Below are 57,671 nucleotides of genomic sequence, written 5' to 3' on the forward strand. Positions count from 1 at the left end.
CCTGCCTGCGTTTCGGGGCTGTTTTCAGAAAACAGCCCCGAAACGCAGGCAGGTGCCTAGGCTGTAGCGCGCTACTTTTTGGTTAGATTGGCCACCGTGCAAGCCACCAGCAAGCCCAGCATTCCGGCGGCGATGGCGGTCATGATGGTGTCATCCATGGTCATCACGCGGTCTCTGAGGGTAAATCTGAGCACGAAGGTGGGCACCGTGATGAGCACCACGATTCCCCAGAAAAGGGAAAAGTTAGGGTGCAGCCCCTCTCTGGAAGTAAGTGGCAATTTGAGCGCTTCTACCACCAGGAAACCCCCCAGAACCAAACTGCTCAAGTACTGCAAAATGTGATAACCCGGCACGGAGTGCCCGGCCAGTTCATAGGAAGCGCTTAAAAGGGAAAGGTTGTTGGCGGTCCAGCCGTAATGGTGGGTGAAGTCATCGCAGAGGAAATGGGTCACGGTGCCCAGGAAAGCGGAAGTGAGGACAATGAGCCAGTTCTCCCGGAGGTACGCCAGCCAGTTAAAGCTGGTGTACACCGCCAACCGGTTGCGCAGAAAGGGTGGCAAATGTGCGAGGAATGGATTTCTCACCCAGCCGTGGTACACCATGGCCATGAGGAGCACCACCGGTATGTCAAACAGGAAAATACCTTTCAAGGTGTGGCTGATGTCCGTTTCGGCCCTCATTCTGAAAAAGAACTCGAAATCCGGGGCCATGCTCCCCAAGGCAAGCGCCGTCAAAGAAACTCTTTTGCCGGATACGTTCTTGAACGGCAGAATAAGGGCGGGGTGCGAAAAGGTGAAAGGCATACTGTGAACCAAGGAAAAATAAAAAACCCGATGCCTGAGCACCGGGTTTTGGAATCAATCAAGTTTAAGAACCGCCAGGAAAGCTTCCTGCGGAATCTCCACGTTGCCCACTTGGCGCATCCGCTTCTTCCCTTTCTTCTGCTTCTCCAGGAGTTTCCGTTTACGGGAAATATCCCCGCCGTAGCATTTGGCCAGTACGTTCTTCCGGAGGGCTTTCACCGTTTCACGGGCAATGATTTTCTGCCCGATGGCGGCCTGGATGGCAATCTCGAACATCTGGCGCGGCAACAGTTCCTGCAATTTCTCGCAGAGGCGCTTGCCCCAGTCATAGGCTTTGTCGCGGTGCACGATGGCGCTCAGGGCATCCACTTTCTCGCCGTTGAGCATGATGTCCAGCTTCACCATGTGCGACTCCCGGAAGCCAATCAGCTCATAATCTAGCGACGCATAGCCACGGCTGATGGTCTTGAGTTTGTCAAAGAAGTCAAACACGATTTCGGCCAGCGGCATTTCAAAAATCAGTTCCACGCGGTCTGAGGTCAGGAAGTTCTGGGCCTTCAGAATAGCGCGTTTGTCCATACACAGGGAGATAATCGGCCCGATGTACTCGGCCTTGGAGATAATCTGCGCCTTGATGAACGGCTCCTCGATGTGGTCAATGTAGTTAGGCTCCGGCATCTCAGACGGGGCGTTCACCTTAATCTCGCCGTCTTTGGTGGTGAAGGCTTTAAACTGCACCGATGGAACGGTGGTAATCACGGTCATGTCAAACTCGCGCTCAAGACGCTCCTGCACAATCTCCATGTGGAGCATGCCCAGGAAGCCGCACCGGAACCCGAAGCCAAGCGCCGCCGAGGTCTCCGGCTCCCACACCAACGATGCATCGTTCAGTTGCAGCTTCTCCATGGAGGAACGCAGTTCTTCGTACTCGGTGGTTTCTACCGGATAGATACCCGCGAATACCATGGGTTTCACTTCTTCGAAGCCCTGAATCTGGATGGTGTCTGGGTTGGCGGCGTGGGTGATGGTATCCCCTACTTTCACCTCCTTGGCGTTTTTGATACCGGAGATAAGATAGCCCACGTTCCCGGCACCCATAATCTGTTTGGGTTCCTGGTTCAGTTTGAGTACGCCAATCTCATCAGCTTCGTACTGCTTGCCGGTGGCAATGAATTTTACTTTGTCGCCTTTGCGCAGGGTTCCGTTCATGATCCGGAAGTACACCTCAATACCGCGGTACGAGTTGAACACCGAGTCAAAGATAAGGGCTTGCAACGGCGCATCCGGGTCACCTTTAGGCGCTGGAATACGGTCACAGATGGCCGCCAGAATATCCTCGATCCCGATTCCGGCTTTCCCGGAGGCATGGATGATGTCTTCGCGTTCGCAGCCGATCAGGTCAATGATTTGGTCGCTCACCTCTTCGGGCATGGCGTGGGGCAAGTCAATCTTGTTCAATACCGGGATGATCTCCAGATCGTTGCCAATGGCCAGGTACAGGTTAGAGATGGTCTGCGCCTCAATTCCCTGCGACGCATCCACAATCAGCAGCGCGCCTTCGCAGGCGGCAATGGAACGGGACACCTCGTAGCTAAAGTCTACGTGGCCGGGCGTGTCAATCAGGTTCAGAACATAATCCTCGCCCTTATAGTTATAGTTCATCTGGATGGCGTGGCTCTTGATGGTGATGCCGCGCTCCCGCTCCAGATCCATGTTATCCAAAAGTTGGTTCTGCATTTCCCGCGCGCTCACCGAGGAGGTAAACTCCAACAGACGGTCAGCGAGGGTACTCTTGCCGTGGTCAATATGCGCAATGATGCAAAAATTGCGGATGTTCTTCATAGAAATCGATTACAATCAACAAAGATAAGAAAGAAAAACGAGCCTCTGGAGGGCAACGGGGAGCCGGGGCTTATTTTTTACGTTTCTGAAGACGTTTTGGGGCTGTTTTAAGGAAAATGGGCGTAAAAACCCGGTCATTTTCACCAACTTATACGGCTTCTCAGATTTTCCTTCAGAATCATTCCTCCTCTTTTCGCCGCCCTCGTATAATCCTCAGCTTAAACGAAAGGACATGGCAGAAAAGATGGATAACGGAGCGTTCCGGGGACGAGAGGGACACATGGCGGAGATTGTGGAGCGCAACATCAAGGCGCTGCTGGCCCGCCGCAAACAGGAGGACTCCGCCCGAAACCTGTCGGAACGGATTTCCGATGCCGTGACCAAATTCACGGGCAGCATGCTGTTTGTGGTGATTCACCTGCTGCTGTTTGGGACTTGGATTGCCTGGAACTCCGGTTGGCTGGGCCTGAAGCCCTTTGACGAGTCGTTTGTGGTGCTGGCCATGTTCGCCTCCGTGGAAGCCATCTTTCTTTCCACCTTCGTGCTCATCAGCCAGAACCGTTCCAACATCCAGGCCGATAAACGCGCTGACCTTGATCTACAGGTCAGCCTGCTAGCCGAGCACGAAATTACCCGTCTGGTCACGTTAGTTACTGCTATCGCGAAGAAGATGGAAATTGATGCGGCCCAGGACCCGGAGATAAACGAACTGGCCAAAGACGTGCAGCCCGAGAAAGTGATGGATACCATGGAAAAACATCAGGAAAGCCTGGAGAAGGAAAAGACGCAGATCAACCCGTAACCTCGTTTAAGGGCCGTTTTCCGGAAAAGACCCTCAAAACAGCAGCTATTCCTCCGGCTTGAGGTTGGGGAACGCCCACTTCAACCGCACGGCCAGCAAACGGATCAAAATGATAATCGCGATAGCGATCCAGACGGGCACACCGGGCGGCACCGGGGCCAACCGCATCAAGAGGTAAGCCGCGCCACCGGCCAGGCAGGCTGTGGCGTACACTTCGCGCCGGAAGATCAACGGAATTTCGTTGCAGAGAATGTCGCGCACCACGCCGCCAAACACCGCCGTCACCACCCCCATTACCAGGGCAATGAGCGGAGGTACGTCCAGCCGTAGCGCTTTCTCCATGCCCAGAATCGTGAACAAGGCAATGCCCACGGTATCAAACAGGAACATGGTTCGCCGGAACTTCCCTATCGCGCCCCTAAACAAAATAGTCACCAGCACCGCCACGAAAACGGTGATCAGGAGCCGTTCTTCCTGCACCCAGACCGGCCGCAGGTTCAGCAGCAAATCCCGGACGGTCCCGCCGCCTAGCGCCGTGGAAAAAGCGATGACTGATGCCCCAAACGGATCCAGTTTCTTATCGGCGGCGGTGAGCGTCCCGCTAATGGCGAACACGAAGGTGCCCACCACATCAATGAAGGGAATGAGCGCTAACGGCGGAAGATCAGGCATAGGCAGATTATTTTCGGTAAACTACGCAAAAGTGGGTAAGGCGCAGCACCCGTTTCTGAACGAAAGCCATTTTGGGGCTGTTTCAGGAAAACACGCCCCAAACCGCCCGAGAGAGTTTTCGCCGCTCCCTCCATTCTATCTGAAAATTCGTACTTTCGCACAACGTTCACTAGCTAACCTAACAAATGTCAGTTACTACTGCACAACCCTACAAACCGGTCAACCACATCCGCATTGTGACAGCAGCGTCGCTGTTTGACGGCCACGATGCGTCTATCAATATCATGCGCCGCATCATCCAGGCCTCGGGCGCTGAGGTCATTCACCTGGGCCACAACCGTTCGGTGCAGGAGATTGTGGACTGCGCCATTCAGGAAGATGCCCAGGCCATTGCCATCACCTCTTACCAAGGCGGTCACCTGGAGTACTTCAAGTACATGTACGACCTGCTTAACGAGCGCGGCTGCGGCCACGTGCGCATCTTCGGCGGCGGCGGCGGCGTGATTCTGCCCACAGAGATTGAGGAACTGCACGGCTACGGCATCGCCCGCATCTACTCACCTGATGACGGACGCGCCATGGGCTTGCAGGGCATGATCAACGACATGCTCCAGAAGTGCGACTTCCCTACTGGCCAGAACCTGAACGGCGAGGTGAAGCACCTGAAAGAAAAAGACATTAAATCCATCGCCCGCCTCATTTCCGCCGCCGAGAACTTCCCCGAGGAGTTTGCCCGGGTGAAGGAGCAGCTGATTTCTGGCGTTGATCAGCAAGCCACTACCGGCACGCAGCAGCCGGTTACGCCCGTGTTGGGCATTACTGGTACCGGCGGCGCGGGTAAATCATCACTGGTGGATGAACTGGTACGCCGTTTCCTGATGGATTTCCAGGACAAGACCATCGCCATCATCTCAGTGGACCCATCTAAGCGGAAAACCGGCGGGGCCTTACTAGGCGACCGTATCCGGATGAACGCCATCAGCAACAGCCGCGTGTACATGCGTTCTTTGGCTACCCGACAGAGCAACCTGGCCTTGAGCCGCTACGTGCAAGATGCCGTGGACGTGGTGAAAGCCGCCCAGTTTGACCTGATCATTCTGGAGACCTCGGGCATTGGCCAGTCTGATACCGAGATCATTGAGCATTCAGACGCCAGTCTGTACGTGATGACGCCCGAGTACGGAGCGGCCACGCAGCTGGAGAAAATTGATATGCTGGACTTCGCGGACATCATCGCGTTGAACAAGTTCGACAAGCGCGGCGCCCTGGATGCCCTGCGCGACGTGAAGAAACAATACAAGCGCAACCACCAACTTTGGGACGTGAGCGATGACGAGATTCCGGTGTTCGGGACCATCGCCTCGCAGTTCAATGACCCCGGCATGAACCGCCTGTACAAAGCGGTGATGGCGAAGATCTCGGAGAAAACCGGCATCACGTTTGACTCGCAGATACAGGCTACTGGCGAGATGTCTGAGAAGGTGTACATCATCCCTCCTGCCCGCACGCGCTACCTTTCCGAGATCGCGGAGAACAACCGCAGTTATGACAAGTGGGTGCAGGACCAAGCAAGCGTGGCCCAGAAACTGTACGGCATCCGGCAGTCTATTGAAGCCATTCAAGCGATTGAGGTAGAAGATAAAGACCGCTTGATTAAGGGCTTAGAGTACGCCTACGAAGAAACTGCTTTAAGACTGGACGGCCAGAACAAGAAGTTGCTGGAAGCCTGGCCCGAGAAACGGCAGGCGTACAAAAATGAATTCTACGAGTTCAAGGTGCGCGACAAAGTCCTGAAAGTAGCCACCCACACCGAGAGCCTTTCGCACCTCCAGATTCCCAAGATTTCCACCCCTCGTTACGAGGCCTGGGGCGATTTGCTTAAGTGGAATCTGCAGGAGAACGTGCCGGGTGAGTTCCCGTACACCGCCGGCGTGTTCCCGTTCAAGCGCGAAGGCGAAGATCCTACCCGTATGTTCGCAGGCGAAGGCGGGCCGGAGCGCACCAACCGTCGTTTCCACTACGTTAGTAAAGGATTGCCAGCCAAACGGTTATCCACCGCCTTTGACTCTGTTACTTTATATGGCGAAGACCCGGATCTGCGCCCTGACATCTACGGAAAAATTGGCAACTCCGGGGTAAGCATCTGCTGCCTGGATGATGCCAAGAAGCTGTACTCGGGCTTTAACCTGGCCCACCCTATGACCTCGGTGTCCATGACCATCAACGGTCCGGCCGCCATTCTCACCGGCTTCTTCATGAACGCCGCCATTGACCAGCAGTGCGAACTGTACATCAAGGAGAACGGCCTGGAGGCAGAAGTGAACGAGCGAATTGAGGCTATTTTTCAGAAATCTGGCCAAAAACGCCCTACCTACCAAGGCGAGTTGCCCGAGGGAAATGACGGCCTTGGCTTGATGCTCTTAGGCGTAACTGGTGATCAGGTACTGCCAGCCGACGTGTACGCACAGATCAAGGAAAGAACGCTGGCGGCAGTGCGCGGAACGGTACAAGCCGACATCCTGAAGGAAGACCAGGCCCAGAACACCTGCATCTTCAGCACCGAGTTCGCGCTGCGGTTGATGGGCGATGTGCAGCAGTACTTCATTGACCACAATGTCCGCAACTTCTACTCGGTGTCCATCTCGGGGTACCACATTGCGGAGGCCGGTGCCAACCCGATCTCACAGTTGGCGTTCACGCTGGCCAACGGTTTCACCTTTGTGGAATATTACGTGAGCCGCGGCATGGACATCAACGCGTTCGCACCCAACTTGAGCTTCTTCTTCTCTAACGGCATTGACCCGGAGTACGCGGTGATTGGCCGCGTGGCCCGCAGAATCTGGGCCAAAGCCATGAAACTGAAGTACGGCGCCAACGCCCGCTCGCAGATGCTGAAGTACCACATCCAGACCTCGGGCCGCTCTTTGCACGCCCAGGAAATTGACTTCAACGACATTAGAACCACACTGCAGGCCCTATACGCCATCTATGACAACTGTAACTCGTTGCACACCAATGCTTACGATGAGGCCATCACCACGCCTACCGAGGCAAGTGTGCGCCGCGCCATGGCGATTCAGTTGATCATCAACCGGGAGTTGGGTTTGGCGAAGAACGAGAACCCGCTGCAAGGTTCGTTCATCATTGAAGAACTCACCGATTTAGTGGAGGAAGCGGTATTGCTGGAGTTTGACCGGATCACCGAGCGCGGCGGCGTGTTAGGCGCCATGGAAACCATGTACCAGCGCGGTAAGATTCAGGAGGAAAGCCTGTACTACGAGACCCTGAAGCACACCGGCGAGTACCCCATCATTGGCGTGAACACCTTCCTGAGCAGCCAGGGCTCCCCTACCGTAATTCCATCGGAAGTGATTCGGGCCACGGAGGATGAGAAGCAATACCAGATCTCTATGCTCCAGGAGTTACATGCCCGCCACGCGGCTGATACCCCGGAGCGCCTGAAACAGCTTCAGGAAATAGCCGTGCAGAACGCGAATATCTTTGAGGCCATTATGGAAACGTCTAAGTACTGCTCTTTAGGCCAGATCACGAACGCCCTATTTGCGGTGGGCGGCCAATACAGAAGAAATATGTAAGGCGAAACCATGTATTCTACGGAAGACCGGTTTTGAGCCTGTTTTAACAAAAAGAGCCTGTAACTACAGGCTCTTTTTGTTTTAAGTACTCTCCCCTAAAGTCTTACAGCACCAGTATTCTAAGCCTTTCAAAAAGATTCCTATGTGGCTGAGCAAGCCTCAGGTTTTCTCGCTATCTGAGGATAAGAGCAGCTGTTCAGAACTGATTTCTGGAATATTTTCTACCTATTACAAAGCACTTATCCTCAGGATTTTATATATTTAATACAAGGATAATATTTTGTTTATCATAGAGTTAAACAGATTGGAGAATATTACGTTTATACTATAAACGTGTTAAGGTAAACGCCATGAAAACAATCACAGCCATTTCGTCCCTTGTACTAATCGGTGTCCTGGGCTTTTACGCCACCACCTGGCTTTCGCCGGGGAACATTCCCCTGGATCTCTCAGACGAAGACATCCACCTTTATTTGTAAGACTTCCTGCCTCAATCCCCGCCTTGCCGGGGTTTTGCGTTCTTATCTCATCCAAATTCCATAGAAACCGTACCTTTACCTGACAAAAGATAAACTATGGAATTAAAAGACCTTTCTCAAAGAATCAGCTACATCATTGGACGTGACATGGCTGCCAACTTTGCCAAACAAGGCATTGAAGTAGAACCAGAAGCGTTGCTGTTGGGGCTGAAGGAAGCCATGAGCGGCACTCCTTCCAAACTAGACCAGGACGAAGTGCAGCAGGCCATGATGCAGCTCCAGATGCAGATGCAGGAGAAACAGCAAGCCACCGCCGGGGCTGCCGGAGAGCAGAACAAAAAAGAAGGCGAGGCTTTTTTACAGGCCAACAAAGACAAAGAAGGCGTTCACGCCTTGCCAAGCGGGCTGCAATACCAGGTGCTGCAAAGCGGCTCCGGCAAGACCCCTTCCCGCAACTCCAACGTGACAACGCATTACCACGGCACTCTCATTGACGGAACCGTGTTCGATTCTTCTTACGAGCGTGGCGAGCCGGCTTCTTTTCCGGTGAGCGGCGTGATTGCGGGCTGGACAGAGGCCTTGCAACTCATGAAAGAAGGCGATAAATGGCGTCTGTTCATCCCGAGCAACCTGGCCTACGGTTCCCGCGGCGCCGGCGCCGATATTGGACCCAACGCTACCCTGATCTTCGACGTTGAGCTGATTACCGTCAACAACTAAGCGTATATCTATATATCAAACTAAAAAGGAGAACACACTACAGAGCGTGTTCTCCTTTTTAGTTATCAGAAGCCTGAAACAGGAAAGCTTTGCATAGAATCCTTAGCGCTCCATCATGGGAAGGTTGCCTTTGCAAGTGAGTTCACCCGCATGGGTTCAGTTTATCAGGACTTTCTTGCGCAGGCAAACGGCTCGTTTATCACTCCTCCTAAGCAGCTTGACGATACGAATGGGTTGGATAGCTAATCTTGTAGAAAAGCGTTCTGGGGTGGATGGCTATTTCGTCGGTTCATTCTTCAGCCAATCCAGAGCTTCCTCTACCTGGGTGAAGTAATTAATTTTAACAGGGAGGTCAAACTTACAGACGCGGTTCAATGAGTATTCATGAATCATCTGTTTGTACTTGAACTCCGATACTACCAAAGCGACATGCAGCCCCTGGGGCACAAAGGACGGATCATTCTTTTGCAGAATACTCAATTCCCAGTCTTCTGCCTCGCTGGACAAACTACCTCTGTTGCAAGAATTTATCAGGCATTTTTCTACCCTATTTCGCTTGATCATGGTAAATAACTCTGTTATACCATATTGACAGGCCTCTAGTCCAACATCTTTCCGCCACTTCAACATTCCTATATTACTTGCCTCATCTAACCATACCTTGAAAGACTCAGTATCTGCTTGAATCATACAAAATTTTATTATTTAAATATCAGTTTAACGTTATTGATATAATTTTATATATAATTTTTTACACTTACTTAAGCTAAACTATTAATAATAATAGGTATTTACAAGTGCCTCAACAGATTTCTACAGCTACCTTTAATGTCAATCCACAGAAGCGTCTTAAAAAGGAGGTAAATCTGTGTTTTAAGGGCGTTTACCTCTCCTATTTATAAGGATTTTAAATTGTAGCAGCCCCTCTATTTTTATTGACTGGTAGCCCTTACTTTTGCCCACTTTCTTTTGCGGCAGGGAAGCTTCCTCCCGGGCCAGGCGAACAAATGAAATGGCAGACCAGTTTAAGGATAGTCCTAAGGGAATTTTACTCGATTGATTTAAGATGGATACTACTAGTCACTCTCAACGCGTCTCGGGTGCAGGGTTGCTCATTGCCTTAGGGATCATTTACGGAGACATAGGCACTTCTCCGCTTTATGTGATGAAAGCCATTATTGGGTCTACGCCCATCAACGCTACGCTGGTGTATGGCGGCATTTCCTGCGTAGTCTGGACGCTTACCCTGCAGACTACCATCAAATATGTAGTGCTCACCTTGCAGGCAGACAATAAAGGCGAAGGTGGCATCTTCTCGCTGTACGCTTTGGTGCGGCGACACGCTAAATGGCTTACCATTCCGGCCATCTTAGGAGGGAGCGCGCTGCTAGCCGATGGTGTGATCACCCCTCCTATCTCAGTTTCATCAGCGGTGGAAGGCTTGCTGCTCCTCAACCCCCATATTCCCACCGTTCCCATTGTAATCTCCATTCTGGTGGTCCTGTTCCTGCTGCAAAGCTTCGGGACGCAGATTGTAGGGAAAGCGTTTGGGCCGGTGATGTTCGTGTGGTTCAGCATGCTGGCGATCCTGGGTATTCTGTCCGTGTTGGAGCACCCTGAGGTGCTGAAGTCCCTTAACCCGTACTACGCCTATGACTTACTGGTCAACTACCCGGGCGGATTCTGGCTTCTAGGAGCGGTTTTCCTGTGTACCACCGGGGCCGAGGCGCTTTACTCAGATCTGGGGCACTGCGGCAAAGGCAACATCCGGATTAGCTGGATTTTTGTAAAAACGTGCCTTTTACTCAACTATTTCGGGCAAGGCGCCTGGTTAATGCAATACGAGGGCAAGCAACTGATTTCACTGGGCACAGTCAATCCGTTCTATGGCATTATGCCGGAATGGTTCCTGCTCTTTGGGATCATCATCGCCACCATTGCCGCCGTCATTGCCAGCCAGGCCCTGATCACCGGCTCTTTCACCTTGATTGGCGAGGCCATCCGGCTGAACATGTGGCCCAAAGTACGCCTTATTTACCCTACCAACGTGAAAGGGCAGCTGTACGTGCCCAGCATCAATCTGCTGCTGCTGCTGGGCTGCGTGGGCATCGTGCTTTACTTTGAGGAATCGGCTAACATGGAAGCGGCCTATGGTCTGGCCATCACGGTCACTATGTTGATGACTACTACTTTGCTCAGTTATTACCTCATCACCAAAAGAGTGGCTAAGATCTGGGTATTCCTCTTTTTAGCGGTGTATCTGGCCATTGAAGGCTCTTTCCTGATCGCTAACCTCATCAAATTCCCGCACGGCGGCTGGGTAACCCTGGTCATCGGGTTCATCCTTATTTCGGTGATGTACATCTGGCTGAAGGCCTTCTTCATCAAACGCCGCCTCACCGAGAATGTCAACCTGCCGGAGTACGTTTCGGCGCTGCGGGAACTGAGCGAGGATGAGTCCATTCCTAAATACGCAACGCACCTAGTGTTCATGACCAGCGCTGAGCGCACCACTCAGATTGAATCCAAGATCATCTATTCCATCTTCCAGAAGCGACCTAAGCGGGCCGATATCTACTGGTTTGTGCACGTGAGCACCATGGACGAGCCGTACACCATGGAATACAAGGTGAATGTGCTGGCCGAACAGGATGTGGTCCGGATCGATTTCCGGTTGGGCTTCCGGGTGGAGCAGCGCATCAACCTGTTCTTCCGGCGGGTGGTGGAAGACCTGGTGAAAAACAAGGAGGTGGACATTACCAGCCGCTACAGTTCTTTGAACAAGCAGAATCTGATTGGTGATTTCCGGTTTGTGGTGCTGGAGAAGTTCCTAAGCTACGAGAACGACCTACCCTTCTGGGAAAACACCATCATGCAATCCTATTTCAACATCAAGCAATTCACCACTTCAGAAGGCAAATGGTTTGGACTGGACACCAGCTCCGTGAAAGTAGAGAAGGTGCCCCTCATCATTAAACCGGCCCGCGAGGTGGAGCTGAAACGTATCAAATAGATTATTTAAGTGAATCCGGGATAGTTAACCACTCATATAAGAAACGAATCAAGGCTGTTTTTAAGAAAATGGTCTATAAACAGAAAGGCCGCCCACTTGGGCGGCCTTTCTGTTTGAACTTATTTATGGCCTGCTTTCAGGAAAATAGGCGTAAAACACTCTTTAGCCTCCTAGGACTCCCTATGTCGAGGATTTACTTCCGTGACTTACAGAATCGGCAGTCACGGAAGTAAATCAACGACATAGGGATACTCAGCAACTTCAGGATAAGAACTTAATTCCATCAGAAACGAATAAAGGATGTTTTTAGGAAAATCGCCTATAAACAGAAAGGCCGCCCACTAGGCGGCCTTTCTGTTTATAGGCGATTTAGAGCCGTTTTCAGGAAAATGGGCGTAAAACGTTATTTAGCGCTGGTCCACTTCTGGTAGCTCTTCTTCTGGAGATCTGTTGCGGCGGGAGCCATTTCCGCGTGGTACTTGAGGGTGTGGTCTTTCAGTAATGTAACTGGTAGAATCATCAATTGGCCGCTCCGGTTGATGACCAGTTCTAACTGGTCTCCCACCGCGTAGGCCGGAATGGACTTGTTGATGTCATCGGAAACCCGGTACCCGTTCATCCCGATGATCTCATCGTTCACGTTCAAACCAGACTGCCAGGCGCTTCCGTTGCGGGTCACGGTGGTCACCACGGGTTTTCCGCTGGCCGTGGAGATGCCGGCACCCAGCAAAGGCGCTTTGGTTCCTTGGTTCAGGTCGGTGAGGGTGATGCCTACGGTGCTTAAAAAGGCATTGTAATCTGGCGTCTCTAGACCGTACACGTATTTCTGGAAGAAGTCATTCATGGAACGGTTGGTGAACTTCTCAATGCCCTGCTGGAATTCTTTTTCGGTGAAGCCTCTTTTCTTTTTCTTGTAGTACTCGTCATACAGGGCTTTCATGGCATCGTCCAGTGATTTGGTACCGTTGGAGGCCTTCAGGATCTCCATGTCCAGGAGCATGCCCAGGAGTGATCCTTTGCTGTAGTAAGAAAGATGCGTGTTATAGGAGTTTTCATCGGGGCGGTACTGCTTGATCCAGGCATCGAAGCTGGACTGCGCCGCAGACACGACCTTGTTGCCCGGGGTGTTCTCCACGCTGGTAATGCTGGCGGCCAGTTTGTCTGCGTATTCGCGGTCAGAGGTAAAGCCGGCCCGTTTCATGATCACATCGGCGTAGTACGAGGTGAAACCTTCTGAGACCCACAGCATCTTAGAGTAGTTCTCCTGGTTGTAATCAAAGGGTCCTAATTCAATGGGGCGCAGGCGCTTCACGTTCCAAAGGTGGAAATACTCGTGGGCCACCAGGTTCAGAAAGCCTTTGTAGCCCCGCTCGGTGCCGTAGGCGGTGCGGGTGGCGTGCAAGGTGGTGGAGTTCAGGTGCTCCAGTCCACCTCCACCGGCTGCCAGGTTATGGACAATGAAGAGGTAGTAGTTTACCGGTAATTCGCCAAACACCTTGGCCGCCTCTTCGGTCACTTTCTTCATGTCAGCGGTGAGGCGCTGGGCGTCATAATTGGCATCGCCGTACATGGCTACCTCGTGCTTCACGCCGTTGCTCTCAAAGGAAAGAATCTCATGGTTGCCAATCTCAAAAGGTGAATCGGCGAGGATATCATAGTTCTGGGCGCGATAGGTGAAGGGCTGCCCGTTCACCGCCGGAAGCCCCGTGGATACTTTGCTCCAGCCCTTATAAGGCACTACGGTCACGGTGGAAGGCAGGTCTTTCTGGCCCTCTGGGTACATGAACACGCTGGTTCCGTTCAGATAGCCGTGGCTGGCATCAATAAAGCTGGTTCTCACGCTCAACTCGAAGGCGTACACCTTGTATTTCACGGTCACGTCTTTGCCGGAGCTGGCCACCCGCCAGGTGTTCTTATCAATCTTCTGAGCCGATACCTGATTAGAACCTACAAACGCTTGGAACGCCTCCACGTTCTTGGGGAACTCCCGGATGAGGTAAGAGCCCGGAGCCCATACCGGCAGGGTGAGGTCCAGGTTTTTGCCTTTGAAATCTTCCAGGCGCATCTCTACCTCAAAGTAGTGGGTCTGGGGTTCTGGCATAGAAAGGCGGTAAGAAATCTTGGGGGCCGCCTGAGCCGAGGAAGAAAAAGCCAGCGCCAGCAGCACCAGCACTCCCGCCGCCCAGGAATGGATTTTTTGTTGCTTCATGTAGTTTGGGAAAGGTTGATTAAAGTCGCATAATACGGCTAAAAAGCGGCTAAAACAAGGAAAAGGGTGCTGTGGGTAACCGTAGGCGGCAGCTTGAACGTATGAAGAACAAAACAATGAATATGAAAAAAATATGGATCATCTTTGGCGTCCTGCTCGCTTCTCTGGTGCTGTATAAAACTTTTTGGGGAAGTGGCGACCTGAAAACACCGGGCATCAAGCGCACGAGTTTAGACGCCGGCGACCAGGCTTTCCACAATGATTCCACCGTGGCTAGAACCGTGAACCAGGAAGAGGCTGCCCCCGCTCTGGGTGTGCTCAAAGGCAAGTACGCGACCAAGGCAGACAGCGTGGTGGCCTTTGCCCTGCAGCGCTACGGAACAGAATACACGTACGGCGGTGTCACCGAAGAAGGTTTTGACTGCTCGGGCTTCTTGACGTACGTCTACGGCCAGTTTGGCGTCACCATTCCGCATGGTTCCTCTGCCCAAGCCAAGCTGGGCGAAAGCGTAGCGGTGCAGGAAGCGAAGAAGGGAGATTTGATTGTTTTCACCGGCACTAATCTGGAGGACCGTACCCCTGGTCACGTGGGCATTGTCATCACCAACCCGCCCAAGGCGGTGCAGTTTGTGCATTCCTCGTCTAACGGAGGGGTGAAAGTGAGTGAGCTGGAAGGCACCTTGTACCAGAAGCGTTTCCTGGACATCCGGCGGGTACTGCCTTAACTTAAGGCAGACCGTTTTGGGGCTGCTTTTCAGAAAACGGCCTCAAAATAGTAAAACTGCAGATTTGCCAAGGATGATACGAAATCAGCATGGACTATATATTTTCCTCTTTCGCCCGTGCTTTCTACTGAACACCCTTTCTCCAGCATTTTACCGGGATGGCCACAGCAACGGCCAAGAAAGTAAAACTCCTTAAATCCAAAAGGCAATAAACTAAAATTCAGCATTTTACATTTTAAAACAGTGATTTTTGGGCAAAAAAATACCCGGCCACTGCAGTAGCCGGGTACGGAATCCTTTGAAATGGTATCAAGCGACACGAAAGAGAACTGCCTCTCAGTCGCATGGGCTACCTCATGCCGGATTCGCCAGTAGACAAAGTCTAGTTAGCAAGCTTCAACACGGTTAACGGTTGACACATGAGCTAGGCTTAATACATTTTTACTGGGATTAGACACTTTTACCTCCTTTCTTTTAGTCCGACATAAACCCATCCGCGGCGCCAAGTAAATTATGGTTCGCCAGAGAGGCCCGGAGCACTCGCTTCCGTTTTATAAAGTTAAAAAACGGAAGGATAGTTCAAAAGGTTTGTTGAAAAAATTCATGTTTTTTCTACCCCTTCAGAATCAGGAGTTTTGAAGAAAACCCATATCCAGGCCAGGGCCAGTAAACCTTCTCCAACGGCATCTAAGAGGTAAATATCCAGGATCACGTCATGGGTGGCGTAGCGCACATCGGCGGCGCCCAAGCCTACGGCACTGAAGAAGCCAATGAGCTCGGGGCTGCGCTCTCTCCTCTGCTGGAAAGCCGCCACCAGCAGCCCGGCCCCAATGGCCAACACCAACAAACCCACGGTCACCACCAGCCAGACCTCGTTCTTGGGCCCTGTCACGGCCAGGAAACTGGGCATGTGCACCAGAGGCCAGATACCAGTTAGGCTGTAGTAGATTCCTTGGGTGATTAAAAGCAGTTTTCGCATAGAGTTCTGTTTTAAGGGTAATTTTGCCAAAAGGGCAAGGAAACTTTCAAGCAGAATTTTTTTGGATTAAAAATTGCTTATATTTAGTAAACCATAACTATCAAAACAGCTATACGCATGAGAAAGATCTTTTTGTTAGCCCTTTTCCTTTGCCTTACCACTCTTAGTTGGGCTCAGAAAAAATCTCCTATTGGTGTCTGGACCAACGAAGAGAAAGAAGCCCGCTTTGAAATTTACCAGTGCGGCGACAAGCTTTGCGGCAAAATCATTTGGCTGAAAGAACCAGATAGAGATGGTAAACCTAAAATGGATCAATTCAACCCTGATCCAAAACTGCAGAAACGCCCCATTGTAGGCTTGGTTTTCCTGAAGAACTTTGCCCCGGAAGGTGACGGTAAATGGGACGATGGCACCATCTATGACCCTAAATCCGGAAAGACGTATTCTTCCTACATGAAAATGTTGGGGAACGATAAAATAGAAGTGAAAGGCTACATTGGCATCTCCCTCATCGGGCGGTCTCAAACTTGGACCCGGGTTCAGTAAGGCATCACAACTTTTAACCTGAAAACAAAGCGGGACCCTCCATAGAGGGTCCCGCTTTGTTTTCAGGGCCTAACGTCATCCGGGGGAAGGAGGACGTCAGCCGAAACGGTTCAAGCTGTAAAGCCTTAGAAAAGATCCAGGATGGTAATCTTCTTGTCCCGGAACATGAAGGACTCGCCTTTCGTCTTCCCTACCATGGCCTGGAAAACCGGCGAAGCCGCCGAGATGGCGAAATACTTCTCGCCGTCAATGTTGATCTCCCCCAGGCTCACTGAGATGAAATAATTCTGGGCATCGGTCCGGACAATGGAGCCCAGCGATACGTCTTCGTTCACCTTGCTGCGGACAATCCGCTTCAGGATGCTCAGTTTCCCGATGGCTTCATCCAGCTGTTTGGCAAACATATCGCGCTGGATATGGCAAGCCTCCCGGAAAGATTCAAACTTATCTTCAATTGCCCCCTGGCTTTCATTGGCGCTGGACTGGGCTTCTTCCATGGCCTGCCGGGCGTGGTCCACAAAATCGGTCTGCTGACGCAGGCACTCTTCTAATAACCTATGCTTTATATCTAGGTCAAGGGTAGTTTCAGTAGTCATAGACATAGTGTAATGAGGTTTTATAGTTTGATGATAGACAACCCTTACAACACCCTTCCTCCGGAACGTGATGCCCCTAAAAGACTGTTTTAAGGCTTGTTTTAAGAAAAGCGACGCAAAACACAAATGGAGAAGTTCAATAGAACTCGCAAAGCTTTAAACTGATAAACCGAAGTTTTGTTGGGAAAAAACAATTAAAAAAGAAGAATAGTGGTATTATAGCTTCACTACCCGCTGCAAAATGTACGATTCTCCATACTTCAGCCGCAGAAAATAAGCCCCGGCCCCCAAGTCTGCGAGCGAGAAAGTACGACTGGTAGGCACGAAGGTTCTGATATGGCGCCCCACCATGTCCTGGATGATGATCTGCTCCGGCAGCCCCTCGCCGCCTTTCAGCCGCACCTCCCCTGAGGTGGGATTGGGGTACACCACAACCGGCGCAGACAAAAGCTCCGCGATAAAAGGATCGAATACCACCTCCTTTACCTGCTCCAGGTGCCACTGCGCGGGATCCACCTCCAGGCTCAGCACCTGGCCCGTCACTTTAAACTGGAGGTCCTGGGTGTACTCTTCCTGGTTTATCACCACCACGGTGTCTTTCACCGAGGTACTGATCTTCACTTCCAGTTGGGTTTTGAAAAAAGGAGTTGCCGCGCTGGAGGAAGACTCAATACTTCTCAGAAACACCTGATTTCCTTTTTGGGCCCAGAAAACAGAAAAGATGGGAAAACCCTCGCCGTATATCCACTGGTCAAAGAAGTACTGGAAGGAGCGCCCGCTCACGTGCTCCACCACCTTCTGGAAGTCTCTGGTATTAGCTACTTTATACCTGAATTCTTCCCGGTATGCTTGAAGGGCCTGAAAGAACACCGCATCGTTCTGCAGGGCGTACCGAAGCATGTGCAGTACCATCGCTCCTTTTCTATAAGACAGGGCTGAGCTGAAGATGCGGGGCACCACGGTGCTGTCCTTCACAAACACCGAGCCCTGGGGCTGGATGAGCGCTGACTGAGAAGCCCGGTTGAGCCAGTTCAGTTTCTCGGCGGGCAGAAGATTCTCCAGGGCCAACAACTCGCCGTATGAGGCAAACCCCTCATTCAACCAGATGTGGCTCCAATCTTTGCAGGTGACCTCATCGCCCCACCACTGGTGCGCCAGCTCATGCGCGGTGAGGGTAAACTCAAAGGTAGACTGCGTGGTCATGGTCTGGTGCTCCATTCCGCCGCCAATGGGGGCCATGCTGTGCCCGTACTTCTCCTGTTGGAAAGGATACAAACCGAACTTCTCGGAGAAGAGCTGCAGGAAAGGCCCCGTCCGGTCGATTTCGGATTTAAAGGTAGCCAGCGCCTGCGGGTAGACATAGTTCTGCACCAGCATGGGCTGTGTAGTCCCCGGCAACGGCACCTGAAAAGAATACTCCTGATAGTTGGAGACCGCCACCGAGATGAGGTAATAGGCAATGGGATACTTCGATTTCCACTCGTAGCGGTGCTTCTGGTTGAGCAAGGGCGTAATCCGCTGCAAAAGCCCATTGGACCCCACTTTGTTGCTGACATCGGTGGTAACCCACACGTCCACAGAATCGGCTTTGTCTTCCAGTAGCTGCTTGCATGGAAACCATTCTGATGCCGCAAACGGCTCACTCAGGCTCCAGGTCACCTGTTGCCCCCAGGGCTGAGCCGTGGCCGTATTAAACCCGTTTCCAATGGCCGCCCCGGCCCCGGAAGGCGCTCTGCCAGCATAGAACACCTGCACGCTGAACTTCTCCTGCCGGGCCAGAGCCTTGGGAAGCGCCGCTAGCACCTCACTCCCATTCCGGGTAACTGAACAGGAAGCGCCGTCCAGCAGCACTTCCTGAATGGTAAAATTAGGGTGCAGTTCAAAGGCAAACTCCGTCAGGCTGTTCTGCAAGGAGGAGCCGGCTAGAATGACATTCCCCCGTATGTCAATGGAATTCCGCTCCAGGGCCAGATCCAGTTTATACCAGTGCAAGTCATACTGGCGCATCTTGGACCGATGATCTTCAGAAGTGATGCCGTCGGCCAGCAGCAAAGAGGTGTTATTGATTCTGGTGACCGCACACGGATGATCTTCTTTGGTGGAGACCTGGGCCGAGGCCTGCGCAGAAGTGAAAACCAAGGCCACCCAACACAGGAAAAGCAGGAACGGACGGGTGAAGCAGGCAGGCACCGGGAGGCGTGATTTCATACAAAGGCTATACGGTAAGGCGCGAAAGAACATTTCAGTAGGAACGCAGAAAAGGCCTGAAAAATATCTCAGGCCTATCCACCAAACATACAAACTAAATGCTACTCTACCACTACTTTACCCGCCTGAGCTGATTTTCCTACTTGAACCTGCACCACATACATTCCCTTGCCAAATCTGGCCAGATTATATCTTTTGTACACCTGCCCCTGCACGCTTCCCAGATCCTCTTCCAACACGGTTTTGCCCTGGCTGTCTACTACCCGTACCTGCGCTTTCGTTCTCTTTTTGGAAAAGAAGTTAATATTCACCTCCCCGTTTGTAGGGTTAGGAAAAAGCTGGAGTTCTATAGGAATGGCCTCCGCTTCTTTCTTGCTGTGTGATGTGGCAGCTTTCAGCGCTTCCTTTTTATCAGGTTCCGCAGCATTTTTGGTCTTCTTCAGGACGATGATCTGCTCCGGATTGGGCACTCTCAACTGAATGACCTTGTAGTCTCCGGATTCCAGCACCTCGCCGGAGGCTTTCTCCCGCAACCGGGTAATTTTGATTTCCTCTGCGTTTCCAGCTTTGTCTACCCGGATGGTTTCGTTCAGGTAAAAGGTATCGGGGTTCAATTGCAGGACACTGTCTACCCGGAAGAACCGCACGTTCTGGACCATTGAGTCAACGATGGTCTTACCCAAGGCCGCGTTCCCGGAAATAGTAACGGAGAAAGCGTGTGTTCTTTTTGTTGAATCGCCGGACAGGGTTTGGGCCCTGAGCACCTTTATCGCTTTTATTCGGCCAAAAAGGGAATCCGGCACCGCCGTCCTGAAGACCATGGTTCTGAGGGAATCACTCGCCAGCCCTGTGAACCCCGTTGCCCCGTATGCGGTAGAAAAGCGCGTTTCAGCTATCGCCTTCGCCCCTAGTTCTTTAAAGGAAACAGAATCGGTCTTCAGGTTTTTGACAGCCTCCAGGTAAGACATGCCTTCCGGGATGGTTAGGAGCGTGTCTAACATATAAGCGGTAGCACCTTCCCGCTTGAAGATTTTCACTTTGGCCTGTCGGGTGCCGGGAGTCTTAACATCTTCTTTGACCTGGGCCTGCGCCGGGATGAAAACCGTAGCAGAGAGCAGCAGCAGCGAAACCAGGAATGTAAAGGCGTCTTGTTTCTTTCTCATAAGAATGGTATTTTAGGTGAGGCTATTTCGTTGATCCACACAATATTACCGGGTATCTTCTAAGAAAGAGGTTAAGGCTTGGTTAAAGTCTGTTAAAGAAAAGTTAAAGTGAAGAACCTGCTCAAATAAGCCTTTATCTTTGTTGAGATGAGAAAGAAAACTTTGCTGTTGGTCATTTTACTCATGACGATCTCCCTGATAGGGCTGATCGGGTTCCAGGTGTACTGGATCCATCATGCGGTCCGGATGGAGGAAGAGGTTTTTGACCGGAACGTCAATGATGCGCTGCAACAGGTAGCCCGCCGGCTGGAAACCCAGGAGGCCATCCATTTCCTGAAAGAAGAAGCTCCGCAGATCAGAGCCGCCGCCTTGTCCCCCGAGCCGCCTGCCCTTCCGAAAGCAGAGCCCCCCCGGCCCGCATCGGCCAATAAGAAACGATCAAAAACGCTGACGCTGGCTGCGCCGGCAGTTCTGCCCGCCCCGGCCGCTAAAGCTGTATCTCCTTCGCATCCGCTGCTGGTTTCTCCCCCCCAAATGGCCATTTCTGCAAGCCAGATGACTACCTTTTCTGCTTCTAATGTATTAATAGCCAAAACCAACACCATCGGCTTTGCTTCAGGCAAAGAATCGAAAGCCAACCTCCACCTCAAAGGGGTTCGGGTGGAGGTCCCGGCCGGAAAACCAACGGAATTTTTCGGGAAGGGCTCCACTGACTCTGTCGTCATCTGGAAAATTATTGCCGCCCAGATACCCATGATGGACTCTTTCCATCGAAACAACCCTACAAAATTTCTGTCATCCGATTCTGGCGTGGTTTTCAGAATGAGCCCAGATTCCATTCTGCGGGCCCATCAGCAGGATCTGCTACGCCAGATCAAAACGAAGAACATCAAGGAAGTACGGGTGGTAAAAGGGAAAGGCATTGACATTATTGTAGATACCCTTCCTAATCAAACCTGGCGTAGAGCCATTACGCTGGCCAAAGACTCCATAGGAAACGCGATGGCACTTTTTGGCCAGGCAACCAAAGAAAGGAAGGCAATCGGCAAGGTCTCCTCTACCACTGGCTTCAGTTCTACTTTAACTCCGTCTGTATCGCAGCGAAAGACAAAAGAGAAATCAACGCTTTCTTCCTTGCCCAAAGCAACTCCTGAAAAAGCGCCCCAGAAAAAAGCCGAGGCCAAAGCCCAGCACCTGAACAAAGTGATGCAGCAAATGGCCGTGGAATACGTGCGCAAGGAAAAACCGCTGGCCGAACGGCTGCAGGAACTACAGGTAAATGAGCTGCTCACAGATGAGCTGGCGGCCCGCAACATCACCACCCCATACAAATGCTCCCTGCAAACGGCCGCCAGTACCGGCAACCCCAACATCGTGCTGGCCTCGGCGGGTGGTATACGCCTCCCTTCTACCCTCAAGGAGAATGAATACGCGGTTCGGCTGTTCCCCAACGACGTTATGACCGCTCCCGGCTTTCTGTTGTTGAACTTCCCGGACCGAAACCTCTATGTCTGGCAGAGTTTATTGCTTCCGTCGGCCATCTCGGTGCTGTTCACCCTCATCATCATTCTTACGTTCTCGTTCACGCTGTACACCATTCTGCGGCAGAAGAAGATTTCCGAGATCAAGAATGACTTCATCAACAACATGACTCACGAGTTCAAAACGCCCATCGCCACCATTTCCCTGGCGTTGGACGCGCTGGTGAACCCCAAGGTGCGGAAAGATGAAGCACGGGTTGACTACTACGCCCGCATCATCAAGGACGAGAACAAGGCATGCACCAGCAGGTGGAAAAAGTGTTGCAGACGGCCCAGCTGGAGCGGCGAACGCTTCAACTGGCTTTTGAGGAAGTAGACGTGCACCAACTGATCAGGAAAGCAGCCGAGCCTTTTCAGTTGCACATTGAGCAGCGGCAGGGCATGCTGGACCTGAAACTGGACGCTCCTTCGCCGTACATCTGGGCCGATCCCGGCCACCTGGCCAACATGATTGGCAACCTGCTGGACAACGCGAACAAGTATTCCCCTAACGCCCCTAAAATCGTGATCCAGACGGCCACCATTGCCAAGGGCCTGCACATTTCCGTGGAAGACCAGGGCACCGGCATGTCCAGAGAGGCGCAGAAAAAAGTGTTTGAGAAATTCTACCGGGTGCCCACCGGCAACGTGCACAACGTGAAAGGCTTCGGGTTGGGGCTAAGCTACGTCAAAACCATGGCCGAGGCCCACGCCGGCAGCATCCACCTCCGCAGTGAACTAGGCAAAGGCAGCAAGTTCACGTTGTGGCTTCCTTTCCAGAAACAGGTCAGTTAATCCTCTTGCTAAACTCCAATCTCCCATGAACGCACAACCTGACACCCGCCTTCTTCTGGTGGAAGATGACCCTAACTTTGGGATGGTCCTGAAAGATTACCTGGAACTGCACGACTATGACGTGACGCTCTGCACCGACGGCATGCAAGGGCTGCACATGTTCCAGAAAGAATCGTTTGCGGGCTGCATTCTGGACGTGATGATGCCCCTCAAAGATGGTTTCTCCTTGGCCGCGGACATCAAAAAGGTGAACCCCGACATGCCCGTCATCTTCCTGACTGCCAAAGCCATGAAAGCTGATATGCTGGAAGGCTTCAGGATTGGGGCCGATGACTACATCACCAAACCCTTTGACTCAGAGATTCTGCTCTGCAAGCTGAAGGCGATCCTGCACCGCAAAGCCGCCTCGGCTCACGCCGAGAAATCAACGGCCACCGAGTTTCAGTTGGGAACTTACCACTTCCACTTCAAAACCCGCCTCATCACCCGCGGAAATGAAACCCAGAAACTCTCCCCCAAGGAAGCGGAGTTGCTGCTGCTGTTGTGCCAGTACCTGAACGATGTGCTTCCTCGCGAGGTGGCCCTCAGCAAAATCTGGAAGGACGACAACTATTTCACCGCCCGCAGCATGGATGTGTTCGTGACCAAACTCCGGAAATACCTGAAGGGCGATTCCCGCGTGGAAATCATCAACGTGCACGGAAACGGCTTCCGGTTGGTAGCCCCGATGCATGAGACCCAGGCTCTGGCTCCTTCCTTGTAAAGCTGGCGTCCTTCAGTACTTCATGCAAAAGGGTGTTTTGAGGCTGTTTTTCTAAGAACAGCCTCAAAACACCCTTTTACTTTCTCTATAACTTAACTTAACACCATCTATCATCACTCCATTATGTAGGAGACAGGAGACGCTTTGTAAACATCTGATCAATGGACCTGATAATGGTAGGGGCAATCCCTTGTGGTTGCCCGTTCGGCTCTGACTGAAGTTTAGGTTGTTGGTGAGAACACCAACAACGGCGAAATGAAACGGTGGCAGAAAGGTTTCTCATTTAATCAGAGAGTAGTGATTACGCTTGTGGTTATGGCTTTCTGGAGAACATTCCTTTTCTATGGCGCGGAAGTTACTTCCGTGCCTTGCCAGAACCGTTAGTCACGGAAGTAACTTCCGCGCCATAGTAGCTGCTCAGTTGCCAGGCGTTGGGCTTTTTAAATCGTCCTGCCATCCCCGGTACAATCATTGTACCTCCTTGTAAGGGGAATGATGTGCGTATCCGTTGTTGGTGTTTTCACCGACAACTCTCGTAGTTGCGCAGACTGCAGCACGGGCAACCACAAGGGTTTGCCCCTACAAAAGAGAAAATTCCTATAGATAAAGCGCTATGGGCTTTGGGGCTCTTTTCTGAAAAACTGGCTTAAAACAGATGGAGAGGAAACATTTAGCGGGCTTAGCGGTACAGGAACAGAATATTTTCAGCATCTTCACCGCTGAAAACGTTCCACCGCAACCTCCTTTTACCTTTGGCTTATGAAGCGCATCGCCATCTTCCCCGGTTCTTTTGACCCCTTCACCAACGGACACTATGACGTGGTACAGCGCGGCTGTGAGTTGTTTGACAACATCATCATCGCCATTGGGAACAACAGCAGCAAGAGCCGCTACTTTTCTGTAGAGGAGATGGTGACCATTATTGAAGGGGTGTTTAAGGACAATCCGCAGGTGTGGGTGCAGGCCTACAAAGGCCTCACCGCTGATTTCGCGAAGGAAGTGGGCGCCAAGTTCTTGCTCCGGGGCCTGCGCAACACCACTGATTTTGAGTATGAGAACACCATTGCGCAGGCAAACCGCCACATCAACCCAGACCTGGAGACGGTGTTTTTAATTACCTCTCCTTCGCTGGCGGCCATTAACTCCTCCATCATTAGGGAGATTCACCGCTTTGGAGGCAACGTGCAGGAGTTTATTCCTTTCCACCTTTCTTCATTGCCTTCAAAAAGTCCCGGACCACAAACTGAATAGAGGCATAGGACTCGGGCAGCACCTCCAGCACTTCGTCTGGGGTCATGAAACGTACTTCCTCAATGAATTCTTCTGCCTGTGGTTTCATATAGGTGTCATCCAGGCACTGCATGGTGAACCAGCTGGTCTTCTTCAGGATCTTGTTACCCTTGTAGGCGTAGGAATGCCAGGTGTTGGGGAGTTCACCCGTGATGGCCACTTTGATGTTACATTCCTCTTCCACCTCGCGCAAGGCGCCAAGCCCGGTTTCCTCAGACTTCTTGATCTTGCCTTTGGGAAGGTCCCACATGCCCAGGCGGTAAATCATCAGGATCTTCTCGTCTTTGATCACCATGCCGCCAGCGGCTTTGATGATCTTGAACTGATCTTTGAGGTGGGCAATGAGCTTCTTCTTTTTATCGGTGACCAGGGTAAGAGACTCCAGTTTCTTGAGTTTCTTTACTTCCATGAGCCGCACCAGGCGGTCAATCAAAGCCGAGTCTACGTCACGGATGAGCACATCCCCTACCAGATCTTTGGAGGTAAACTGATCGTCTTTACCGAGCACTAAATCGTATTTGTGCTTAAAGATCTTTTCACTGCTTTTTTTAATAATCAGTGGGATGTCGTTGATAAAGACATTCATGAAGTTGTCGCTTAGGTAAGGCGCGTAAAGAGGTACAAAATAAGAAAGAATTTTCATAGGGCACAAGACGTAGCGGCAAGGAAAAGATTACGACTATTTGTGTAATTTCGCCCATGCCACAGACAGAAACCGCCGCCCAGATTGCGGCTTACCTCCTTGAAACCCAAGCGGTGCGCCTGCGCCCAGAGCAGCCGTTTAAATGGAGTTCCGGCTGGAACTCCCCCATTTACTGCGATAACCGCGTAACGCTCTCTTTTCCGCATATCCGATCTTTCATCAAAAATGCTTTGGCGCAAGCCGTGCAGGCCCAGTTCCCTGGGGTGCAAGCCATTGCCGGCGTAGCCACGGCGGGCATTGCCCAGGGCGCTTTAGTAGCAGATATTCTGAACTTGCCGTATTTATACGTACGTCCTGAGCCAAAGAGCCATGGAATGGGGAATCAAATTGAAGGAAAATTAGAAAAAGACCAGCGCGTGGTGCTCATCGAAGACCTGATCTCCACCGGAGGTTCCTCTTTGAAGGCCGCCAAGGCCGTGCAAGCCGCCGGAGGCGAAGTCATTGGAATGGCCGCCATCTTCACCTACAGTTTCAGCCAAGCCGAGGAGAACTTCTCCGCCGCAGGCATCCCTACCGTTTGCCTCAGCCACTACAACGCCCTGCTGGAAACGGCCGCCGCCCAAGGCTACATCTCCCAAGAAGCCATCACCACCCTGGAGCAATGGCGCCAGCAACCCGAAACCTGGGGAAAATAATGTGCTAATGGGTTAATGTGCTGAGGTGCTAATTAAATTATGCGCAATTAGCTGTTGAATTGATAGGGTACGGCCTAACAGGAATTCCAGTTTTGGGCCTGTTTTCCAAAAACAGGCCCAAAGCAGCGGGAGAAATCTTCAAATCTCCACATCCCCAAATTTACCAATCAAAAAATTAGCACCTCAGCACATTAACCCATTAGCACATTAGATACATGAAAATCGGCTTGCTCTCAGACACCCACAGTTATCTGGATGACCGCATTCTTGAACTTCTGAAAGGGTGTGATGAGATCTGGCACGCGGGGGATTTCGGGACGGCTGAGGTCTCGGAGCGATTGGCGCAGGTGGCTCCCATCCGGGGCGTGTACGGGAACATTGATGCCGCCGATGTACGCGCGCTGCACCCCAAGAACCTTCGGTTTACCTGCGAGGGGCTGGACGTACTCATGACGCACATTGGCGGGTACCCGGGAAAGTACGCCCCCGAAGTGCGGACTCTTATCAAAGAAAATCCTCCTAAGCTGTTCATCTGCGGGCATTCCCACATCCTCAAAGTGATGCAGGACCCCAAACACGGCAACCTCCTGCACCTTAACCCCGGCGCGGCCGGTCGGCACGGCTTTCACCAGATGCGGACCATGATGCGCTTTGAAGTACTGGAGGGCAAAGTGCAGCACCTGCAGGCCATTGAGCTGGGGAAGCGGGCATAAAAAAAGTGTAACCTTATGAGGTTACACTTTCAACTATCGAGTAGTGAGAGTAATCGCGTACAGTTTGCCGAAAGGCAGTAGGCGAACGAAATAACGCAGAATTACTCAGCGGTAGCAACTTCCGCGCTAGCGGCTGGAGCAGAAGTGAAACGAGCTTTCAGCTCTTCAACATCCACGTTCTTGATCACTGGAGTAGACAACAATTGCTTGATAACGCGTTGTTTGTTGTTCTGTCTTGCTTTATTCTTACGGTCTTTTCTTTTTAATCTAGTAACTGCCATCGGTCAATATTTAAAATTGAATCGCAAAAGTAAGTTATTACTTTTACATTCTCAACAGTTCAGCCTAAAAAATCACGTGATTCCTTTGATTGATCTCCGTAGCGATACCGTCACCAAACCTTCTCCGGCCATGTTGGAAGCCATGTTTCAGGCCCAGGTAGGAGATGATGTGTACAGTGAAGACCCCACCGTGAATGAGTTGCAGGCCTACGGGGCCAGTTTGTTTGGGATGGAGGCGGGTCTCTTCTGTCCTTCCGGCACCATGACCAATCAGATTGGCATTAAATTGCATACCCAGCCCCTTTCTGAGGTAATCTGCGACCGCACCAGCCACATCTATTTATATGAGGCCGGCGGCATCGCGTTCAACTCGGCGGCCTCGGTGAAACTGGTGGACGGAGTTCGCGGCAAGATCTCCCCAGAGCAGGTGGCGACCTCCATCAACCCAGACAACGTCCATTACCCGGTGAGCAGCCTGGTGTCGTTGGAAAACACTTGTAATAAAGGCGGCGGTGCTTATTACACGATTTCTGAAATAGCGGCTATTTCTGAGGTGTGCCGCCAGAACAGAATAGCCCTGCACTTAGACGGAGCCCGGGTGTTCAATGCGCTGGTGGCCTCCGGGGACGATGCCCGGGAATACGGCCGCTACTTCAATACCATCTCCGTTTGCCTGTCCAAAGGACTGGGCGCGCCGGTGGGCTCCCTCCTGCTGGGACCTAAACCCCTGATTGAACAAGCCAAGCGCGTGCGCAAGGTGCTGGGCGGCGGATGGCGTCAGGCGGGTTACCTCGCCGCCGCCGGACTTTACGCCCTCCAGAACAACATCCAGCGCCTGCAGGTAGACCATGACCGGGCGAAGCAGTTGGGCAACGTGCTACAGCAAACCTCCTACGTGACCGAAGTAACGCCGGTAGACACCAACATCGTGATCTTCACCCTGGCTCCTGAGGTGAACATGAACGGATATCTGGCTTACCTGGAGGAGAAAGGCATTCTGGCTACTTCCTTCGGGCCGCAGATGATTCGGTTTGTCACCCACCTGGATCTCAAAGAGGAAATGATGGCTACCGTAGAAGATGCGATTACCACTTTCACTTTATAGAGTTTACGCTTTGTTTATTAGTCCATCGTTTAGGGCCTGTTTTGTGAAAACAGGCCCTAAACGATGGACTTTCTTTTAAGAGGCTTTGGATAGTTCCAATAGCGCGTCATTGTGCTTCCGGTTGTGCGAAGCCTTAGTGCCAGCTTCCAAATCCGCGCGCACCGAAGCCAGTCTTAGTTCTGCCATGAAGCAATTCAGAACTAACAATCAGCCAAGAATATCTCTTATTTGATACCAGTTGATCACCTCCAGCTGTTCTACTCATCAAAGCACACAAGAATCATCATGACAAGCAATTATACATTTAATCACAATGCTGCTTTTGTGCTGATTTCTCAAAAATGGCCGTAAAACAACAGGTTCTTTTATTATGAATCGCCACCGATAAGGTAACCTTTCTCCCGCTCCTTCTTAAAGCCTTCTTCAGCAGCTAATCACCTTGTTTCAAGAAATCGAACTGAAAACCTGGGGCGAAGAATGCCGGCATTTACGTTTCTGGTGCCTTTTTCTAAAAGTGCCGCAAAAACAATAGCATGTTTTCTCTATTATTTATTGCTACTTTACTCCGGCAAGTACCTTTCCCGTGAAATTATTGGTTTAAACCGCTTAAACGCATCCGGCACCGGCTTCTAATGTTGTTCCCCTTCCGTTTCAGTCTGTTGAGGTTTGCAGGTGTGTTCCTGCTGCTACTGGCCAGCCTTTGCGGGGAAGGGAAATCCCTGGAAAACCTGACATCGGGCCCGAAAAGGAAACTTCACCTCCCGAACATCGGAGCATCTCTTTCCTCCTTTTCCCTGAGCACCCTGTTTGCCGACAATGATTCGATGTCCTGCGTGATACCGTTCACCCGGGTGGGCAATTTGATTCTGATTCAGGCGCAGGCCGATACCACGCTGGGAAACTTCATTCTGGATACCGGGGCGCAGAGCCTGGTGCTCAACATCACCTATTTCCGGGATTATCCTAAGATGAAGGATTCCAACGCCGAGCGAACCAGCGTAACCGGCTCTTCTCCCGTGGTGGTGCAAACCGTGGTAAAGAAATTTATGCTGGGCACGCTCCCGTACACCCGCCTGAAAGCCGATCTGGTCAATCTGGGACACCTGGAAAACAGCAAAAAGGTGAAAATTCTGGGGCTGCTAGGCATGGAGCTGTTCCGGCAGTGCGAGATGATCATTGATTACGAACGAAGCCTGATTTACCTGCACCGCATTGGCAAGAAAGAGCGCGAGACCTACCGGAACACCCAATTGCAGGACACCTCCGGGTACCACACCATCCCCTTCGACCTGAAAGACAACCGGATCATTCTCCACACCCAGATGGCGGGCAAGAAAATTGACTTCATCATAGACTGCGGGGCCGAAAGCAACATTCTGGACAGCCGCCTGCCCAACAAGATCTTCGAAAACGTAGAGATTACCGGTCGGGTCATGCTCACGGGCACGGGAACGCGTAAAATAGAGGCCCTGCGGGGAGATTTGAAGAACATCCGGTTCGGGAGCCAGGACATCGCCTCGCTGCCCGTGCTCATCACCAGCCTGGAGAATACCTGTTTTTCGTACAACGGCTGCGTGAACGGAGTACTGGGCTTTGACGTCCTTTCAGTGAATAATAACAAAATTGGCTTTAATTTTGTGAAGCGCGAACTGTATACATGGAAATAAACATCGTCTGGTCTTCCTGGCAACGGCTATTCCTGGCCTGCTGGTGCACTGTCATTTTGGTAGTGGCCCTGCAGCTGGCTTGCCATGCCCAGACTCCGGTAAAAAGGTACACCGTGAAAGACGGCAAGATGATGATTGAGCTGAGCAAAAAGATCAGGGCGGCTGAGCTGGACACCTTTCTGGTGCAGTTCAACCTCACCGATGTGGGCTTCAAACAGTTCTTTCAGTCCAATTCTTCTGATTCGCTCCAGCAGCAGGGCTGGCAAATTGACCAAAGCCTAGCCGACAAAGTGGTGTTCAGCAAACCTTTGCAGGTGTTTGAGCACATCAAGAGCCCGGTGGAACGCATTGTGCTCACCGAGAAAGGTAAAGGCGGCACCGTTAACTTCGGGATGATCAACCGGGGCGTGGTCTTCGGCTACAACCGGTTCAGAAACAGAATGGCTTTCCCGGAGCAAGACTCCGTGGTGACCTTTTACCTGCGCAACAACGGGCAGGCCCGCAAGGTGTACCTGGCCGGCACCTTCAACAAATGGGTGCCCGATGCCCTACCCATGGCCAAAACCGATTCTGGCTGGATTGCCCTCGTGCCGCTGCAACCGGGCAAACACTGGTACAAGTTTTTGGTAGACGGCTCCTGGACCACCGACCCCGACAATCTGCTCAAGGAAAACGATGGCCGCGGCAACACCAATTCGGTCTTCTTCAAAACCAACGCCATTTTCCGGCTCAGTGCGTACCAGAACGCCCGGCGGGTGTATTTGGCGGGTTCCTTCAACAACTGGGCAGAGCGCGATCTGGTGATGAACAAAACGGGCAAAGGCTGGGAACTACCCCTCTACCTGGCCGAAGGCACCCACATCTACAAATACATTGTAGACGGCGAATGGCACCACGAGCCGGGCAAAACTGAAACCGTGCCCGATGGCTACCAAGGCCTGAACTCCATGCTACGGATCGGCAAACCCTACCTTTTCAGATTAGAAGGCTACCCAGATGCCAAAGAGGTTTTCCTGGCCGGCAGTTTCAACACCTGGCGCGACTTTGAACTGGTGATGAAGAAAACCCCCACCGGCTGGGAGCTGCCCTACACCATTGGGCCGGGCAATTACGAGTACAAGTTCAAGGTAGACGGACGCTGGGTACTGGACCCCTCCAATCCGGTGAAAGTGGGCAACCGCGACGGAAACGGCAGCTCTTACCTGATTCTGGGCCCCAACCACACGTTCCGGCTGAAGAATCACGCCAAGGCGAAAGACGTGTTTCTGGCCGGCGACTTCAACAACTGGGACCCTAACGCCCTGCGGATGAAACGAGAAGGCAACGACTGGGTCTTCAGCGTTCACCTGCCCGTGGGCAAGAACCGGTACAAATTCTACGTAGACGGCAACTGGATCATTGACCCGGGCAACAAACTCTGGGAGCAGAATGAATACGGCACCGGCAACTCCATCATCTGGGTGGAATAGAACCTCCGCCGGTATCTTGCTGTTTTAGACCTGTTTTCTGGAAAAGAACCTCAAAAGGCAGTTAGCACCCTATTTGACCTCGGTTCACCGGTAAAGGCAAACATTTTCCCGCCTGTTCCAATAATTTAGAGTAACTTTGCAGTCCATAAGACAAACTCAACTTATGGCTTCTGCTAAATACATTTTCGTTACGGGAGGTGTGACTTCTTCACTAGGGAAAGGCATCATCTCCGCTTCTTTGGCTAAACTTCTGCAAGCGAGAGGATTCTCTGTAACCATTCAAAAATTTGACCCTTACATCAACATAGATCCGGGTACGCTTAATCCTTATGAGCACGGCGAGTGCTATGTGACCGAAGATGGCGCCGAGACCGATCTGGACCTGGGCCACTATGAGCGCTTCCTGAACACCGCCACGTCTCAGGCCAATAACGTGACCACCGGCCGTATCTACCACAACGTCATCACCCAGGAACGCCAGGGTGCCTATCTGGGGAAAACCGTGCAGGTTATCCCGCACATCACCGACGAGATCAAACGCCGCATGCTGTCACTGGGCGAAACCGGTGAATTTGACGTCGTGATCACCGAGATTGGCGGTTGCGTGGGCGATATTGAATCTCTGCCGTTCATTGAGGCGGTGCGTCAGCTGCGCTGGGACCTGAACCCCAACGACACCGTGGTGATCCACCTCACGCTGCTCCCCTACCTGAAAGCCGCCGGCGAGCTGAAAACCAAACCTACCCAGCACTCGGTGAAAGCCTTATCTGAGTCTGGGGTGCAGCCCGACATTCTGGTTTGCCGCTCAGAGCACTCCATCCCGGCCGAGATGCGTCGCAAAATCGCCTTATTTTGCAACGTGGCGCCTAACGCGGTAATTGAGTCCTTGGATGCCGAGACCATTTATGACGTGCCGTTGCTCATGAAAAAAGAGAAACTGGACGAGCGCGTGATCAAAAAACTGAAACTCACCAGCCGTCAGGACATCAACCTGGACTCCTGGAAAGAGTTTTTGGGTCGTTTAAAGAACCCTACTGAAGAAGTGACCATTGCGCTGGTGGGCAAGTACGTGGAGTTACCCGATGCTTACAAATCCATCATTGAGTCCTTCATCCACGCGGGTGCAGCCAACGAGTGCAAAGTCCACCTGAAATCCATCCAGTCTGAGTTCATCACCGCCGAGAACGTGCACCTCCACCTGGAAGGCATGAACGGGGTATTGGTGGCACCGGGCTTCGGGGAGCGCGGTTTTGAGGGCAAGCTGGAGGCTATCCGGTACGTGCGCGAAAGCAACATTCCGTTCTTCGGGATCTGTTTGGGCATGCAGTGCGCCGCCGTGGAGTTCGCCCGCAACGTGCTGGGGCTGAAAGACGCCGCTTCCACGGAAATGAACCCCACCACGCCGCACCCGGTTATTGACATGATGGAGGAGCAGAAGAACGTCACCCAGAAGGGAGGCACCATGCGGTTGGGTTCCTACGCCTGCGATCTGAAGAAAGGCTCCAAAGCGTTTCACGCCTACGGCCGGAACCATATCTCTGAGCGTCACCGCCACCGCTATGAATTCAACAACCAGTACCTGAAAGCCTTTGAAGAAGCCGGCATGCTGGCCTCTGGCGTGAACCCAGACACCGGGTTGGTAGAGGTGATTGAATTACAGAATCACCCCTGGTTTGTAGCGGCCCAGTACCACCCAGAGTTGAAGAGCACCGTGTTGGCCCCGCACCCTCTTTTCGTGCGCTTCATCAAGGCCGCTATTTCCCAGTCTAAAAACAAAAACAAATAACCCTTCTTAACCCTTATGGATAAAAATTCAGCAATAGGCATGGGCCTGATTGCCATCCTTATACTGGTTTACAGTATTTTCTTTATGAAAGGGCCGGAGCAGAAGCCGGTCGCCAATGCAGCTAAAAACACCACCAGCAAGACGGCACCCGCCGCTCAGAACCTGGTGCAGGACTCCCTGGCCACGGCCGAGCGGGTTGCCAAGCTAGGCTCCTTCGGGGCGCTGGCCACCGGCCAGAACCAAGCGGTGACCCTGGAGAACAAGGTGCTTCGCGTTGCTTTGGGTAGCCAGGGTGGCAAGGTGGAAGAAGTGGAGCTGAAAAGCTACAAAACCTGGGACAAGAAGCCGTTGATTTTGTTTGACAAAGAAACAAGCCAGCAGGAATTCAGCTTCCAGACGAAAGATGGCCGCACCGTTCGCCTTTCTGACCTGTTTTTCCAACCATCGGCGGTTTCTAACCTGACCGTCAATGAGAAACCGGCCCAGTCCATCACCTTCACCGCCCAGGTAGCGCCAGGCCAGTTAATTGAGCAGGTGTACACCTTGCAGGAAGATTCCTACCAAGTGGGCTACCAGCTGAACTTCCGGGGCATGGAAGGCCTGATTGCGCAGCAACCCGTTCTCCTCACCTGGACCGATGAGTTGAAGCGTCTGGAGAAGGACATTAAGCAGAACCGCAGTCACTCCACCATCAACTACTACACCGCAGACGAGAGCTTTGACAATCTTTCGGCCAGCGCCACTGAAACCGAGTCTGAGAAATTGGAGGAGCCGGTGAAATGGGTTGCCAACAAGCAGAACTTCTTTACGGCGGCCATCATCGCGCAGAATAACTTCGCCAATGCGGAGGTGACCACTGCCATGAACGAGGCCGATACCACGCAGGTAAAGACCCTCACCTCTAAACTGACTATTCCGGCGCAGGATGTGCTGGGTGGCAAAGCACATTTCACCTACTTCTTCGGCCCGAACGACTATGACGTGCTCAAGAACGTGACCGAAGGCTTTGACCGCAACCTGGAACTGGGCTGGGGCATCTTCTCCTGGGTGAACAAACTGCTGATCATCCCGGCGTTTGACTTCCTGGAAGACTTCGTGCCATCGTACGGCATCATCATCATCTTGCTGGTACTCTACATCAAGTTGATTTTGAGCCCGCTGACTTACAAGTCATACATCTCCATGGCCAAGATGAAAGTTTTGAAGCCCGAGATTGACGCTATCAAAGAGAAAAACGATGGCGACATGCAGAAGACGCAGGCTGAGACCATGTCGCTCTACTCTAAAATGGGCGTGAACCCCATGAGTGGCTGTATTCCTATGCTGCTGCAGATGCCTATCCTGTTCGCGATGTTCAACTTCTTCCCGAACTCTATTGAGCTACGCCAGGAGCCGTTCCTGTGGGCGCATGACCTGAGCACGTATGATGTGTTTGCCATGCTGCCGTTCACCATTCCTTTCTATGGAAACCACGTGAGTATGTTCACCCTGCTCATGACGGCTTCTACCATTCTGTACACCTGGTCTAACAACCAAGTGAGCACGGTGCAGGGTCCCATGAAGTTCTACTCCTACCTGATGCCGGTGATCTTCATGTTCGTTCTGAACAGTTTCCCGGCCGGTCTGAGCTTCTACTACTTCGTGTCTAACATTGTCACCTTCGGGCAGCAGGCCTTGATCAGACGCTTCGTAGACGATGCCAAGATCCGGAAGAACCTGGAGGAATACCAGGAGAAGAACAAAGGCAAAGAGCCCAAAGGAGGCTTCCAGAAACGTTTACAAGAAGCCATGAAAGTGGCCGCCGAACAGGAAGCCAAACGCAAGAAAGGCACCAAATAAGATCAACCTCCCTTCAGTAAAAAGCCCGGCTAAGCCGGGCTTTTTTGTTTTACATTCTTCACCATCACGTTTCATAACATTCCTGTTTATAAACCATTTACACCAAAACAGATCCAAATCAGCTTTAACAAAACTCACCTCCCCGGCTCCTGCTTTCAAAACGTAAAAGTGCCCCTATTTGCTTTCGGTGAACCGATGAGAGAACCGGAAGAGTATGCTTAGGAAAGCGGAACAGTAAAGCATCTACAGGCCGTTCTTTCGCTGATTATGCCCGTTTCTCAAACCATTTGGCCCCAGGAACAATCTGGCTTGTTGATCTTCACCCCTGCCAATTAAAGGGGTATCCTGTCTGGCAGCAACTGGCTCCAACAGTTATGAGTTGACTAGCTTTTACCTGGCCTGGAACGTGTATTGGCGTTTTAGCGGTGTTTTCCTTGAAATGGCCTCAAATCAACTTCTGCCCGGGTGTATAGAGCTGCCAGAATGCCTTAAAACAAGCGTAGAAAAGAAGAAGTGCGCGTGACCTTAACAGATTCAAGTCAGCTAGAAATCCGGCTGGAAGTCACGCTTTCCCAAGGATTGTGCAATCAGCGTTTCAAGGCCCTTTTGGCTAAAAAGGCTTAAAACCGGGACAATTGTCACTTCAAGAATCCATCGCGGTGCAGCAGTTCTGAATAGAAGCTAAAAAGATAAAGATCAGGCTTCTACCTCCGTTTTCTTAAACCAGTCAACAAACCCGGATTTCCCCTTAAAATGGGGATAAATAACTCCAAAGTGTTAATAAGTCGGGGTTAAAAGTCTCTCCAAATTACCTTATCTTTGTAAAAGCGTATGCTTGATCTTGTAGTTAATCGTCTACCTTGGCCTTACACAGATGAAAATCACCTATTACGGACAATCTTGCTTTCTCTTTGAAATGGGCGGTACTAAGGTACTGTTTGACCCGTTCATCACCCCCAATCCCTTAGCCTCAGAGATTGACATTGATTCCATAGAATGCGATTACATCCTGCTCTCCCACGGGCACGCAGATCACGTGGCTGACGCTGAATACCTGCTCAAGAAAACCGGCGCCACGCTGGTGGCCATGTTTGAGATTGTGACGTGGTATCAGAAAAAGGGTGTTGAGAACGTTCACCCTATGAACACCGGCGGAAAGGTGCATCTGCCCTTCGGGACGGTGAAGATGGTGAACGCCATCCACTCCAGCTCGTTGCCAGACGGAACCTACGCCGGCACCGCCGCGGGGTTTGTGGTGGAGAGCGCGGAGCAGACGTTCTACTTTGCCGGAGACACCGCCCTGCACATGGACATGAAACTGATTGGCGACCGCTTCAAGATTGACTTCGCGCTGTTGCCTATCGGGGACAATTTCACCATGGATGTGGAAGATGCGCTGGTCGCCGCCAATTACGTAAACACGAAGAAAATCATCGGGATGCATTATGACACCTTCCCGTACATAGAAATTGATCATGTGGAGGCCCTGGAACTTGCCCGGCGCCAGCAGAAGGAGTTGATATTGATGGAGATTGGTCAAACCATAGAACTGTAACCTGAAGAATGGGAAAGATAATTGCCGTTGCCAACCAGAAAGGCGGAGTAGGGAAAACCACTTCGGCCATTAACCTGGCAGCCAGCTTAGCCGCATTAGAATACAAAACCCTGCTGGTAGATGCTGATCCGCAGGCCAATGCCACCTCTGGCATCGGGTTTGACCCGAAAGACATTGAGAACAGCATCTACGAGTGCATGGTAGACGGCGTGAAAACCGAGGACATCATCATGACCTCCCCTATTGATTTCCTGGACCTCATCCCTTCCCACATTGACTTGGTGGGGGCCGAGGTGGAGATGATCAACCTGCCCAACCGCGAGGAGAAGATGAAACAGGTGCTGGTGCCCTTGAAGGAGAAATATGATTTCATCATCATTGACTGCTCCCCTTCGCTGGGTCTCATCACGGTGAACTCTCTGACGGCGGCAGACTCGGTGATCATCCCGGTGCAGTGTGAGTACTTCGCTTTGGAAGGGTTAGGAAAGCTTCTGAACACCATCAAGATCATCCAGTCGCGCCTGAACCCCGACCTGGAGATTGAGGGCTTGTTGCTGACCATGTATGACGTGCGTCTGCGCCTGTCTAACCAGGTGGTGGAGGAAGTGAAGATGCACTTCCAGCAGATGGTGTTTGACACCATCATTCCCCGGAACGTGAAATTAAGTGAATCGCCCTCTTTTGGGATACCGGCTATTCTCCATGACGCGGAAAGCAAGGGAGCCATCAGCTACCTGAACCTGGCGCGCGAGATTGTGGAGAAGAACGGTGTGGCAGTTGCCCAGTAGTAATTTTTAGATTAAACTAAGTACATGTCTGATAATTCAGCCAAAAAAAAATCAGGGGGCCTTGGAAGAGGCCTCAATGCCCTTATCACGGGGAGCTATGACCGCAAAGCCCCAGCAGAACAAGAAACTACATCATCCACCCTTAGTGCTGTCAATACCATCGCAGATATAAGTTTAACCCAGATTGAGACCAACCCTTTCCAGCCGCGTACCCACTTTGATCAGGTGGCGCTGGAAGAATTGGCTGAGTCTATCCGCATACAAGGCATCATCCAGCCCATCACGGTTCGGCAGCTGAGCGCTGATGCGTACCAGTTAATCTCCGGGGAGCGCCGTTACCAGGCCGCCAAATTAGCGGGTCTGGAAACCATCCCGGCCTACATCCGGAAAGCCGATGACCAGCAGATGCTGGAGATGGCGCTGATTGAGAACATCCAGCGGGAAAACCTCAACGCGATTGAGATTGCCTTGAGCTACCAACGGCTGCTTTCTGAGTGTAGCCTGAAACAGGAGGAACTGGGCGAGCGCGTGGGCAAGAAACGGACCACCGTGACCAATTACCTGCGTCTGCTGAAATTACCGCCAGACATCCAGATCGGGATCAGAGATAACCTCATCTCCATGGGACACGCGCGCGCGGTCATCAACATTGAGGACGTAGACAAGCAATTGGAGGTGTACCGCAAGATTGTGAACGAAGAGCTGTCGGTGCGCAAAGTGGAGGAACTGGTGCGCAACATCAACCTTGCCAATAAAAAGCCCGACCCACAGACCAAACTAGACCTTCATCCGTTAGAAAACGAAGTGAAACGCGTTGAGTCCCGGTTGTCTTCTTACTTTGGGACCCGCATTCACGTGAAAGCCTCTCCAGAGGGCAAAGGGGAAATCAAGATCCCATTTGTGTCTGTAGATGAGCTGAACCGTATTCTGGAAATATTAAACTACGCCTAACATGCGGCAGCTCGCGGCCCTGCTTTTATTTTTCTGTTTAGCTGCTACCTTTTCTGTATCGGCCCAAGTAGTGACGGCGGGGCCAGATTCTACCGTAGTAAACACCGCTGCTGTTGTTACGGATAGCACCAAGCAAGCGCCTCCTAAACATATAAAGGAAGCGATTGGAAGATGGAGCAAACCCGCGCAGGCTGCCTTCTATTCGGCGGTTTTGCCGGGTTTAGGCCAGGCCTACAACAGAAGCTACTGGAAAATTCCGTTGGTGTACGCCACGGGGGCCGTCATTGGGTACTTCATTTATGACAACAACCGCAAATACCAGGGTTTTGTCAAAGCCTTGGAAATCAGGCTGGACGGTAATGCGGCTACTATAGATGCCTACGCCGACAGCCAAACGTACGGCGTTGGCCGACCCAATGACCAGGGAACCACCAACCTGCGTCGGTCCCGTGACTTCTTCCGGAAATACCGTGACCTGGACATAATCTTGGGAATTTTAGCCTGGGGTCTGAATGTCATGGAGGCGCACGTACATGCTCACCTGAAGGCGTTTGATGTGAGCGATGACCTTTCTTTGCAACTGAAGCCTTCTTTGCAACCTCTCATGGGTACCCGCTCCCACGTGGCGGGGCTTACCCTTCATCTGAACCTGAAATAAAACTATGCGCATATTACTCATTGGCTACGGCAAAATGGGCCATACAATTGAACGTCTGGCGCTGGCCAAGGGGCACGAAATTGTGGGAGCCCTCACCGTAGAAGATGCAGACCAACTCGCTACCTATACCGCTGACCAGGTAGATGTGGCCATTGAATTCACCAGCCCCGTTGCCGCGGTGGGCAATATCCTGACCTGCTTTGAGAAAAAAATCCCAGTGGTGGTAGGCACCACGGGTTGGCTTGAGCACCTTTCAATGGTAGAAGAAAAGTGCCAGCAGTTACAGGGCACGCTCTTCTATGCTTCCAATTTCAGCGTGGGCGTGAACCTTTTCTTCCACTTCAATGAGTACGTGGCCCAGAAGATGCAGCACTACCCAGAGTACCAAGTGCAGGTGAAGGAAATCCACCACGTCCATAAACTGGACCAGCCCAGCGGGACCGCTATCTCCATCGCCGATGGCATTCTGAAGCATTATCCGCAGAAACAGGGTTGGAAAAATGAAGTCTCCCAGGAACAGGACGTTTTAAGCGTGGTTTCTAAAAGAGAAGGCGAAGTTGTAGGCACGCACATTGTACAATACACCTCAGAAAACGATACCTTTGAACTACATCACATCGCCCACAGCAGAGAAGGTTTCGCCTCCGGGGCCCTTTTAGCTGCGGAGTGGTTACCCGGTCGCCAGGGCATTTACGGCATGACCGATCTGCTACAACTCTAAACTTGATTGCATGAGTATCCGATTCTGGACCAAGAAAGACACCAAGCCTAGAAAGAAAAAAGGCTTTTTCAGGGAGTGGGGAGACGCCATTCTTTTTGCTGTAGTAGCCGCTACCCTCATCCGGTGGGCTACTTTTGAAGCCTATACCATCCCTACTCCTTCCATGGAGAAGTCTTTGCTGGTGGGAGATTATCTGTTTGTGAGCAAACTGCACTACGGCCCCCGCACTCCTATCACGCCTTTACAGGTCCCTTTGACGCACCAGACCATCTGGGGAACCAACATTCCGTCGTACTCAGACGCCATCCAGCTGAAGTCATACCGGCTGCCCGGTTTTTCCTCCGTGAAGAACAACGACGTGGTGGTCTTCAACTGGCCCGCCGATATCAACCACCCCACTGATCTCCGGATGAATTACATCAAACGCTGCATCGGCATCGCGGGCGATAAAATTCAGATGAAGGACATGCAGGTGTACATCAACGACAAACTGGTGCCGGAGCCGGAAAGAGTACAGTACGCCTATGGTTTGCTTACGTCCACCCCCATCAATGAGAAGTTCTTCAAGGAGAACGACATCACCGATGTGCAGGAGGCGTTTGGCGGGGTTGGCTACGTGATCAACACCACGCCCGCCACTGCGGCCAAACTGAAAGACTACGATTTCATCAAGGAAGTGGTGTTGTACAAAGACAGCATCGGTTCCATCAGGGCCGATGTTTTCCCGTTCAAGCCGTCTATGTACCCGTACAACAAAGACAACTTCGGGCCGTTCATCATCCCCAAAGAAGGCATGACGGTGGACATCAACCCCCAAACCATTCCGTTCTACGAGATGGCCATCCGGAAGTACGAAGGATTTGAAAAGGATGAGGTAACCGTCACCGATGACAAGATTCTGGTGAAAGGCCAGGAGCTGAAACAATATACCTTCAAACAGGATTACTACTGGATGATGGGCGACAACCGCCACAACTCTGAAGACTCCCGCTATTGGGGCTTTGTGCCCGAAGACCATGTGGTGGGCAAAGCCGTCCTGATCTGGATGTCCGCGGACCAGAACGAGTCCATGTTCAACAAAATCCGGTGGAGCCGCATCTTTAAAGGCATAGAATAGGATTTGCGTTTAGAGGCTCTTTTTCCAAAAGGAGGGCCAAAATAGAAAAGCGAAGGCCGGCTAATGTAGCCGGCCTTCGCTTTTTATCACTTTCAGGAAAGCCGAAGAAAATCTAACTTGGGTCGTTAACCTTTCGCCCATGCGCCCGCTTCTCCTTTTCCTGCTCTTATCCGCACGTATTCTCCAAGCCCAGCCCACTGATGGCTGGCCGAAGCATAAGCAGGACACACCCAGGAAAACCACCAGCTACCAGGGAGCCATCATCAGAGTTGACGCCCATGAGAAAAGAATCACCTTGCTGTTCACCGGCCACGAGTTTGCCGATGGTGCTGCGGTGATCAGGGAGACCTTGCGGAAGCACAGAATCAAAGCGGCTTTTTTCCTGACCGGCGATTTCTACCGGAACCCTGCCTTTGCCGCCGTGATCAAAGGCCTTAAGAAAGACGGCCACTATCTGGGGGCGCACTCAGACAAGCACCTTCTCTACGCCGATTGGGGCAAACGGGATTCTACCCTGGTGACCAAAGCGCAATTCACGCAAGATCTGCTGGCTAATTATGCCGAGATGGCGAAGCACGGAATCAAGCGGAAAGCGGCGCCCTATTTTTTACCGCCGTATGAATGGTACAACCCACAGATTGCCGACTGGACAAGCCAATTAGGTTTAACCTTGATCAACCACACCCCCGGCACTCTCTCCCACGCCGACTACACCTATCCCAGTCTGGGAAAACAATACCGCAGCAGCGAAGTCATCCTGGATTCCATCCTGAGTTTCGAAGAGAAAGACCCGAAGGGCTTGAACGGTTTTCTGCTCCTGCTGCACCTGGGCACAGATCCGGCAAGAACCGATAAACTCTACCTCCACTTAGATGAACTCGTCACTCAACTCAAGGCCCGGGGCTATCAGTTCGTGTCTCTACCCGAGGCGTTGCAATAGCGAGTAAAGCTTGAGCTCTAATTCAGTTCTTCCCGTTTAGGGGCTCTTTTCCAAAAACAGGCCCTAAACGGGAATCGTCTTTTACCACTCAATCTCGGGCAGGCCGTTTTCCCGCAGGTAGGCATTGGCCTTGCTGAAATGACGCGTCCCGAAGAATCCTTTGTCCGCGGCAAACGGCGAGGGATGCGCGGCTTTCAGGACCAGGTGCTTTTTCTCGTCTATGATCTGCCCCTTCTTCTGGGCGTAGGCGCCCCACAGCAGAAAGACCACGTGCTCCTTTTCATCCGATACTTTCTTGATGACGGCATCGGTGAACTCCTCCCAGCCTTTTTTCTGGTGCGATCCGGCCTGATGCGCCCGCACGGTGAGGGTGGCATTCAGCAAGAGAACCCCCTGCTCGGCCCAACGTTCCAGATTCCCGGACCTAGGGATGGGTTTACCCAAATCTGCCTCTATCTCTTTAAATATGTTTAATAGAGAAGGTGGCGTCCGCATTCCTTCGGCGACGGAGAAGGCTAAGCCATTGGCCTGACCCTGCCCGTGGTACGGGTCCTGGCCCAGAATGACCACGCGCACCTGATCAAAGGGGCATTCGTCAAAGGCGTGGAAGATTTGTTTGCCCGGCGGATAGACTTCGGTGGTGGTGTATTCGGCCTTAACAAACCCGATAAGGTTCTGAAAATAAGCCTTCTCAAACTCATCTTGTAGCACCTGTTGCCAGCTGCTTTCAATTTTTACCTGCATAGAAGAGGTACCAGTTAAAGGTTTTTAGCGTATTTTTACTTTAGAATCCGGCTGGCAAAACTAAATAGCCAGAAAGCCTGTTCCCAATATACCAAATTAAGGCACGCATGGATACGAAAACAACCCAAGGAGTCACTGTCAACGTCACGACAAATTACCTCCCTGACTATTCCAGTCCGGCCCAGCAACACTTTGTCTTCGCTTATAAGATCACCATTCAGAACAACAGCGAATTTACGGTAAAGTTATTACGCCGCCACTGGCACATTTTTGATTCCAACAACGAGATACGCGAGGTGGAGGGCGAAGGCGTAGTAGGCCAGCAACCCGTGCTGGAACCCGGCGAAAGCCACCAATACGTGTCGGGCTGTAACCTGAAAACCAGTATCGGCAAAATGGCGGGAACGTACCTGATGGAACGTCTGGTAGACGGGCGCCAATTCCACGTGACCATCCCCGAGTTCACGCTTATCATTCCTTATAAACTCAACTAATCCCGCTTCTGGCTTTGCAGCACGCCGCCATGATCTACAGGTACGCCTCCTTCTGGATGCGTTCAGGGAATGCGCATGGTCTGCACTCCCCTTTCGTTTTCAACCTTTATTGCCACATCATCCACCACGAGGGGCATTTTCAGGCCTATGACGCGGTGGAAACCTTACGCGAAGACCTGCTGGAAGACCAGACGGTACTGAACGTAACCGATTTTGGCGCGGGCTCCCACTCCGGTGCTACCCGCCAACGCAAAATCGCGGACATTGCCCGAACGGCGGCAAAGCCAGCCCGATTGGGCCAACTGCTGTTCCGGTTGGCCAATCACTTCAAGCCAGGCGTCCTGCTAGAGTTGGGAACGTCGCTGGGTGTAACCACTAGCTACTTAGGCTTAGCCCGCAAAACCGCTGATCTCTACACGTTTGAGGGATGCCCGGCCATTGCGGCGCAGGCCAGAAAGAACTTCAAAACCTTGGGGCTGGAAAACGTCAAGCTAGTGGAGGGTAACCTGGACCAGACGCTGCCTCAAACGCTGGCGCAGCTGGAGAAAGTAGACTTTGTGTTCTTTGACGGAAACCACCGCTACGAGCCCACTATCCGGTACTTTGAGCAGTGCCTCACCAAAGCCCACGAAGGCAGCGTCTTCATTCTGGATGACATCTACTGGTCCGGGGAGATGGCGCAGGCCTGGAAAAAAATAAAGCAGCACCCGAAGGTACTGCTCACCGTTGATCTGTTCCACCTGGGGCTGGTCTTCTTCCGGACCAACCAACCCAAGCAACATTTTACTTTAAGGTTTTAATCACCTTGTTTTGATAAACGCGCTTTGGGCCTGTTTTCTGAAAAACAGGCCCAAAGCGCGTTTATCATTATTCAAACTTGATGGCTTCTCTGATTCTAATCAGGCGACGCATCAAACCTTCCAGTTGGGCCAGCGGCAACATGTTAGCTCCGTCTGAACGGGCGGTTAGCGGGTCTGGGTGGGTTTCAATGAACAATCCGTCGGCGCCTACGGCGATGGCCGCTTTGGCGATGGTTTCAATCAAGGCGGGTCTTCCGCCAGTCACACCCGAGGACTGGTTGGGTTGCTGCAGCGAGTGGGTTACGTCCATTACCACCGGCACCAGGTTTTCACGCATCACCGGAATGTTCCGGAAATCCACCACTAGATCTGAGTAGCCGAACGAGTTACCTCTATCGGTCAGAATCACCAAGTCATTGCCCGATTCCTTGATTTTCTCAACGGCAAATTTCATGGACTCACCCGACAGGAACTGGCCTTTCTTGATGTTCACTACTTTGCCGGTCTGGGCGGCGGCTACGAGCAGATCAGTTTGGCGGCACAAGAACGCGGGGATCTGCAGCACGTCTACGTACTCGGCGGCCATGGCAGCTTCGTGCGTTTCGTGGATGTCGGTGACGGTGGGCACCCCGAAGGTCTCGCTCACCTTGGCCAGAATCTTCAGGGCCTTCTCGTCGCCGATGCCGGTGAACGAGTCTTTGCGCGAGCGGTTGGCTTTGCGGTAAGAGCCTTTGAAGATGAGGGGAATTTGCAGTCGGTCAGAAATCCGGACCAGTTCCTCGGCAATGTTCATGGCCATTTCTTCGCCTTCAATGGCGCATGGCCCGGCCATTAGAAAGAAGTTTCCGGAATCGGTGTGTTGCAGTTTAGGGATATTGAGTATCATAGCTATTCCTGTGGTTACGTCTTGGGTGGTACGCTTAAATTAAGTGTAATGGTCTTCTCTGGCAGGAGCCGTTTACGCGGGCCGCCTGTTTCTGGCCTGTTTTCCTGAAAACAGGCCAGAAACAGGCGATGCAAATCCGCTCCCTGCCGCAGCATTGCTGCTGCGGTGCCAAAAGTACAGAATTCTACGCGATAAACTGCGGCCTCGAGCGGCGCTGCAGCTCTATAAACAGCTCCCTCCCCTGCCTAGGCTTGACGGAGTTCTGACAAGGTTCGAACCGGAGAAACTCAAAATAAGGCTCAAAATAGGCTTGGTATTCCAGAGCAGAACCACCAAACGGCGGACCTTCCTTCTCAAACTCAACGGAGAACAAGACCCCGGCCAATTTGCCGTTCGGTTTCAGGAGATCAAACATCTGGCGGGCATAGTGGGCACGAAGGTCGCGGGGCAACGCGCAAAAGAAGGTCTGCTCCAATACCAGATCGTACTGCTGGGCCGTTAAAGAAAAGAAGTCCTCTTGCAACAGGTGATGCCTGGGGAACATGGGTAACCGCTCCTGAAAATTCTGCAGTGGCGCCGCCGCAATGTCCAGCAGATAGACGTTGGTAAACCCGTTTTGGTGCAGGTACTCGGCCTCATAGCCGTTTCCGCCTCCCGGAACCAGGATACTGAGCTCCTTCTCCGGCAACTGATCAATATAGGATTTTAAGGGAGGGGTGATCCCGCCCACATCCCACTCGGTGCGGTTCTGCTCGTATCTTTGCTGCCAATACTGCTGGTTTAAATTGTCTTTTTCACTCATGCGCTGAAGTAAGTATTTTACCCGGTTATTTGCAAAGGATAGATAGAAACGTATTTTTGTAAGAATAGGTAGTGCCCAAAAACTCTAAACCACCCTTTAATCCGCTATGGCGACTGAAACACCCGAAAAGGATAGCAACCGCAAACTGTTAGTAGTAGGACTTATCATTGTGCTGCTCAGCATTAACGGGATCCTTATTTACATGCAGCAACAGAAAACGCAGGAGAACGAGGAGCAAAAGGAAATCATCAAGGTGAAGAACACCGAGCTAGAGAACCAGATCAAGGTGTACGAAACCCTCAAGGCCGACTATGAGAGGCAAAGCGCCGAGCTGAGCTCCATGGGACTGACCAACGACTCGCTGGAGTCAAGAATTGCCGCCATTAACGCCGACCTGGCCCAGCTCCGGTCCTTCCGGAACAGCTCCTTCACGGTGGCCGACCAGAAACGTTTCCAGCAGCGGGCCCAGAGCTTGGAAGTCGCGCTGAAGAAGAAAGATGAGGAAGTAGCCAAACTGCAGGGCGACAACGAAGAGTTGTTCACCGAGGTGAAAGGCCTCAAAACCACCCAGAACAAATTAGCCGATTCCATCACCACCCTGTCCAGCAATAACAAGGAGCTCGCCGATAAAGTGAGTCTGGCCTCCAAGCTGGAGGCGCAGAACATTATGGTGAGCGTTATCAACTCCAAAGGCAAAGAGAAAGAAGACACCGAGGAAGAATACAAAGCCAAGCGCGTAGACAAAATCAAGCTCTCCTTTAAACTAGGCAAAAACGAAGTAGCGCCTAAAGAAAACAAAGAGATTCTGATGCGTCTGATTGAGCCCGATGGCGCCGCTCTCTACAACCTGGCCACCGGCTCGGGCACCTTTGAGTTTGAAGGCAAAGAGCAGTTCTACACCGCCAAACGCGACATCGTGTTTGACAACACCCAACAGCAGGTGTCCTTCATTTACTCCAAAGGAACGCCATACAAAACCGGCAAACACCTCATCGAGATCTATTCAGACGGATACTTGATTGGCACCACCTCTTTCACGCTGAAATAAGCGTTTTACGTACCTTTTCCAAAAAAGAGCCCCGAAACGCTGATCCGTTTCGGGGCTCTTTTTTGTGAAGGAAGTTTAAATTAGGAGATGAGAAGATTTGAAGATGTGAAAATGGTTTTTTTATCATCGAGGCTGTTTAGTAAAGCAGAAAGGAAGCGAGACTAGCCGCCATTGTTGGTGTTCTCACCAACAATCCAAACCAGGAGCTTTTACTCTTGCTGGTGAGAACACACAGCAAGGGTAAAAGCTAATCGCTGTTTCAATACTAAACAGGTTCATCTACAAATTTCCACATCTTCACATCTTCTAATTTCCACATCTTCAAATCTCCTAATCTCCACATCTTCAAATCAACAACTAGTCCACCATGACGCGGCGGTCCTGAATGACTTTGAAGTTCTCGATCATCTTGATCGCCTCGGGGATGTCCTCGGAGAAGATGGTGATAAAGGAATTCCGCTCGGCGTGCTCCAGGGCGTAGGCAATGGCCACCATCTCCTTTTCGATGACTTTAAAAGGCTTATTGGGATCTACCTGCAGAATGCCGTCAATCACGTTCCGGTTGATCTCTTCCATGGTACGGCCGCGCAGGTCGCGGTCTGAGCGGATGATGACCTCATCAAACATCTCGGCAGCCATCTTTCCCAGCTCCACCATGTCTTCGTCGCGCCGATCTCCTACGCCAGCCACTACGCCCACGCGCTTGCGGGCATCTACGTTCTGAAGGAAATCTGCGATTCCCTTCATCCCGGCCGGGTTATGGGCATAGTCAATCAGCACCTCAAAAGTGGGGAATTTAAAGAGGTTCATTCTGCCGGGCGTCTTCGCCGGGGAGGGCACAAAGGTGCGCAACGCGGTTTTAATCTCCGAGATCTCGAACCGAGAGATATAACCCGCCAGAGTGGCCGCCAGCACGTTCTCGATGTTGAATTTAGCGCGTCCACCAAACGTGAGCGGAATATCGGCTACGCGGTCTACGCGTATTTTGTAGGTGTTCTTGAAGATGGAAATGAACCCGTTTTCAAAAACGGCCGCTAAACCGCCCTCGGCCACGTGCTTGAGAATACGCGGGTTGTTTTCGTCCATGCTGAAAAACGCCACCTTAGACTCCACTTCCTTGGCCATGGCGTAGACGTTGTCATCATCGGCGTTCAGGATGGAATAACCGTTTTTACTCACGCTTTTGGGAACTACCGCTTTTACACGGGCCATGTCTTCCAGGGTATAAATGTCACGCAGGCCCATGTGATCCTCGGCCACGTTGGTCACAATCCCGATGTCGCACTGTTGGAAGCCCAGCCCTGAGCGCAGCATTCCGCCCCGGGCGCACTCTAGCACCGCGAAGTTCACCGTAGGATCACGCAACACGAATTCGGCGCTTTTAGAACCGGTGGTGTCACCTTTCTCCAGCAGTTTGTCCTGAATGTAGATGCCATCGGTGGTGGTGTAGCCCACCTGATATCCGCAGGATTTCACCATGTGCGCAATGAGGCGGGTGGTAGTGGTTTTACCATTGGTACCCGTAATGGCGATGATAGGAATGCGGGAAGGACAATTATCAGGGAAGAGCATCTCAATGACCGGATCGGCCACGTTCCGGGGTAATCCCTCGGTTGGCGCCACGTGCATCCGGAACCCGGGGGCGGCGTTCACCTCAATGACAGCACCGCGGGCCTCGGGCAGCGGAATGGCAATGTCTGAGGTAACCACGTCAATGCCGCAGATGTCCAGTCCAATGGTACCGGCAATGCGCTCGGCCATTAAGACATTGTAAGGATCAATGAGATCGGTGACATCAGTGGCGGTACCACCCGTAGAAAGATTGGCGGTGCTCTTCAGGTACAGAATTTCACCTTCCGCCAAAACAGTCTCCAGGGTATATCCTTTCTTTTCCAGGATGCTGTTGGAATCTTTGTCTATCGCGATTTTGGTCAATTCTTTTTCGTGCCCTACCCCGCGGCGGGGGTCGCTGTTCACCTGGTCTACCAGCTGCTGTACCGTGGAGATTCCGTCACCCGTTACCATGGCGGGAGTGCGTTTGGCAGCGGCAATGAATTTCTTGTTCACCACCAGCAACCGGAAATCGAACCCTTCAATGAACTGCTCCACAATCACGGCTTTATCAGCCTTACAATATTTCAAGGCCGTTTCAAATCCGGCCACGGCTTCATCCCAGTTTTTGATATTAATACCGGCTCCCTTTCCATGATTCCCGTCCAAAGGTTTTGTCACGATAGGATACCCCAGGTAGTCAATGGCTTCTCTTAACTCATCCAAAGTATACACAATCTCGCCCTCCGGCACTGGTACGCCGGCTTCGTGCAGCATTTCCTTCGTGGCGCTTTTATCTCCGGCAATCTCCACGGCGAAAGCGGCGGTGCGGCAGGTCATGGTGGCCTGGATGCGTTTCTGATGAACGCCGTAGCCCAGCTGAATCAGAGAGTTTTTGTTCAGACGGATATAAGGGATACCGCGGGCCACCGCTTCTGATACAATGGAGTACGTGCTAGGGCCGATGTGCTCATCTTCCCGTATCTCATGCAGTTCCTCCACGTCTGGCGCGATGTCATAGGGTTCATTCTTCGCCAGGGCCGTGACAATGCGACAAGCGGCATACGCGGCATACTCGCCGGCTTTCTCTTCCTGGTAAGAAAACACCACGTATTCAAAACCGGGCTGCGGGGCCGGATAGGTACGCCCGAAACCTGAGTTCATCCCGCCCAGGGTCTGTAACTCCAGCGCCACGTGTTCCACTACGTTGCTGAGGGGCACTCCCTCTTCCCGTACCCTTTTCAGATAGCCGCCCTCCTGGCCTTCGGTGCTCCGGTGCTCCTGCATGCCAGGGAACATGGTCTCCAATCTCTCCGCGAAACCTGGAACATCGGTGGTGCGCACACCATCAAAATCTTCCATGTCCAGTTTGAGTACTACAATTTTCGGGTGTTTCACTGACCAATAGTTTGGCCCACGCATGATGCGTATCTCTGCGATTTTCATAGATTGTTTAATCTAGTATAAATGCGGCTTTTTGTGTGGTCAAAAATTCTCCAGTGTGTACGTATCTCCTTTTGCCAGGAGGTGCACCTTCAGGTCTCGCATGGTGACAGGAACTCCTTCCTCTACTTCATATATATTGGTATGGGTACTGCCCCGGCCATCTACCAAAACCACCAGGCCACTCCCTATTACTTCCATCTGATTGCCTTCTTTCACTACAATGCCAGTGTCTTCCTCCAGTCCCACCCCAATGAAGGTGGGGTTAGTGGCCAGCATCTGCACCATACGCACTATACGGCCGCGCGTGATAAAGTGGGTGTCAATGGCGACATCATTTAACAATTCCAGCCCCGCGGTAATGCTGACGCTCCCTTTGATGAAACCGGCGCCGTTCAATCCCTGATAAATCATCTGGGTAGACATGGCCCCGGCCCCGGCACTGGTGCCGGCTACTACCAGGTGGTCATTGAAATACCGTTCCTTGATGAGCCGCATCAATTCGGTTCCACCCAGCATAGCGGTGAGTTTCAGCTGATCGCCCCCGGTGAACATGATGCCGGCCGCTTTTCTGACCAACTCTAGGTATTCTTCTTTTTGGGCATCTTCGCGGTTCCGGATGTCAACGACCTCCACCTTGCTCACCTTCAGTTTTTGGAAGACTTTTATGTAAGACGCTCCCACTTCCTGCGGGATGGAAGAAGCGGTAGGGAAAACCAGAACCAGCGGATTCGTGCCTTTCAGCTCACTCACAAACCTGGTCAGGATTTCCGTCTTCACAAAGTTCAGGTTCTCTGAGTTGGAGGAATTATCTTCCGGTTCGTCTCCTTTGTTCTCCGCGCCACCAATGGCGATAAGGGTGCCGTTCGGGATTTTTCCTTCAATGGCTTTCCTAACCGCTTTATGTTTTGGCTCTCCTTTTTCTGACTGCTTTTTGCTCATGTTCTTGCAATTACGGTACGTCAAAATCATCCAGAAGCCATCTGCATTTTCACCGAAATCGAAATCTAATTTCACAGAAAATGAGAAGTAAACTTCTTGCTTGTGCTTATGACAGGTCACCCCGCTTACGCATAATAAAACCAAAAGATTGCAGAACTAAATTATACAGGATTTACCGTATGGAAGATGCGAAAACTACTTAGTAGCTTTTCCTAAAGCAGGTGCATTATTTATTTATCCGTTAAATTATACGATATTAATTACAAAAAGGATAATAGAAGCTGCTTCACGTGCCTCGCTATTTTTAAATCATTAAATCTAAAGCGTTTACATATAAGTTACTCCTCTCCCGCTGTAAACGCTGGTTTCAATCTTAGGAAAGCGCTTAAAGCAAGGAATCAATTAAAACAGAGTATACATCATTCCTTTAAATTCAACATTATTCAGGTACAATTACCTAAGTAATTCATGTTCAAATGAATAAAGAAGCTGCGTAATTAAGAAAACGAATACAGGAGGAAATTGGAGAAGAAAACCCGGCTTTTACGAGGGAGCTTTACCCGGTAAATACGAGGGATAGGAGAAATACCAACTAGTGGAATTGGCAATGCTTTGGGCTTAAAAACAAGAAAGCCTGCTTAAAATAAGCAGGCTTTCTTTGGGTGAGGTAACGAGCGGATTCGAACCGCTGTACGAGCTTTTGCAGAGCTCTGCCTAGCCACTCGGCCACGTTACCGTGTTCGGGTGTGCAAATATACACAGGATTTAATACGTTCACAATCTTGAAGCACTTTTTTCCAGAGAAGGCTAAAAAAAAGGGCCTCTTTGCAGAGGCCCTTTCTTCAAATGGTCGTTTCCGGCCTAAACTATTCAGCTGATTCAGGAGCGTCAGTAGATTTGTCAGCGCGGGCCTGAGCGGCGGCGGCTAATTTCTTCTCACCGGCTTCTTTCTCGCTTTCCATCATTTGATCTTTCAAGGCAGAAAGCGCATCCAGGTCACCTAAGGTAGAACGAACTTCGTCCTTCTTAGGGGCAGTTGGAGCAGCGGCAGCTTTAGGTGCACCGGCAGCAGCTGGGGCATCTTTCTTCTCAAACTTCTTACGCTTGGCGTCTTCTGGCTGAGCAGTGTGCATGGCTGTGTGCGACAAGATGATCTTACGATCTTCTTTAGAGAACTCCGTTACTTTGAATTCTACTTGCTCACCAGCTTCAACGGCAGAACCGTCTTCTTTGGTCAGACCTTTAGGGAAAGAGAATCCTTCAATACCGTAAGGCAGTTCCAGGGTAGCACCACGGTCAGATTTCTCTAACACGGTAGCTTTGTGCGTAGAACCTACGTTGAATACGGTAGCGAACGTATCCCATGGATTCTCTTCCAGTTGTTTGTGACCAAGGGCCAGACGACGGGCAGAAGCATCCAGCTCCAGAACCACTACGTCTAATTTGTCACCAACTTTCACGAACTCAGATGGGTGCTTGATTTTCTTCGTCCAAGACAGGTCAGACACGTGAACCAGACCGTCTACACCTTCTTCCAGCTCAATGAACAGACCAAAGTTTGTCAGGTTTCTAACCACACCAGTGTGCTTAGTTCCAACGGCATACTTAGTCAATACATCTTCTTTGGTCCAAGGATCTTCGGTCAACTGCTTAATGCCCAGAGACATTTTGCGGTCATTACGGTCCATAGTCAACACAACGGCCTCAATTTCGTCACCTTGTTTGATGAAGTCTTGTGGGTTGCGCAGGTGCTGAGACCATGACATTTCTGACACGTGGATCAAGCCTTCTACGCCTGGCATCAGTTCTAAGAACGCACCATAATCGGCTACGTTCACGATTTTGCCTTTCACGCGTGAGCCAACTTCCACCTCGGCAGGAAGAGCATCCCAAGGGTGAGCAGTCAATTGCTTCATGCCCAAAGAAATACGTTTCTTGTCGTCGTCGAAATCCAACACTACCACGTTTACTTTCTGGTCTAGCTCCAACACCTCTTGCGGGTGGTTGATGCGTCCCCATGAAATATCGGTGATGTGCAACAGACCATCTACACCACCCAAATCGATGAATACACCGAAGTTGGTCATGTTTTTGATCACGCCTTCCAGAACCTGACCTTTTTCCAGGTTGTTCAGGATGGCGGCGCGCTGCTGCTCTAGATCTTTCTCGATCAGGACTTTGTGCGATACTACTACGTTATCAAAAGCGGCGTTGATTTTCACCACTTTCACTTCCATCTTACGACCAACATAAATGTCGAAGTCGCGGATTGGTTTCACGTCAATTTGTGAACCTGGTAAGAAGGCTTCTACGCCGTACAGGTCGGTGATCAGACCACCTTTGGTTCTGCGTTTCACTACACCTTCCAGTACAGTGTCGTTCTCCAAAGCGCCGTAGATCATTTCCCACGCTTTCACGATTTTCGCTTTCTTGCGGGACAGGATCAACTGACCGTTCGGGTCTTCCTGGTCTTCAATGAATACTTCTACTTCATCGCCAATTTTCAGGTCCGGCATGTCACGGAATTCTGAAACAGGCACTAAACCATCAGATTTGAATCCGATGTTCAGGATTACGTCGCGATCGGTGATACCAACAACGGTACCTTTGATCACTTCCTCTTCCTGAACGGTGTTCAGGGTGTCGGCGTACATTTGCTCCAGTTCGGCTCTCTGCGCAGCAGAGTAGCTTCCACCGAAACCCTGAGACTCAAACTGGTCCCAGTTAAAATCATCTACATTTGCCATATTGCTATGTTGGTTCACGAATAATAACGCCCAGACACAGAACCACTTGCCTGAACGTAGCTTCTTTTACATACCCATTTTCCACTGTAGAATCCGGGGCATTCACCTTGAACGCGGCGCGAAGGTACAAAAATAAACGCTACTATTTGTCATTCCCTTGGTGAAATTATCCTGATCTGACTGAAAATCAAGCAGGTGGCCACCGGGGTAAAAAGCTAGAAGGGTTTAGGGCCTGTTTTCTGAAAACAAGCCCTAAACCCTTACTGTAAAATAACTGCTTTATTCTAGTTGCTGTCCTGAATCTGACGCAGAATCTCCTGCTCCTTTTCCGGGACGAAGGTGATCAGGATGACGCCGTTGCGGCCCTTTTCTTTATACTTCTTCTCAGCCTCGGTTTCCCGCAAGACCTCAATTGATTCAATCCACTCCGGGCTGACCGCGGAAACCGCTTCCTTGCTGACCGCCACTTCTCCGGTCTGGGTTTTGACCACATACAACGGCAACGGCAAGGTGATACCAGTACTTCCGTCTAGTGAGGTGGCTTCCTCGTTTTCAGCGGAATTTTCCAGCTTTTTCAAGAGTTGCAGGAACGCTGGCTCGTGCTCCGGCTCCAGTTCAATCAAGACCGCTCCGTTCCGGGCTTGCACCCCGGGCTGGGCAACTTCTGGTTTCTCTTTCAGTACTGAGACTGATTTCACCCAATCGATCTTGATTTTCTGCAGGACGGTGTTGCTGATTGGCACCTGGGCGGACGCGGTTTTCAGGAAGTACTGTGGTTTTTCAGAGGCAATCTTCTTCACGCCATACACCTTTTCCCCTAGATCTTTCCGCTTAGCGAGCAGATCCTGGGCAGAGGCATCAACAGAAAGCAGCGTCATCAACGCGAGGGCAACACTACACAACAGAGGCTTGTTCATCAGTTATAAGATTAAAGTCAACGTTAGGCCCGGGCCCGTTCGGCCAGGTACGGAATCCAGGCGTGGTCTGTTTCCTGGATGCTGTTACGGAGGAAGGAAACCAACGACGGCTTGAACGGTTTTGAGGCCAGTTTCATGGAAACCTCCTCGGGCGTGCGGTCGCCTTTTTTGGAGTTACAGCGCGAGCAGGCGGTAATCAGGTTGTACCAGGTACTCTCCCCACCGCGGGAGCGGGGCAGCAGGTGATCCAACGTGAGATTTCTGGTGGAGCCGCAGTACTGGCAGCGGTTGCGGTCGCGGCGCATGATGTTCTGGCGGGTGAGCGAGATGCCTTTGTAAGGCATGCGCACGTAGCGGTGCAGCCGTATGACCAGAGGCCTGGGATACGATTGCCGAACCGTCCGCAACACATTCAGCTGATCCTCCGCAATGAGTTCAGCCTTCTGGAGATAAATCAAGACGAAAGCCTTGTGCAGACTGCACGTGGCTATGGCGGAGTAATCTTGATTCAGTAAGAGTACCTTATCATTCATACGAAAACCTGCTCAGTAGATCCTTCCCGTAAGATACGTAAAAATATCTTACCTCAGAATCTACTAACTGATTTTCAGGCCTTCGCGTTACAGAATTTACTGGGGAAGGATGCGTTTGATAATGCGGAGTTTATGGGAGTAGCGCTTGCGCTCGCGGTTGTAGATGCCGTGGTGGTCCAGTTGGTCCAGGCGCACTTCGCCGGAGGCATGAATGATCTGCTGATTTTCCAGCACCAGCCCCACATGCACAATGCGGCCTTCCTCATTGTCAAAGAAAGCGACATCGCCGGGTCGGGTCTGGCTCACGAAATGCACCTCGCGCCCGTGCTCCACCTGCTGGTAGGCATCGCGCCGAAGTTGGTAGCCGCATACGCTGTAGACCTGCTGCACAAACCCGGAGCAGTCAATCCCGAAAATGGACTTGCCGCCCCACAGATACGGAGCCCGCAGGAACTGAAGCGCGATTTTCTGCAAGGTATTCTCGCGGTATGGCAAGGCGGGGTTTGACGCGCGGCCGTTGTACAACAGCCGTTCCTCCCCTACCCTTATGCTCATGCCGTCAAAGAACGGGAGCACGCTGCCCAAGCCAATGGGGGTGACCGCATCATGGCTGCTCACCGTCTGCACCAGGTCCATGGAACGGGCGTGTGGGGTGCCCTGCCACTCCTGGAAATACCCATCGGTGACCGCGAAGTGTTGCTTGAGATCGATCCAGCCTTCATAATCATCGGGAGCGTTCCGGATCTGAATCCACTTTTCCTGCGTCTGCAGCACCTCATAACATTCCCCGAACACCAGTTGGGTGATCTGTTCGCTTCTGTCAGAGGGTTCCCGGCGCACCGGCACCAAGCTCAATTTGCAAATCCCGAAGTTCAATGTGTTGCTGTGCTAATTGGAAAATGTGCTGATGGGCGCAGGACAGACCTGCCCTACTTTGAGGCCGTTTTGTGAAAAAGGGGCGTAAAACGGGTTAGTAGCGCTCGCGGGCCATTTCGCGTTTCACGTCGCGCTCCTTGATGTCTTCGCGTTTATCAAAGAGTTTCTTCCCCTTGGCCAGCGCGATGTCCACTTTGGCGAAACCCCGCTCGGAGATGAACAGCCGCGTGGGGATGATGGTCACGCCCTGCTCCTGCGCGCCTTCCTTGAGTTGCTTCAGCTCGCGCTTGTTCAGCAGCAGCTTGCGGTCACGGGTGGGTTCATGGTTGTAGTGCGTGCCCTCGGTGTATTTGGAGATGGTGATCTGATGCAGAAACAGTTCATTTCCGTGGAAGGTGCAGTACCCGTCTGAGAGGTTCACCTTTCCTTCCCGAATGGATTTGATCTCGGTGCCGCGCAGCATGATGCCGGCGGTGTACTTCACTAGAAACTGGTACTCATAGGAGGCCCGCCGGTTAGAGATGTTCACCGATTTCTGCAGCCTGTCTTTCTCTTTTGATTTCGCCATTTAGTTTCTACTGTTCTTCAAAAGTCGGTGGATCTTCTCTTTTTTCAAAATTTTTTGACCGGTTTGCCCGGTGGCCACCAGCCGTTCACCGGCCTTTACGGATATGGTGCAGCGTAGTTCATTCTGGTGCAGGGTGTTGTAGGTGGCCTCAATTTCCAGCGTCTCCCCCGCAAACGCCGGGGCGTGGTGGTCAATGTGGAGCATGGTGCCGATGCCTTCCTCGTCGGGGTCCTTCATTTCCAGCACGAACAGCCGCGAGGCCCACTCCATGGCCTGCGCTAGCGCGAAGGTGGAGCAGACCGGGTGCACCAGCCCTGCCTCAAACCGGGCGAAATCCGCTTCGGTGACTACTTTCTGGCAACTTTTGGTATTTCCCTCCTGAAACGGGTTTCGCATATTTGATCGGTTTGCACGAAGTTCAAGAATTTCTACGCATATTCAACCCCATCCGACTACCAATCCTATCCTCCTATGAAAATGTCTTTGCTGGGTATGGGCCTGCTCCTCTTAGGCTCCACCCTCGCCTCGGCCCAATCCAAACCCGACAAGTTCCTCGCGCAACTACTGGAAAAGCACACCGAGAAGTTCAAAACCCTGCTGGAGCAACCCGAGAAGTACCGCATCCAGATTCTCTACACCCAGATAAACCGCGACAAAAACAACACGCCCTCTTTCAAGACCTTCGCCTACCGGGTGAACGCCCAGGAATACTTCAACCCGGCCAGTACGGTGAAATTGCCGGGCTTGCTCATGGCACTGGAAAAGGTTAACACGTTAATGGTGCCCGGCCTCACCAAAGAAACCACCATGCTCACTGACAGCGCCTACGCCGGACAAACCAAAGTGCTGGAAGACACCTCCTCGGCCAGCGGATTTCCGTCCATTGCGCACTACATTAAGAAAATCCTGGTCACCAGTGACAACGATGCCTACAACCGGCTCTATGAGTTCGTGGGCCAGGAACCGTTGAACGAAGGCCTGAAAGCGAAAGGCTATTCCAGTCTGCGGCTGCCCATCCGGCTGGCCACGTTCCTGCCCATCGAGCTGGACCAGTACACCAACCCAATGCGATTTATCCAGAACGGGCAGGTGGTGTACCAGCAAGGCCTGGTGAAAAGCGGCAAAAGTTACCAAAATCCCACCCCTATTCTCATGGGCAAAGGCAACATGACCAATGACGATGTACTGGTGATGGAGCCCCGCGATTTTGCGTTTTCCAACACCTTCGCCCTGGAAGACCAGCACCTGATGCTACGTGCCATCCTTTTCCCGGAAACAGTGCCGGCCAAAAACCGTTTCAACCTGACACCCGATGATTACCGATTTGTGTACCAGTACATGTCCCAGCTGCCCCGCGAGACGGCGTACCCACGCTATTCTGAAAAAGAATACCCCGATGCCTTTGTCAAGTACCTGCTTTACGGTGGCCCCACCCGTACGGAGAGAATCCCGGGCAACATCCGGATCTTCAACAAAATCGGTCAGTCGTTCGGCTTCCTCACGGACAACGCCTACGTGGTGGACTTTGAGCACAACGTGGAGTTTATGCTGAGCGCCACCGTGCACGTGAACGAAGACGGCATTTACAACGATGGCAAATATGAGTATGACGCCATCGGGTTCCCCTTCCTCCGCGATTTAGGCCAGGTGGTTTACAACTACGAACTGCAA

The 57,671-nt window shown here is 51.8% G+C and carries 51 protein-coding genes and 1 tRNA gene (1 of these 52 running past the window's edge); 29 read left to right on the plus strand and 23 right to left on the minus strand.

Translation table 11 applies throughout. From position 1 onward, the window contains the following. Window positions 1-71: 71 nt before the first annotated feature. Together H7U12_RS00005 and lepA are read right to left on the minus strand one after the other, a co-directional pair. Window positions 72-803, minus strand: a complete 732-nt coding sequence (locus H7U12_RS00005) for a DUF4184 family protein (protein WP_186631055.1) — start codon at window positions 801-803, stop codon at window positions 72-74. Between the two features lie 54 nt (window positions 804-857). Continuing rightward, complete coding sequence (gene lepA, locus H7U12_RS00010) at window positions 858-2,645, minus strand: translation elongation factor 4 (RefSeq protein WP_186631057.1); 1,788 nt, start codon at window positions 2,643-2,645, stop codon at window positions 858-860. Window positions 2,646-2,877: 232 nt separating this feature from the next. On the opposite strand from lepA, the gene H7U12_RS00015 reads away from it, so the two are divergent. Next, window positions 2,878-3,447 carry a DUF1003 domain-containing protein gene (locus tag H7U12_RS00015; protein WP_186631059.1) on the plus strand — a complete coding sequence of 190 codons (570 nt, stop codon included), beginning with the start codon at window positions 2,878-2,880 and terminating at the stop codon, window positions 3,445-3,447. Between the two features lie 45 nt (window positions 3,448-3,492). Here H7U12_RS00015 and H7U12_RS00020 read toward each other — a convergent pair whose 3' ends face one another. Further along, a complete protein-coding gene (locus H7U12_RS00020) occupies window positions 3,493-4,119 on the minus strand; it encodes a trimeric intracellular cation channel family protein (RefSeq protein ID WP_186631061.1) in 627 nt (208 codons plus the stop codon). A gap of 185 nt (window positions 4,120-4,304) precedes the next feature. Here H7U12_RS00020 and H7U12_RS00025 point away from each other — a divergent pair, with 185 nt between their 5' ends. The 3 genes from H7U12_RS00025 (at window position 4,305) to H7U12_RS00030 (ending at window position 8,914) form a co-directional block, all read left to right on the plus strand. After that, window positions 4,305-7,715: a methylmalonyl-CoA mutase family protein gene (locus tag H7U12_RS00025; protein ID WP_186631062.1), complete on the plus strand. Its 3,411-nt coding sequence runs from the start codon at window positions 4,305-4,307 to the stop codon at window positions 7,713-7,715. Between the two features lie 350 nt (window positions 7,716-8,065). Next, the gene (locus H7U12_RS22760) at window positions 8,066-8,194 is read left to right on the plus strand and encodes a hypothetical protein (protein WP_255896838.1); all 129 of its coding nucleotides are present in this window, start codon (window positions 8,066-8,068) and stop codon (window positions 8,192-8,194) included. Between the two features lie 96 nt (window positions 8,195-8,290). Then, a complete protein-coding gene (locus tag H7U12_RS00030; protein WP_186631064.1) occupies window positions 8,291-8,914 on the plus strand; it encodes an FKBP-type peptidyl-prolyl cis-trans isomerase in 624 nt (207 codons plus the stop codon). A 276-nt stretch (window positions 8,915-9,190) separates the two neighbouring features. Here H7U12_RS00030 and H7U12_RS00035 read toward each other — a convergent pair whose 3' ends face one another. Beyond that, complete coding sequence (locus H7U12_RS00035; protein WP_186631066.1) at window positions 9,191-9,604, minus strand: hypothetical protein; 414 nt, start codon at window positions 9,602-9,604, stop codon at window positions 9,191-9,193. Between the two features lie 376 nt (window positions 9,605-9,980). On the opposite strand from H7U12_RS00035, the gene H7U12_RS00040 reads away from it, so the two are divergent. Further along, window positions 9,981-11,927: a KUP/HAK/KT family potassium transporter gene (locus tag H7U12_RS00040; protein ID WP_186631068.1), complete on the plus strand. Its 1,947-nt coding sequence runs from the start codon at window positions 9,981-9,983 to the stop codon at window positions 11,925-11,927. A 403-nt stretch (window positions 11,928-12,330) separates the two neighbouring features. Here the strand turns inward: H7U12_RS00040 and H7U12_RS00045 are convergent, their stop codons facing one another. Beyond that, window positions 12,331-14,136 carry a M61 family metallopeptidase gene (locus tag H7U12_RS00045; protein WP_186631070.1) on the minus strand — a complete coding sequence of 602 codons (1,806 nt, stop codon included), beginning with the start codon at window positions 14,134-14,136 and terminating at the stop codon, window positions 12,331-12,333. 122 nt (window positions 14,137-14,258) lie between these two features. Here H7U12_RS00045 and H7U12_RS00050 point away from each other — a divergent pair, with 122 nt between their 5' ends. After that, the gene (locus tag H7U12_RS00050) at window positions 14,259-14,861 is read left to right on the plus strand and encodes a C40 family peptidase (RefSeq protein ID WP_186631071.1); all 603 of its coding nucleotides are present in this window, start codon (window positions 14,259-14,261) and stop codon (window positions 14,859-14,861) included. A gap of 601 nt (window positions 14,862-15,462) precedes the next feature. On the opposite strand, the gene H7U12_RS00055 is transcribed toward H7U12_RS00050, so the two are convergent. Then, a complete protein-coding gene (locus tag H7U12_RS00055; protein ID WP_186631072.1) occupies window positions 15,463-15,840 on the minus strand; it encodes a hypothetical protein in 378 nt (125 codons plus the stop codon). 117 nt (window positions 15,841-15,957) lie between these two features. Here H7U12_RS00055 and H7U12_RS00060 point away from each other — a divergent pair, with 117 nt between their 5' ends. Next, on the plus strand, window positions 15,958-16,386 hold the full coding sequence (locus H7U12_RS00060) for a DUF2147 domain-containing protein (protein WP_186631073.1): 429 nt from the start codon (window positions 15,958-15,960) through the stop codon (window positions 16,384-16,386). Between the two features lie 125 nt (window positions 16,387-16,511). Here H7U12_RS00060 and H7U12_RS00065 read toward each other — a convergent pair whose 3' ends face one another. From H7U12_RS00065 to H7U12_RS00075, 3 genes are all read right to left on the minus strand, one after another. Further along, window positions 16,512-16,988, minus strand: a complete 477-nt coding sequence (locus H7U12_RS00065) for a hypothetical protein (protein ID WP_241748981.1) — start codon at window positions 16,986-16,988, stop codon at window positions 16,512-16,514. Between the two features lie 210 nt (window positions 16,989-17,198). After that, window positions 17,199-19,190 carry a M1 family aminopeptidase gene (locus H7U12_RS00070; RefSeq protein WP_186631074.1) on the minus strand — a complete coding sequence of 664 codons (1,992 nt, stop codon included), beginning with the start codon at window positions 19,188-19,190 and terminating at the stop codon, window positions 17,199-17,201. A gap of 101 nt (window positions 19,191-19,291) precedes the next feature. Next, entirely contained in the window at window positions 19,292-20,353 is a 1,062-nt protein-coding gene (locus H7U12_RS00075; protein ID WP_186631075.1) for a T9SS type A sorting domain-containing protein, read from the minus strand. 147 nt (window positions 20,354-20,500) lie between these two features. Between H7U12_RS00075 and H7U12_RS00080 the strand changes: the two genes are divergently transcribed. The 4 genes from H7U12_RS00080 (at window position 20,501) to coaD (ending at window position 24,682) form a co-directional block, all read left to right on the plus strand. Beyond that, the gene (locus H7U12_RS00080; protein ID WP_186631076.1) at window positions 20,501-22,210 is read left to right on the plus strand and encodes a histidine kinase dimerization/phospho-acceptor domain-containing protein; all 1,710 of its coding nucleotides are present in this window, start codon (window positions 20,501-20,503) and stop codon (window positions 22,208-22,210) included. Then, window positions 22,132-22,668, plus strand: coding sequence for a sensor histidine kinase (locus H7U12_RS00085; RefSeq protein ID WP_186631077.1), 537 nt, complete (start codon window positions 22,132-22,134; stop codon window positions 22,666-22,668). Before H7U12_RS00080 ends, H7U12_RS00085 begins: the two co-directional genes overlap by 79 nt. 25 nt (window positions 22,669-22,693) lie before the next feature. After that, complete coding sequence (locus tag H7U12_RS00090; RefSeq protein WP_186631079.1) at window positions 22,694-23,431, plus strand: response regulator transcription factor; 738 nt, start codon at window positions 22,694-22,696, stop codon at window positions 23,429-23,431. A 759-nt stretch (window positions 23,432-24,190) separates the two neighbouring features. Continuing rightward, the gene (gene coaD, locus H7U12_RS00095; RefSeq protein WP_186631081.1) at window positions 24,191-24,682 is read left to right on the plus strand and encodes a pantetheine-phosphate adenylyltransferase; all 492 of its coding nucleotides are present in this window, start codon (window positions 24,191-24,193) and stop codon (window positions 24,680-24,682) included. On the opposite strand, the gene H7U12_RS00100 is transcribed toward coaD, so the two are convergent. Beyond that, complete coding sequence (locus tag H7U12_RS00100; protein WP_241748984.1) at window positions 24,624-25,364, minus strand: NUDIX hydrolase; 741 nt, start codon at window positions 25,362-25,364, stop codon at window positions 24,624-24,626. The two genes, coaD and H7U12_RS00100, sit on opposite strands and share 59 nt — an antisense overlap. A 56-nt stretch (window positions 25,365-25,420) precedes the next feature. Here H7U12_RS00100 and pyrE point away from each other — a divergent pair, with 56 nt between their 5' ends. Together pyrE and H7U12_RS00110 are read left to right on the plus strand one after the other, a co-directional pair. After that, on the plus strand, window positions 25,421-26,059 hold the full coding sequence (gene pyrE, locus H7U12_RS00105) for an orotate phosphoribosyltransferase (RefSeq protein ID WP_186631083.1): 639 nt from the start codon (window positions 25,421-25,423) through the stop codon (window positions 26,057-26,059). 215 nt (window positions 26,060-26,274) lie between these two features. After that, window positions 26,275-26,772, plus strand: a complete 498-nt coding sequence (locus H7U12_RS00110) for a metallophosphoesterase family protein (RefSeq protein ID WP_186631085.1) — start codon at window positions 26,275-26,277, stop codon at window positions 26,770-26,772. A 101-nt stretch (window positions 26,773-26,873) separates the two neighbouring features. On the opposite strand, the gene H7U12_RS00115 is transcribed toward H7U12_RS00110, so the two are convergent. Continuing rightward, window positions 26,874-27,053: a hypothetical protein gene (locus H7U12_RS00115; protein ID WP_123128764.1), complete on the minus strand. Its 180-nt coding sequence runs from the start codon at window positions 27,051-27,053 to the stop codon at window positions 26,874-26,876. 79 nt (window positions 27,054-27,132) lie between these two features. Between H7U12_RS00115 and H7U12_RS00120 the strand changes: the two genes are divergently transcribed. The 12 genes from H7U12_RS00120 (at window position 27,133) to H7U12_RS00175 (ending at window position 41,649) form a co-directional block, all read left to right on the plus strand. Next, window positions 27,133-28,158, plus strand: a complete 1,026-nt coding sequence (locus H7U12_RS00120; protein ID WP_186631499.1) for a threonine aldolase family protein — start codon at window positions 27,133-27,135, stop codon at window positions 28,156-28,158. Window positions 28,159-28,790: 632 nt separating this feature from the next. Continuing rightward, on the plus strand, window positions 28,791-29,825 hold the full coding sequence (locus H7U12_RS00125) for a pepsin/retropepsin-like aspartic protease family protein (protein ID WP_186631087.1): 1,035 nt from the start codon (window positions 28,791-28,793) through the stop codon (window positions 29,823-29,825). After that, the gene (locus H7U12_RS00130; RefSeq protein WP_186631089.1) at window positions 29,816-31,294 is read left to right on the plus strand and encodes a hypothetical protein; all 1,479 of its coding nucleotides are present in this window, start codon (window positions 29,816-29,818) and stop codon (window positions 31,292-31,294) included. Before H7U12_RS00125 ends, H7U12_RS00130 begins: the two co-directional genes overlap by 10 nt. A gap of 163 nt (window positions 31,295-31,457) precedes the next feature. Beyond that, complete coding sequence (locus H7U12_RS00135) at window positions 31,458-33,080, plus strand: CTP synthase (protein WP_186631091.1); 1,623 nt, start codon at window positions 31,458-31,460, stop codon at window positions 33,078-33,080. Between the two features lie 15 nt (window positions 33,081-33,095). Continuing rightward, entirely contained in the window at window positions 33,096-34,919 is a 1,824-nt protein-coding gene (yidC, locus tag H7U12_RS00140; protein WP_186631093.1) for a membrane protein insertase YidC, read from the plus strand. 874 nt (window positions 34,920-35,793) lie between these two features. Beyond that, window positions 35,794-36,474: a metal-dependent hydrolase gene (locus H7U12_RS00145; protein ID WP_186631095.1), complete on the plus strand. Its 681-nt coding sequence runs from the start codon at window positions 35,794-35,796 to the stop codon at window positions 36,472-36,474. An 8-nt stretch (window positions 36,475-36,482) separates the two neighbouring features. Beyond that, window positions 36,483-37,262 (plus strand): ParA family protein, encoded by a 780-nt coding sequence (locus H7U12_RS00150; RefSeq protein WP_186631097.1) that lies wholly within the window; start codon window positions 36,483-36,485, stop codon window positions 37,260-37,262. A 24-nt stretch (window positions 37,263-37,286) separates the two neighbouring features. Further along, window positions 37,287-38,213, plus strand: coding sequence for a ParB/RepB/Spo0J family partition protein (locus H7U12_RS00155; protein ID WP_186631099.1), 927 nt, complete (start codon window positions 37,287-37,289; stop codon window positions 38,211-38,213). A 1-nt stretch (window position 38,214) separates the two neighbouring features. Continuing rightward, on the plus strand, window positions 38,215-38,871 hold the full coding sequence (locus tag H7U12_RS00160) for a DUF5683 domain-containing protein (protein WP_186631101.1): 657 nt from the start codon (window positions 38,215-38,217) through the stop codon (window positions 38,869-38,871). Between the two features lie 4 nt (window positions 38,872-38,875). Then, entirely contained in the window at window positions 38,876-39,592 is a 717-nt protein-coding gene (dapB, locus tag H7U12_RS00165; RefSeq protein WP_186631104.1) for a 4-hydroxy-tetrahydrodipicolinate reductase, read from the plus strand. Between the two features lie 10 nt (window positions 39,593-39,602). Further along, on the plus strand, window positions 39,603-40,709 hold the full coding sequence (gene lepB, locus H7U12_RS00170) for a signal peptidase I (RefSeq protein WP_186631106.1): 1,107 nt from the start codon (window positions 39,603-39,605) through the stop codon (window positions 40,707-40,709). A gap of 139 nt (window positions 40,710-40,848) precedes the next feature. After that, the gene (locus H7U12_RS00175) at window positions 40,849-41,649 is read left to right on the plus strand and encodes a polysaccharide deacetylase family protein (protein WP_186631108.1); all 801 of its coding nucleotides are present in this window, start codon (window positions 40,849-40,851) and stop codon (window positions 41,647-41,649) included. Window positions 41,650-41,730: 81 nt separating this feature from the next. On the opposite strand, the gene ung is transcribed toward H7U12_RS00175, so the two are convergent. Further along, window positions 41,731-42,393 carry a uracil-DNA glycosylase gene (gene ung / locus H7U12_RS00180; protein ID WP_186631110.1) on the minus strand — a complete coding sequence of 221 codons (663 nt, stop codon included), beginning with the start codon at window positions 42,391-42,393 and terminating at the stop codon, window positions 41,731-41,733. Window positions 42,394-42,500: 107 nt separating this feature from the next. Here ung and apaG point away from each other — a divergent pair, with 107 nt between their 5' ends. Further along, a complete protein-coding gene (gene apaG / locus H7U12_RS00185) occupies window positions 42,501-42,887 on the plus strand; it encodes a Co2+/Mg2+ efflux protein ApaG (RefSeq protein ID WP_062544917.1) in 387 nt (128 codons plus the stop codon). Window positions 42,888-42,916: 29 nt separating this feature from the next. Continuing rightward, window positions 42,917-43,687, plus strand: a complete 771-nt coding sequence (locus tag H7U12_RS00190; RefSeq protein ID WP_186631112.1) for an O-methyltransferase — start codon at window positions 42,917-42,919, stop codon at window positions 43,685-43,687. Between the two features lie 67 nt (window positions 43,688-43,754). Here H7U12_RS00190 and kdsA read toward each other — a convergent pair whose 3' ends face one another. Continuing rightward, window positions 43,755-44,573, minus strand: a complete 819-nt coding sequence (gene kdsA / locus H7U12_RS00195; RefSeq protein WP_186631114.1) for a 3-deoxy-8-phosphooctulonate synthase — start codon at window positions 44,571-44,573, stop codon at window positions 43,755-43,757. Between the two features lie 184 nt (window positions 44,574-44,757). After that, complete coding sequence (locus H7U12_RS00200) at window positions 44,758-45,375, minus strand: methyltransferase (protein WP_186631116.1); 618 nt, start codon at window positions 45,373-45,375, stop codon at window positions 44,758-44,760. Between the two features lie 106 nt (window positions 45,376-45,481). Here H7U12_RS00200 and H7U12_RS00205 point away from each other — a divergent pair, with 106 nt between their 5' ends. Continuing rightward, a complete protein-coding gene (locus H7U12_RS00205; RefSeq protein WP_186631118.1) occupies window positions 45,482-46,423 on the plus strand; it encodes a hypothetical protein in 942 nt (313 codons plus the stop codon). A 357-nt stretch (window positions 46,424-46,780) separates the two neighbouring features. Here H7U12_RS00205 and cphA read toward each other — a convergent pair whose 3' ends face one another. The 9 genes from cphA to H7U12_RS00250 form a co-directional block, all read right to left on the minus strand. Next, the gene (cphA, locus tag H7U12_RS00210; protein ID WP_186631120.1) at window positions 46,781-49,420 is read right to left on the minus strand and encodes a cyanophycin synthetase; all 2,640 of its coding nucleotides are present in this window, start codon (window positions 49,418-49,420) and stop codon (window positions 46,781-46,783) included. 39 nt (window positions 49,421-49,459) lie between these two features. Further along, entirely contained in the window at window positions 49,460-50,359 is a 900-nt protein-coding gene (locus tag H7U12_RS00215) for a cyanophycinase (RefSeq protein WP_186631122.1), read from the minus strand. A gap of 665 nt (window positions 50,360-51,024) precedes the next feature. Then, a tRNA-Cys gene (locus H7U12_RS00220) sits at window positions 51,025-51,095 on the minus strand. 130 nt (window positions 51,096-51,225) lie between these two features. Beyond that, window positions 51,226-53,106: a 30S ribosomal protein S1 gene (gene rpsA / locus H7U12_RS00225; protein WP_186631124.1), complete on the minus strand. Its 1,881-nt coding sequence runs from the start codon at window positions 53,104-53,106 to the stop codon at window positions 51,226-51,228. A 284-nt stretch (window positions 53,107-53,390) separates the two neighbouring features. Continuing rightward, window positions 53,391-54,023 carry a hypothetical protein gene (locus H7U12_RS00230; RefSeq protein ID WP_186631125.1) on the minus strand — a complete coding sequence of 211 codons (633 nt, stop codon included), beginning with the start codon at window positions 54,021-54,023 and terminating at the stop codon, window positions 53,391-53,393. A 23-nt stretch (window positions 54,024-54,046) separates the two neighbouring features. Further along, entirely contained in the window at window positions 54,047-54,556 is a 510-nt protein-coding gene (locus tag H7U12_RS00235; protein WP_186631126.1) for an HNH endonuclease, read from the minus strand. 96 nt (window positions 54,557-54,652) lie between these two features. After that, on the minus strand, window positions 54,653-55,432 hold the full coding sequence (locus tag H7U12_RS00240) for a C40 family peptidase (protein ID WP_194362483.1): 780 nt from the start codon (window positions 55,430-55,432) through the stop codon (window positions 54,653-54,655). Window positions 55,433-55,526: 94 nt separating this feature from the next. Beyond that, window positions 55,527-56,000 (minus strand): SsrA-binding protein SmpB, encoded by a 474-nt coding sequence (gene smpB / locus H7U12_RS00245; protein WP_186631127.1) that lies wholly within the window; start codon window positions 55,998-56,000, stop codon window positions 55,527-55,529. Next, on the minus strand, window positions 56,001-56,396 hold the full coding sequence (locus H7U12_RS00250; RefSeq protein ID WP_186631128.1) for a thioesterase family protein: 396 nt from the start codon (window positions 56,394-56,396) through the stop codon (window positions 56,001-56,003). Between the two features lie 75 nt (window positions 56,397-56,471). On the opposite strand from H7U12_RS00250, the gene H7U12_RS00255 reads away from it, so the two are divergent. Beyond that, window positions 56,472-57,671: the 5' portion of a serine hydrolase gene (locus H7U12_RS00255; protein WP_241748987.1), read on the plus strand. The gene runs 69 nt beyond the window's last position; 1,200 of the gene's 1,269 nt are visible here — the first part of the coding sequence; it begins with the start codon at window positions 56,472-56,474; its stop codon lies off the right edge, out of view.

This window comes from Rufibacter sediminis, assembly GCF_014269285.1.
In the GTDB taxonomy this organism is placed as follows: Bacteria; Bacteroidota; Bacteroidia; order Cytophagales; family Hymenobacteraceae; genus Nibribacter; species Nibribacter sediminis.

Coding starts and splice junctions, on each gene's coding strand:
- H7U12_RS00005 (WP_186631055.1), bottom strand. CDS start 803: ATGCCTTTCACCTTTTCGCACCCCGCCCTTATTCTGCCGTTCAAGAAC.
- lepA (WP_186631057.1), bottom strand. CDS start 2,645: ATGAAGAACATCCGCAATTTTTGCATCATTGCGCATATTGACCACGGC.
- H7U12_RS00015 (WP_186631059.1), top strand. CDS start 2,878: ATGGCAGAAAAGATGGATAACGGAGCGTTCCGGGGACGAGAGGGACAC.
- H7U12_RS00020 (WP_186631061.1), bottom strand. CDS start 4,119: ATGCCTGATCTTCCGCCGTTAGCGCTCATTCCCTTCATTGATGTGGTG.
- H7U12_RS00025 (WP_186631062.1), top strand. CDS start 4,305: ATGTCAGTTACTACTGCACAACCCTACAAACCGGTCAACCACATCCGC.
- H7U12_RS22760 (WP_255896838.1), top strand. CDS start 8,066: ATGAAAACAATCACAGCCATTTCGTCCCTTGTACTAATCGGTGTCCTG.
- H7U12_RS00030 (WP_186631064.1), top strand. CDS start 8,291: ATGGAATTAAAAGACCTTTCTCAAAGAATCAGCTACATCATTGGACGT.
- H7U12_RS00035 (WP_186631066.1), bottom strand. CDS start 9,604: ATGATTCAAGCAGATACTGAGTCTTTCAAGGTATGGTTAGATGAGGCA.
- H7U12_RS00040 (WP_186631068.1), top strand. CDS start 9,981: ATGGATACTACTAGTCACTCTCAACGCGTCTCGGGTGCAGGGTTGCTC.
- H7U12_RS00045 (WP_186631070.1), bottom strand. CDS start 14,136: ATGAAGCAACAAAAAATCCATTCCTGGGCGGCGGGAGTGCTGGTGCTG.
- H7U12_RS00050 (WP_186631071.1), top strand. CDS start 14,259: ATGAAAAAAATATGGATCATCTTTGGCGTCCTGCTCGCTTCTCTGGTG.
- H7U12_RS00055 (WP_186631072.1), bottom strand. CDS start 15,840: ATGCGAAAACTGCTTTTAATCACCCAAGGAATCTACTACAGCCTAACT.
- H7U12_RS00060 (WP_186631073.1), top strand. CDS start 15,958: ATGAGAAAGATCTTTTTGTTAGCCCTTTTCCTTTGCCTTACCACTCTT.
- H7U12_RS00065 (WP_241748981.1), bottom strand. CDS start 16,988: ATGTCTATGACTACTGAAACTACCCTTGACCTAGATATAAAGCATAGG.
- H7U12_RS00070 (WP_186631074.1), bottom strand. CDS start 19,190: ATGAAATCACGCCTCCCGGTGCCTGCCTGCTTCACCCGTCCGTTCCTG.
- H7U12_RS00075 (WP_186631075.1), bottom strand. CDS start 20,353: ATGAGAAAGAAACAAGACGCCTTTACATTCCTGGTTTCGCTGCTGCTG.
- H7U12_RS00080 (WP_186631076.1), top strand. CDS start 20,501: ATGAGAAAGAAAACTTTGCTGTTGGTCATTTTACTCATGACGATCTCC.
- H7U12_RS00085 (WP_186631077.1), top strand. CDS start 22,132: ATGCACCAGCAGGTGGAAAAAGTGTTGCAGACGGCCCAGCTGGAGCGG.
- H7U12_RS00090 (WP_186631079.1), top strand. CDS start 22,694: ATGAACGCACAACCTGACACCCGCCTTCTTCTGGTGGAAGATGACCCT.
- coaD (WP_186631081.1), top strand. CDS start 24,191: ATGAAGCGCATCGCCATCTTCCCCGGTTCTTTTGACCCCTTCACCAAC.
- H7U12_RS00100 (WP_241748984.1), bottom strand. CDS start 25,364: ATGAAAATTCTTTCTTATTTTGTACCTCTTTACGCGCCTTACCTAAGC.
- pyrE (WP_186631083.1), top strand. CDS start 25,421: ATGCCACAGACAGAAACCGCCGCCCAGATTGCGGCTTACCTCCTTGAA.
- H7U12_RS00110 (WP_186631085.1), top strand. CDS start 26,275: ATGAAAATCGGCTTGCTCTCAGACACCCACAGTTATCTGGATGACCGC.
- H7U12_RS00115 (WP_123128764.1), bottom strand. CDS start 27,053: ATGGCAGTTACTAGATTAAAAAGAAAAGACCGTAAGAATAAAGCAAGA.
- H7U12_RS00125 (WP_186631087.1), top strand. CDS start 28,791: ATGTTGTTCCCCTTCCGTTTCAGTCTGTTGAGGTTTGCAGGTGTGTTC.
- H7U12_RS00130 (WP_186631089.1), top strand. CDS start 29,816: ATGGAAATAAACATCGTCTGGTCTTCCTGGCAACGGCTATTCCTGGCC.
- H7U12_RS00135 (WP_186631091.1), top strand. CDS start 31,458: ATGGCTTCTGCTAAATACATTTTCGTTACGGGAGGTGTGACTTCTTCA.
- yidC (WP_186631093.1), top strand. CDS start 33,096: ATGGATAAAAATTCAGCAATAGGCATGGGCCTGATTGCCATCCTTATA.
- H7U12_RS00145 (WP_186631095.1), top strand. CDS start 35,794: ATGAAAATCACCTATTACGGACAATCTTGCTTTCTCTTTGAAATGGGC.
- H7U12_RS00150 (WP_186631097.1), top strand. CDS start 36,483: ATGGGAAAGATAATTGCCGTTGCCAACCAGAAAGGCGGAGTAGGGAAA.
- H7U12_RS00155 (WP_186631099.1), top strand. CDS start 37,287: ATGTCTGATAATTCAGCCAAAAAAAAATCAGGGGGCCTTGGAAGAGGC.
- H7U12_RS00160 (WP_186631101.1), top strand. CDS start 38,215: ATGCGGCAGCTCGCGGCCCTGCTTTTATTTTTCTGTTTAGCTGCTACC.
- dapB (WP_186631104.1), top strand. CDS start 38,876: ATGCGCATATTACTCATTGGCTACGGCAAAATGGGCCATACAATTGAA.
- lepB (WP_186631106.1), top strand. CDS start 39,603: ATGAGTATCCGATTCTGGACCAAGAAAGACACCAAGCCTAGAAAGAAA.
- H7U12_RS00175 (WP_186631108.1), top strand. CDS start 40,849: ATGCGCCCGCTTCTCCTTTTCCTGCTCTTATCCGCACGTATTCTCCAA.
- ung (WP_186631110.1), bottom strand. CDS start 42,393: ATGCAGGTAAAAATTGAAAGCAGCTGGCAACAGGTGCTACAAGATGAG.
- apaG (WP_062544917.1), top strand. CDS start 42,501: ATGGATACGAAAACAACCCAAGGAGTCACTGTCAACGTCACGACAAAT.
- H7U12_RS00190 (WP_186631112.1), top strand. CDS start 42,917: ATGATCTACAGGTACGCCTCCTTCTGGATGCGTTCAGGGAATGCGCAT.
- kdsA (WP_186631114.1), bottom strand. CDS start 44,573: ATGATACTCAATATCCCTAAACTGCAACACACCGATTCCGGAAACTTC.
- H7U12_RS00200 (WP_186631116.1), bottom strand. CDS start 45,375: ATGAGTGAAAAAGACAATTTAAACCAGCAGTATTGGCAGCAAAGATAC.
- H7U12_RS00205 (WP_186631118.1), top strand. CDS start 45,482: ATGGCGACTGAAACACCCGAAAAGGATAGCAACCGCAAACTGTTAGTA.
- cphA (WP_186631120.1), bottom strand. CDS start 49,420: ATGAAAATCGCAGAGATACGCATCATGCGTGGGCCAAACTATTGGTCA.
- H7U12_RS00215 (WP_186631122.1), bottom strand. CDS start 50,359: ATGAGCAAAAAGCAGTCAGAAAAAGGAGAGCCAAAACATAAAGCGGTT.
- rpsA (WP_186631124.1), bottom strand. CDS start 53,106: ATGGCAAATGTAGATGATTTTAACTGGGACCAGTTTGAGTCTCAGGGT.
- H7U12_RS00230 (WP_186631125.1), bottom strand. CDS start 54,023: ATGAACAAGCCTCTGTTGTGTAGTGTTGCCCTCGCGTTGATGACGCTG.
- H7U12_RS00235 (WP_186631126.1), bottom strand. CDS start 54,556: ATGAATGATAAGGTACTCTTACTGAATCAAGATTACTCCGCCATAGCC.
- smpB (WP_186631127.1), bottom strand. CDS start 56,000: ATGGCGAAATCAAAAGAGAAAGACAGGCTGCAGAAATCGGTGAACATC.
- H7U12_RS00250 (WP_186631128.1), bottom strand. CDS start 56,396: ATGCGAAACCCGTTTCAGGAGGGAAATACCAAAAGTTGCCAGAAAGTA.